This is a genomic window from Acinetobacter halotolerans (assembly GCF_004208515.1).
In the GTDB taxonomy this organism is placed as follows: domain Bacteria; phylum Pseudomonadota; class Gammaproteobacteria; order Pseudomonadales; family Moraxellaceae; genus Acinetobacter; species Acinetobacter halotolerans.
Genome location: NZ_SGIM01000003.1, coordinates 173,014 through 230,684 on the forward strand (window position 1 = coordinate 173,014; position 57,671 = coordinate 230,684).

At 39.6% G+C, this 57,671-nt stretch carries 56 protein-coding genes, 1 pseudogene and 1 riboswitch (2 of these 58 only partly in view); of the genes and pseudogenes, 33 read left to right on the forward strand and 24 right to left on the reverse strand.

The features are described from left to right. Positions 1-593 carry the 5' portion of a LysE family translocator gene (locus EXE30_RS04970; protein WP_130161457.1) on the reverse strand. Its footprint begins 46 nt before the window's first position, so 593 of the gene's 639 nt are visible here — the first part of the coding sequence; the start codon lies at positions 591-593; its stop codon lies beyond the left edge, outside the window. Between the two features lie 130 nt (positions 594-723). Between EXE30_RS04970 and EXE30_RS04975 the strand changes: the two genes are divergently transcribed. The 7 genes from EXE30_RS04975 to EXE30_RS05000 all read left to right on the forward strand — a co-directional run bounded on the left by EXE30_RS04975 (position 724) and on the right by EXE30_RS05000 (position 8,669). Further along, a complete protein-coding gene (locus EXE30_RS04975; protein WP_005080650.1) occupies positions 724-1,203 on the forward strand; it encodes an Lrp/AsnC family transcriptional regulator in 480 nt (159 codons plus the stop codon). 132 nt (positions 1,204-1,335) lie between these two features. Beyond that, positions 1,336-1,444: riboswitch (guanidine-I (ykkC/yxkD leader) on the forward strand. A 24-nt stretch (positions 1,445-1,468) separates the two neighbouring features. Further along, positions 1,469-2,212 carry an urea amidolyase associated protein UAAP1 gene (locus EXE30_RS04980; RefSeq protein ID WP_228256107.1) on the forward strand — a complete coding sequence of 248 codons (744 nt, stop codon included), beginning with the start codon at positions 1,469-1,471 and terminating at the stop codon, positions 2,210-2,212. 17 nt (positions 2,213-2,229) lie between these two features. Continuing rightward, on the forward strand, positions 2,230-2,883 hold the full coding sequence (locus EXE30_RS04985) for an urea amidolyase associated protein UAAP2 (RefSeq protein ID WP_005090496.1): 654 nt from the start codon (positions 2,230-2,232) through the stop codon (positions 2,881-2,883). A gap of 3 nt (positions 2,884-2,886) precedes the next feature. Further along, entirely contained in the window at positions 2,887-6,492 is a 3,606-nt protein-coding gene (gene uca, locus EXE30_RS04990) for an urea carboxylase (protein ID WP_130161459.1), read from the forward strand. A 525-nt stretch (positions 6,493-7,017) separates the two neighbouring features. After that, positions 7,018-7,143, forward strand: coding sequence for a hypothetical protein (locus tag EXE30_RS16115; protein WP_257787226.1), 126 nt, complete (start codon positions 7,018-7,020; stop codon positions 7,141-7,143). Between the two features lie 4 nt (positions 7,144-7,147). Beyond that, entirely contained in the window at positions 7,148-7,582 is a 435-nt protein-coding gene (locus tag EXE30_RS04995; protein WP_004639187.1) for a CopG family ribbon-helix-helix protein, read from the forward strand. A gap of 64 nt (positions 7,583-7,646) precedes the next feature. Beyond that, positions 7,647-8,669, forward strand: coding sequence for an ABC transporter substrate-binding protein (locus tag EXE30_RS05000; protein ID WP_130161460.1), 1,023 nt, complete (start codon positions 7,647-7,649; stop codon positions 8,667-8,669). Between the two features lie 174 nt (positions 8,670-8,843). Here the strand turns inward: EXE30_RS05000 and EXE30_RS05005 are convergent, their stop codons facing one another. Both EXE30_RS05005 and EXE30_RS05010 read right to left on the reverse strand, forming a co-directional pair. Next, positions 8,844-9,722 carry an ABC transporter ATP-binding protein gene (locus EXE30_RS05005; RefSeq protein WP_130161461.1) on the reverse strand — a complete coding sequence of 293 codons (879 nt, stop codon included), beginning with the start codon at positions 9,720-9,722 and terminating at the stop codon, positions 8,844-8,846. Further along, positions 9,722-10,666, reverse strand: coding sequence for an ABC transporter permease (locus EXE30_RS05010; protein ID WP_130161462.1), 945 nt, complete (start codon positions 10,664-10,666; stop codon positions 9,722-9,724). Before EXE30_RS05010 ends, EXE30_RS05005 begins: the two co-directional genes overlap by 1 nt. Positions 10,667-10,854: 188 nt before the next feature. Here EXE30_RS05010 and EXE30_RS05015 point away from each other — a divergent pair, with 188 nt between their 5' ends. The 11 genes from EXE30_RS05015 (at position 10,855) to EXE30_RS05065 (ending at position 22,883) form a co-directional block, all read left to right on the forward strand. Next, positions 10,855-11,376: a sigma-70 family RNA polymerase sigma factor gene (locus EXE30_RS05015; RefSeq protein WP_161412328.1), complete on the forward strand. Its 522-nt coding sequence runs from the start codon at positions 10,855-10,857 to the stop codon at positions 11,374-11,376. After that, positions 11,377-12,381, forward strand: a complete 1,005-nt coding sequence (locus tag EXE30_RS05020) for a FecR family protein (protein ID WP_130161463.1) — start codon at positions 11,377-11,379, stop codon at positions 12,379-12,381. A gap of 128 nt (positions 12,382-12,509) precedes the next feature. Then, positions 12,510-15,683: a TonB-dependent receptor gene (locus tag EXE30_RS05025; protein ID WP_130161464.1), complete on the forward strand. Its 3,174-nt coding sequence runs from the start codon at positions 12,510-12,512 to the stop codon at positions 15,681-15,683. Between the two features lie 188 nt (positions 15,684-15,871). Next, positions 15,872-16,663 carry a Slam-dependent surface lipoprotein gene (locus EXE30_RS05030; protein WP_130161465.1) on the forward strand — a complete coding sequence of 264 codons (792 nt, stop codon included), beginning with the start codon at positions 15,872-15,874 and terminating at the stop codon, positions 16,661-16,663. 81 nt (positions 16,664-16,744) lie between these two features. Then, positions 16,745-18,232, forward strand: coding sequence for a surface lipoprotein assembly modifier (locus tag EXE30_RS05035; RefSeq protein WP_130161466.1), 1,488 nt, complete (start codon positions 16,745-16,747; stop codon positions 18,230-18,232). Between the two features lie 9 nt (positions 18,233-18,241). Further along, complete coding sequence (locus EXE30_RS05040) at positions 18,242-19,156, forward strand: energy transducer TonB (protein WP_130161467.1); 915 nt, start codon at positions 18,242-18,244, stop codon at positions 19,154-19,156. Between the two features lie 33 nt (positions 19,157-19,189). Next, the gene (locus EXE30_RS05045; RefSeq protein WP_130161468.1) at positions 19,190-19,786 is read left to right on the forward strand and encodes a biliverdin-producing heme oxygenase; all 597 of its coding nucleotides are present in this window, start codon (positions 19,190-19,192) and stop codon (positions 19,784-19,786) included. 111 nt (positions 19,787-19,897) lie between these two features. Then, the gene (locus EXE30_RS05050) at positions 19,898-20,323 is read left to right on the forward strand and encodes a YbaN family protein (protein ID WP_130161469.1); all 426 of its coding nucleotides are present in this window, start codon (positions 19,898-19,900) and stop codon (positions 20,321-20,323) included. Positions 20,324-20,504: 181 nt separating this feature from the next. Continuing rightward, positions 20,505-20,852, forward strand: coding sequence for an iron transporter (locus EXE30_RS05055; protein WP_121929383.1), 348 nt, complete (start codon positions 20,505-20,507; stop codon positions 20,850-20,852). A 4-nt stretch (positions 20,853-20,856) separates the two neighbouring features. Continuing rightward, positions 20,857-22,551 (forward strand): PepSY-associated TM helix domain-containing protein, encoded by a 1,695-nt coding sequence (locus tag EXE30_RS05060; protein ID WP_130161470.1) that lies wholly within the window; start codon positions 20,857-20,859, stop codon positions 22,549-22,551. After that, positions 22,548-22,883, forward strand: coding sequence for a DUF3325 domain-containing protein (locus EXE30_RS05065; protein WP_130161471.1), 336 nt, complete (start codon positions 22,548-22,550; stop codon positions 22,881-22,883). Before EXE30_RS05060 ends, EXE30_RS05065 begins: the two co-directional genes overlap by 4 nt. Positions 22,884-22,985: 102 nt before the next feature. Here EXE30_RS05065 and EXE30_RS05070 read toward each other — a convergent pair whose 3' ends face one another. Beyond that, positions 22,986-26,456 carry an indolepyruvate ferredoxin oxidoreductase family protein gene (locus EXE30_RS05070; RefSeq protein WP_130161472.1) on the reverse strand — a complete coding sequence of 1,157 codons (3,471 nt, stop codon included), beginning with the start codon at positions 26,454-26,456 and terminating at the stop codon, positions 22,986-22,988. Positions 26,457-26,660: 204 nt separating this feature from the next. On the opposite strand from EXE30_RS05070, the gene EXE30_RS05075 reads away from it, so the two are divergent. Next, complete coding sequence (locus EXE30_RS05075) at positions 26,661-27,617, forward strand: LysR family transcriptional regulator (protein ID WP_130161473.1); 957 nt, start codon at positions 26,661-26,663, stop codon at positions 27,615-27,617. 126 nt (positions 27,618-27,743) lie between these two features. On the opposite strand, the gene EXE30_RS05080 is transcribed toward EXE30_RS05075, so the two are convergent. The 5 genes from EXE30_RS05080 to EXE30_RS05100 are packed head-to-tail and all read right to left on the reverse strand — an operon-like array spanning position 27,744 to position 34,258. Further along, positions 27,744-28,646, reverse strand: a complete 903-nt coding sequence (locus EXE30_RS05080) for a hydroxymethylglutaryl-CoA lyase (RefSeq protein ID WP_130161474.1) — start codon at positions 28,644-28,646, stop codon at positions 27,744-27,746. Beyond that, entirely contained in the window at positions 28,643-30,634 is a 1,992-nt protein-coding gene (locus EXE30_RS05085; protein WP_130161475.1) for an acetyl/propionyl/methylcrotonyl-CoA carboxylase subunit alpha, read from the reverse strand. Before EXE30_RS05085 ends, EXE30_RS05080 begins: the two co-directional genes overlap by 4 nt. An 11-nt stretch (positions 30,635-30,645) precedes the next feature. Continuing rightward, complete coding sequence (locus tag EXE30_RS05090; RefSeq protein WP_130161476.1) at positions 30,646-31,449, reverse strand: enoyl-CoA hydratase/isomerase family protein; 804 nt, start codon at positions 31,447-31,449, stop codon at positions 30,646-30,648. A 10-nt stretch (positions 31,450-31,459) separates the two neighbouring features. After that, positions 31,460-33,061 (reverse strand): carboxyl transferase domain-containing protein, encoded by a 1,602-nt coding sequence (locus EXE30_RS05095; protein WP_130161477.1) that lies wholly within the window; start codon positions 33,059-33,061, stop codon positions 31,460-31,462. 24 nt (positions 33,062-33,085) lie between these two features. Continuing rightward, positions 33,086-34,258 (reverse strand): isovaleryl-CoA dehydrogenase, encoded by a 1,173-nt coding sequence (locus EXE30_RS05100; RefSeq protein WP_004671138.1) that lies wholly within the window; start codon positions 34,256-34,258, stop codon positions 33,086-33,088. A gap of 145 nt (positions 34,259-34,403) precedes the next feature. On the opposite strand from EXE30_RS05100, the gene EXE30_RS05105 reads away from it, so the two are divergent. The 5 genes from EXE30_RS05105 to EXE30_RS05125 all read left to right on the forward strand — a co-directional run bounded on the left by EXE30_RS05105 (position 34,404) and on the right by EXE30_RS05125 (position 40,620). Next, complete coding sequence (locus tag EXE30_RS05105; protein WP_004671136.1) at positions 34,404-35,021, forward strand: TetR/AcrR family transcriptional regulator; 618 nt, start codon at positions 34,404-34,406, stop codon at positions 35,019-35,021. 104 nt (positions 35,022-35,125) lie between these two features. Further along, positions 35,126-36,820 (forward strand): AMP-binding protein, encoded by a 1,695-nt coding sequence (locus tag EXE30_RS05110; RefSeq protein ID WP_130161478.1) that lies wholly within the window; start codon positions 35,126-35,128, stop codon positions 36,818-36,820. A 67-nt stretch (positions 36,821-36,887) separates the two neighbouring features. Then, positions 36,888-37,592, forward strand: coding sequence for a class I SAM-dependent methyltransferase (locus tag EXE30_RS05115; protein WP_130161479.1), 705 nt, complete (start codon positions 36,888-36,890; stop codon positions 37,590-37,592). 291 nt (positions 37,593-37,883) lie between these two features. After that, positions 37,884-39,161 (forward strand): DcaP family trimeric outer membrane transporter, encoded by a 1,278-nt coding sequence (locus EXE30_RS05120; RefSeq protein WP_130161480.1) that lies wholly within the window; start codon positions 37,884-37,886, stop codon positions 39,159-39,161. Positions 39,162-39,255: 94 nt separating this feature from the next. Further along, on the forward strand, positions 39,256-40,620 hold the full coding sequence (locus EXE30_RS05125) for an MFS transporter (RefSeq protein WP_130161481.1): 1,365 nt from the start codon (positions 39,256-39,258) through the stop codon (positions 40,618-40,620). A gap of 181 nt (positions 40,621-40,801) precedes the next feature. On the opposite strand, the gene EXE30_RS05130 is transcribed toward EXE30_RS05125, so the two are convergent. The 5 genes from EXE30_RS05130 to EXE30_RS05150 all read right to left on the reverse strand — a co-directional run bounded on the left by EXE30_RS05130 (position 40,802) and on the right by EXE30_RS05150 (position 45,128). Beyond that, entirely contained in the window at positions 40,802-41,974 is a 1,173-nt protein-coding gene (locus EXE30_RS05130) for a thiolase family protein (RefSeq protein ID WP_130161482.1), read from the reverse strand. A gap of 74 nt (positions 41,975-42,048) precedes the next feature. Further along, a complete protein-coding gene (locus tag EXE30_RS05135; RefSeq protein WP_130161483.1) occupies positions 42,049-42,696 on the reverse strand; it encodes a 3-oxoacid CoA-transferase subunit B in 648 nt (215 codons plus the stop codon). 1 nt (position 42,697) lies between these two features. After that, entirely contained in the window at positions 42,698-43,402 is a 705-nt protein-coding gene (locus EXE30_RS05140; RefSeq protein WP_121929368.1) for a CoA transferase subunit A, read from the reverse strand. Positions 43,403-43,633: 231 nt separating this feature from the next. After that, positions 43,634-44,515 (reverse strand): LysR family transcriptional regulator, encoded by an 882-nt coding sequence (locus tag EXE30_RS05145; protein ID WP_130161484.1) that lies wholly within the window; start codon positions 44,513-44,515, stop codon positions 43,634-43,636. 181 nt (positions 44,516-44,696) lie between these two features. Next, the gene (locus EXE30_RS05150; protein ID WP_130161485.1) at positions 44,697-45,128 is read right to left on the reverse strand and encodes an SRPBCC family protein; all 432 of its coding nucleotides are present in this window, start codon (positions 45,126-45,128) and stop codon (positions 44,697-44,699) included. Positions 45,129-45,358: 230 nt separating this feature from the next. Here EXE30_RS05150 and EXE30_RS05155 point away from each other — a divergent pair, with 230 nt between their 5' ends. Beyond that, a complete protein-coding gene (locus EXE30_RS05155) occupies positions 45,359-47,557 on the forward strand; it encodes a TonB-dependent siderophore receptor (RefSeq protein ID WP_130161486.1) in 2,199 nt (732 codons plus the stop codon). A 50-nt stretch (positions 47,558-47,607) separates the two neighbouring features. On the opposite strand, the gene EXE30_RS05160 is transcribed toward EXE30_RS05155, so the two are convergent. The 6 genes and pseudogenes from EXE30_RS05160 to EXE30_RS05190 form a co-directional block, all read right to left on the reverse strand. Next, a complete protein-coding gene (locus tag EXE30_RS05160; RefSeq protein WP_130161487.1) occupies positions 47,608-48,306 on the reverse strand; it encodes a DUF1826 domain-containing protein in 699 nt (232 codons plus the stop codon). Between the two features lie 295 nt (positions 48,307-48,601). Next, positions 48,602-49,600 carry an NADP-dependent oxidoreductase gene (locus tag EXE30_RS05165; RefSeq protein WP_130161488.1) on the reverse strand — a complete coding sequence of 333 codons (999 nt, stop codon included), beginning with the start codon at positions 49,598-49,600 and terminating at the stop codon, positions 48,602-48,604. Between the two features lie 55 nt (positions 49,601-49,655). Continuing rightward, positions 49,656-50,459, reverse strand: a complete 804-nt coding sequence (locus EXE30_RS05170; protein ID WP_130161489.1) for an oxidoreductase — start codon at positions 50,457-50,459, stop codon at positions 49,656-49,658. 392 nt (positions 50,460-50,851) lie between these two features. Then, positions 50,852-51,292 (reverse strand): winged helix-turn-helix transcriptional regulator, encoded by a 441-nt coding sequence (locus EXE30_RS05180; RefSeq protein WP_130161490.1) that lies wholly within the window; start codon positions 51,290-51,292, stop codon positions 50,852-50,854. Between the two features lie 91 nt (positions 51,293-51,383). Then, positions 51,384-51,635 carry a VF530 family protein gene (locus EXE30_RS05185; protein WP_130161491.1) on the reverse strand — a complete coding sequence of 84 codons (252 nt, stop codon included), beginning with the start codon at positions 51,633-51,635 and terminating at the stop codon, positions 51,384-51,386. Positions 51,636-51,739: 104 nt separating this feature from the next. Continuing rightward, positions 51,740-51,937 (reverse strand): annotated as a pseudogene (locus EXE30_RS05190) (transposase); the annotation flags it as partial. Between the two features lie 137 nt (positions 51,938-52,074). On the opposite strand from EXE30_RS05190, the gene EXE30_RS05195 reads away from it, so the two are divergent. The 3 genes from EXE30_RS05195 (at position 52,075) to EXE30_RS05205 (ending at position 53,940) form a co-directional block, all read left to right on the forward strand. Continuing rightward, positions 52,075-52,617: a hypothetical protein gene (locus EXE30_RS05195; RefSeq protein WP_130161492.1), complete on the forward strand. Its 543-nt coding sequence runs from the start codon at positions 52,075-52,077 to the stop codon at positions 52,615-52,617. 339 nt (positions 52,618-52,956) lie between these two features. Then, on the forward strand, positions 52,957-53,346 hold the full coding sequence (locus EXE30_RS05200; RefSeq protein WP_130161493.1) for a hypothetical protein: 390 nt from the start codon (positions 52,957-52,959) through the stop codon (positions 53,344-53,346). An 81-nt stretch (positions 53,347-53,427) separates the two neighbouring features. Then, the gene (locus EXE30_RS05205; protein WP_130161494.1) at positions 53,428-53,940 is read left to right on the forward strand and encodes a hypothetical protein; all 513 of its coding nucleotides are present in this window, start codon (positions 53,428-53,430) and stop codon (positions 53,938-53,940) included. A 20-nt stretch (positions 53,941-53,960) separates the two neighbouring features. On the opposite strand, the gene EXE30_RS05210 is transcribed toward EXE30_RS05205, so the two are convergent. Continuing rightward, complete coding sequence (locus EXE30_RS05210; RefSeq protein ID WP_130161495.1) at positions 53,961-54,155, reverse strand: hypothetical protein; 195 nt, start codon at positions 54,153-54,155, stop codon at positions 53,961-53,963. 124 nt (positions 54,156-54,279) lie between these two features. Between EXE30_RS05210 and EXE30_RS05215 the strand changes: the two genes are divergently transcribed. Genes EXE30_RS05215 through EXE30_RS05225 form a run of 3 tightly spaced genes read left to right on the forward strand, consistent with a single transcriptional unit; the run spans position 54,280 to position 55,201 of the window. After that, complete coding sequence (locus EXE30_RS05215; protein WP_130161496.1) at positions 54,280-54,531, forward strand: hypothetical protein; 252 nt, start codon at positions 54,280-54,282, stop codon at positions 54,529-54,531. 4 nt (positions 54,532-54,535) lie between these two features. Then, positions 54,536-54,952, forward strand: coding sequence for a hypothetical protein (locus EXE30_RS05220; RefSeq protein WP_130161497.1), 417 nt, complete (start codon positions 54,536-54,538; stop codon positions 54,950-54,952). Between the two features lie 30 nt (positions 54,953-54,982). Then, a complete protein-coding gene (locus EXE30_RS05225) occupies positions 54,983-55,201 on the forward strand; it encodes a hypothetical protein (protein ID WP_130161498.1) in 219 nt (72 codons plus the stop codon). Between the two features lie 245 nt (positions 55,202-55,446). Here the strand turns inward: EXE30_RS05225 and EXE30_RS05230 are convergent, their stop codons facing one another. Genes EXE30_RS05230 through EXE30_RS05240 form a run of 3 tightly spaced genes read right to left on the reverse strand, consistent with a single transcriptional unit; the run spans position 55,447 to position 57,139 of the window. Next, the gene (locus EXE30_RS05230) at positions 55,447-55,764 is read right to left on the reverse strand and encodes a hypothetical protein (RefSeq protein WP_130161499.1); all 318 of its coding nucleotides are present in this window, start codon (positions 55,762-55,764) and stop codon (positions 55,447-55,449) included. Further along, positions 55,764-56,921 carry a replication initiation factor domain-containing protein gene (locus tag EXE30_RS05235; protein ID WP_130161500.1) on the reverse strand — a complete coding sequence of 386 codons (1,158 nt, stop codon included), beginning with the start codon at positions 56,919-56,921 and terminating at the stop codon, positions 55,764-55,766. The genes EXE30_RS05230 and EXE30_RS05235 overlap by 1 nt, the downstream gene beginning before the upstream one ends. Next, positions 56,921-57,139, reverse strand: a complete 219-nt coding sequence (locus tag EXE30_RS05240; protein WP_034595631.1) for a hypothetical protein — start codon at positions 57,137-57,139, stop codon at positions 56,921-56,923. Before EXE30_RS05240 ends, EXE30_RS05235 begins: the two co-directional genes overlap by 1 nt. A 114-nt stretch (positions 57,140-57,253) precedes the next feature. Here EXE30_RS05240 and EXE30_RS05245 point away from each other — a divergent pair, with 114 nt between their 5' ends. Both EXE30_RS05245 and EXE30_RS05250 read left to right on the forward strand, forming a co-directional pair. Further along, the gene (locus EXE30_RS05245; protein ID WP_130161501.1) at positions 57,254-57,448 is read left to right on the forward strand and encodes a hypothetical protein; all 195 of its coding nucleotides are present in this window, start codon (positions 57,254-57,256) and stop codon (positions 57,446-57,448) included. 34 nt (positions 57,449-57,482) lie between these two features. Continuing rightward, on the forward strand, positions 57,483-57,671 hold the 5' portion of the coding sequence (locus EXE30_RS05250; RefSeq protein ID WP_228256108.1) for a hypothetical protein. Its footprint extends 117 nt past the window's final position; the window shows 189 of its 306 coding nt (coding positions 1-189); it begins with the start codon at positions 57,483-57,485; its stop codon lies off the right edge, out of view.

A 57,671-nucleotide genomic window follows, 5' to 3' on the forward strand; every position in this document is an offset into this window, starting at 1 on the left:
GCCAATATACCCATCATGAGAGACAGTGTTCTTAATAAAATGGTTTGTACTTTTATATCACTGAGTACTTTCTTTAGATTCCATGAAAAAAAGACATAAAGGCCGCCAATGATGGCAAGCGTGAAGATGGTAATAGATACTAAAAACCAGCTTTGCTTTTGCAATGACTGCGCACCGAAGATAGCAGGTACAATTGCGAGATAAAATGAAATGGTTTTAGGATTACTCAAAGTAATTAACAGCCCATCTTTATAGGAAAAAAGCGTGTTTTTGAGATTTTCAGATGCTTCATTTTCCAAAAGATTACTGTTAAAAAACCAAAACTTATAAGCTAAGTAAAGCAGGTATGAACTTGATAGTAGTATCAAATAAAAAACCAAATGTGGACTGAAATGGTGAAGAGAAGAAAAAAGAAAAATTGAAATCAATAAAAAAGTGATATCTCCCGTGATGAGACCACACAGCATCATCAGTCCATTTTTATATCCCTGTACTAAAGTCTTAAACATAAGACCAGTCATGCCCGGTCCGGGGAGGATCGCGGCTAATCCTAAAGTTAAAACATAGGTCATTGTTTGTGTAAGATGTTCCATGTCAATTAAAACCAAATGAAATCGGATCTCTATTTTTTAATAAATACACAGGTAAATTTGATCTATATGTTCTATAAAATATAAAAAATAGGGTATAAATAACCCTATATTTAAATTTAATAGAAATTTTATGCCTAATTTAAAAATTGATAAAACTGATGCAAGAATTTTAGAGTTGTTGCAAAAAGACTCAAGAACCACAAATGCTGACTTATCAGAACAGTTAGGTCTTTCAACCTCGCCCTGTTGGCGAAGAGTCAAACATTTAGAAGACACCAAAGTCATCAAAGGATACGGCGTTTTACTTGATCGCAAAAAACTTGGCTTAGGTGTGATGGTGTTTGTCCGTGTATCGATTGATAGTCATAGCGAAAGAGAGGCAAAGAAATTTGAAGAAGAGGTCACTGCCTTAGATTATGTCGTTGCATGTTATAGCATTGGAGGCGATGCAGACTTTTTGTTGCAAGTTGTATCACCAGATCTCGATACATATGCTGAATTTTCAATGACGACCATTCGAAGATTGCCGGGAATCAAAGAAATGCAAAGTATGTTTGTGCTGAAGGAAATAAAACCCTTTTTATGTTTTCCAGTAAAGCCTCAGAAATAAACACTAGCGCACTGATTTTGACTGATCGCAGTGCATATAAAATAAAAATGCCTTGTTTTAAGTCAAAAAAGTATGACGAAATAGAAAAATCGTATTACTAAACTGGCACGCCATTTGCTTCATTAATTCCATCATAAAGTGATCTAGGGTTCCGATAGACAACTCCTCAAAGTTGGCTATGACTGAGACCGAGAGTTCACGGTTCGCAAGAACTACACGGAGGGATAAAAGCCCGGGAGGTTGGACTTAAACCTTAAAAGAGGTCATGCGAATGAGCGAATATCATAACAACCAGATCCTTTGGACTGAAAAACTACCGGGTGGTCATCATTGGTCTGGACGAGTTCAGAAAGGGGCAGTTTTACAATTCAAAGCGTTAGCTTCAAACGCCAATGTTTCACTGTTTTGTGTGAATGCTGAAGATAAACTCGAACGTTACAACATGCCAGACACCTTAAAAGGGCAACACACTGCATTTTTAACGACGGGCAATGTTTTGTATTCAGATTTAGGGCGTGTCATGGCATCGATCGTTAAAGATGACCATGGTTGGAATGATACGTTCTGTGGGGCGAGTCGTCCTGAGCAAATCAGCAAACAGTTTGGTCAACGTCGTTTTCAAGATGCACGAAATGAAATGTACCAAAACGGTGTAGATGGCTTATTAGTAGAGATGGCGAAATTTTCACTGTCACAGACTGATTTAAGCGCAACCGTAAACCTTTTCTCAAAAGTGAGTCCCAATGATCAAGGTGCTCTAAGCTATACCCAATCAGACAATACCAGCCAAATCATTGAATTACGTTTTGAAATGGATTGTTTGGTTTTCCTTTCTGCTGCCCCACATGGTTTAGATAACAGTTCGCTCTATCAACCAAGCGATATTCAATTGTCTTTATATAAAGCCAATCCTTTAGCCGACCACGATATTTGTCGTGATGCCTGTCCACAAAATCAGCGTGCTTTTCAAAACAACGCACGTTACTACGCATTGAGTTCAGCATATTAAGCTATAGGAGAAGCATCATGACAAGTTTACATACTTTTGAAAAAGCAACATTAAGTGAAGTTTGTCCTGCGGGTGAAGCGTGGATGTGCGAAGTCAAAAAAGGGCAATACTTTCGGATTATCGATTTAGAGGGCAATCAAGCTGTTGATACATTATTTATCTCAGCAGAAAATCCTGAAGAGCGTTATAGCGCTACAGATACGCTTGCCATGAATCAATATCTCTATTTAGAAAAAGGTACATCTTTATACAGTAACTTTGGACGGCTAATTGCAGTCATTCATGATGATAACTGCGGTCGTCACGATACGTTGGGTGGCGCATGTTCTTGCGAAAGTAATACTGTGCGCTATGCACATGAAACTTATCCTATGCATAGTTGCCGCAACAATTTCATGTATGCCTTAGCCAAACATCCCATCGCGAAAAAGCACAATTTGAATGTGCGCCACATTGGTCCAAATATCAATTTCTTTATGAATGTTCCTGTTACATCTGATGGACATTTGAAATTTGATGATGGTATTTCTGCACCGGGTAAATTTGTCGAGATCAAAGCAGAAATGGATTTAATCGTGCTGATCTCTAATTGCCCGCAACTGAATAATCCTTGTAATGCCTATAACCCGACACCGATCCAATTAGTGATTCGTGATGGTGAGGAGGCTTAGTCTATGTTTGATAAAGTTTTAATCGCCAATCGTGGAGCGATTGCATGTCGTGTTATTCGAACACTAAAAAAATTAGGTATTCAATCCGTTGCTGTCTACTCTGAGGCAGACCGAGATTCATTGCATGTGACCTTAGCAGATGAAGCGATTTATATCGGTGATGCACCCGTGAGTCAGAGTTACCTCAACGTTGATAAAATTTTAGAAGTCGCCAAACAAACAGGTGCGAATGCCATTCACCCTGGTTACGGTTTTCTATCTGAAAATGCTGATTTTTGTGATTTGTGTGAATCACAAGGAATTGCATTTATCGGCCCAAACTCAGCTCAAATGCGTGCATTTGGCTTGAAACATACCGCTAGAGAGCTTGCAATCGAAGCAAATGTGCCACTATTGCCGGGTAGCCAACTTTTGGCTGATGAAGCAGAGGCATTGGTTGAAGCAGAGCGCATTGGTTATCCTGTGATGCTAAAAAGTACCGCAGGCGGTGGTGGTATCGGCATGCGCTTGGTATGGAATGCAGAAGAGCTTAAAGATGCTTTCACAACAGTTTCTTATCTTGCACAGGCAAACTTTAAAGATGCAGGACTGTATTTAGAGAAATTTGTACAGAATGCTCGCCACATCGAGGTGCAAATATTTGGTGATGGTCAAGGACAAGTTTTAGCGTTAGGTGAACGAGATTGTTCTGTTCAACGTCGCAATCAAAAAGTCATTGAGGAAACGCCAGCACCACATTTAAATGATCAACAACGTTCATATATTCAGACTGTTGCAATTCAACTCATGCAATCCGTGAATTATCGTTCAGCGGGTACTGTTGAGTTTGTGATGGATACGGACACGCAAGACTTTTACTTTTTGGAAGTAAATACCCGTCTACAAGTTGAACATGGTGTCACAGAACAAGTATATGGCGTGGATTTGGTTGAATGGATGGTCACACTTGCGAGTGGCGACTGGACAGCACCAACGCAATCTTTGAAATCAGTAGGACATTCGATACAAGTTCGTTTATATGCTGAAGACCCGATCAAAAACTTCCAACCGAGTGCAGGTTTACTGACCTTTGTTGAATTTGATGATCAAGCACGTAATGAAACATGGGTAGAAACTGGCTCGACTGTTTCCTCATTTTACGATCCGATGATTGCTAAAATTATCGTCACGGCAAATGATCGAGATGCGGCTATTCAAGCAATGAATCATAGCTTAGCCAAAACTCAGGTGGCAGGTATCGAAACCAATCTTGAATATTTACAGAATATTATGGATTGTGAAGTGTTTAAAGCGGGTACACAAACCACTCGTTTCCTCAATACTTTTGAGTGGAAAACTCAAAAAATCGAGATATTGCAAGCTGGTATTCAAACTTCCATACAAGATGTCACTGGGCGTTTAGGTTACTGGGATGTGGGTGTACCACCGTCTGGAGCGATTGACCCTTTATCTTTAAACGTGGCAAACCAACTACTTGGCAATGCATCTAATAGTGCAGGTTTAGAATGTACATTGCATGGACCTACACTAAAGTTTCACTGTGATAGCCAAATCGTGCTTGCAGGTGGTGACATGCCGTCAACCTTAGACGGTGAGCACATTCCAATGTGGCAAACGATGAATGTCAAGAAAGGGCAAATTCTTAAATGCGGTAAAATCATCACAGGATGTAGAACGTATATTGGCATCAAAGGTGGTTTGAATGTTCCCAAATACTTGGGTTCACAAGCGACATTTACTTTGGGTCAATTTGGTGGTCATGCAGGACGTAATTTGTTAATTGGTGATATGTTGCCAATCACTTCTTTTAGTTCAGATCAACAAACTGGTTTGAATGCTGAACAAGTCCCGACATTCTCAAACAGTTGGGAAATTGCAGTGATGTATGGTCCGCATGGTGCGCCTGATTTTTTCACCAAACAAGATATTGATGCTTTCTTTGAGCATTCCTTCGAAGTACATTTCAATTCAAGCCGTACAGGAATTCGCTTGATCGGTCCAAAGCCAGAATGGGCGCGTGAAGATGGCGGCGAAGCAGGTTTACATCCTTCCAATATTCATGACAATGCCTATGCTATTGGAGCAATCGACTTTACTGGAGACATGCCAATCATTTTAGGTCCTGATGGTCCGAGTCTTGGTGGTTTTGTTTGCCCAGCAGTCGTTGTTCATTCTGAACTTTGGAAATTAGGTCAATTAAAAGCAGGAGACAAAGTTAAATTTGTTCCTATTCGATATGAACAAGCAACCCAATTAAATCAAACCTATCATCATATACTCAGTACTGAGCATCTTAATGATGTGCAATTCGGTCAAAGCTTTTATGTTGAGTTTGATAGCTTAAATGATGCCGTATTAGATCGTTTAGATGGTCAAGATCATACGCCAAATGTTGTTTATCGCCCCGCTGGTAATAACTACATGTTGGTTGAGTATGGCGAATTGGTTTTAGACCTGAATTTGAGATTCCGCATACATGCATTAATGCAGTGGGTTAAAGATCAAAACATCATAGGTATCATTGATCTAACACCGGGAATACGCTCACTTCAAATTCATTATGACTCACTCAAACTGGATCAACAGAATTTATTGAACCTACTCAAACAAGCCGAAACAGAATTGCCTGATGTGACTGAAATGCAAGTTCCTTCACGTACTGTGTATTTACCTTTGGCTTGGGAAGATTCACAAACGCAATTGGCAACTGATCGTTATATGCAAACGGTACGTCCTGATGCACCGTGGTGTCCGGACAATATAGAATTTATCCGTCGCATTAATGGTCTAAAAGATAAACAAGCCGTAAAAGACGTGGTGTATAACGCAAATTATTTGGTGATGGGCTTAGGTGATGTATATCTCGGTGCACCAGTTGCAACACCGCTTGATCCACGTCAACGACTCGTAACGACTAAATATAATCCTGCACGAACGTGGACACCTGAAAATGCTGTTGGAATCGGCGGTGCTTATATGTGTGTCTATGGAATGGAAGGACCGGGTGGCTATCAGTTTGTGGGTAGAACGACTCAAATGTGGTCTCGCTATCGTAGAAATGCAGACTTTGAGCAAGGTAAACCGTGGTTATTACGCTTCTTTGATCAGATTAAATTCTATGAAGTTTCTGAAACAGAACTCATGCAAATGCGTGAGGATTTTAAGGCAGGACGACTCAAACTCAGAATTGAGGAAGGTGTTTTAAACCTCAAAGAATATAATCAATTCTTATCAGACAATGCTGAAACCATTTCAAGTTTTAAAGCAACTCAACAAGCTAACTTTGATGCTGAACGTCGCCGTTGGCATGAGGCTGGTCTTGCAGAATATGTCTCAGAGAGTTTGGATGCTGTTGATGAAGGTGAAACAGTCATCATTCCTGATGGTGGGTGTGCAGTTGAATCACATATGCCAGGTTCGATTTGGAAAATTGAATGTCAATCTGGTGATATAGTTGAGGAAGGAGCAACGCTAGCGGTCATCGAGGCTATGAAAATCGAAATTCCGATTATTGCGCCCGAACGCATGAAAGTTGAAAGCATTACGATCGAAAAAGGACAAACTGTTAAAACAGGGCAAGTGTTATTTACGCTAGCGCCAGTGGTTTGATGAAAGTAGTGATTTTAAGAGATCTATTATTAATAGGTCTCTTAAAAAGTTTTATATGCACAGCTACACATTGATGCATTTAGCGTACCTAAATGGTGCGATTTGGTACATTTTTTAGGCATTTTAAAATGGGAAAATTATCCTCATTCGTGCTTCCTTTAGCTAAGTGTCTTATTTATCTTTTATTCTGACCGAATCCATACTATCTGATATTTTGGCATGCTTTATGCTTTTATTTATATACAACATAAATAGAGGAGAACAATAAACTTGATCACTAAATCACACACATCGGTTCATTCCAACATGTATAAAAAGAATAAACAGTACATGAGCAGTAACAATGGAATAAACTGATGCCATACAGTACTTTAAACAAGCCCCATCTCAACGTAGTGGGGCTTGTTTATTATTTAATTTAAGTTTATTCAACAAATCTCAATCACTATAAATTGGCACATATTCTGCATTCTAAATAAGTAATACAAAAACTAATTTTAGTAATACCTTTGTAGGAGCTGCGATATGAATGAAGCCAAAACCAACACTGTAGAAAAACACCCTATTAAAAAATTTTTAGTCGATTTATTCAGTGCAAGAGCAGGTCTGTATTTCAAACAAAATCACCAAGTAAGCAAGGTAAAGGGATAAGACGGTGGCCAAGCAAAAGTTAGCTCGAATCAGTATTACCGTACCTGAAACTACATTGAGTGCACTTGATCAAAAAATCGTTGATCAACACTACGAAAGTCGTTCACAAGCGATCTTGGACATGATTAATCGGCATTTAATCGATGATCTAGCTAAAAACGATGAAGTGATGGTTGGCACATTAACATTGTTATATGACGTGAGCTTAAAACCACTGCGAACGCAACTTGTTGATTTGCAGCAACAATACTTAGCTCAGGTGATCAGTTCATTACATATTCAATTGGATGATGACAAAGTTCTACAAGTCATGTTGATGCAAGGTGTGAGTAGTGATTTGAAAGCCATCAGTCAGCAGTTCATTGCATTAAAAGGGGTGATTAAAGGGCATTTGGAATTGATGGATGCCGTCATGCCACCAATCGCACAAAACACTTAGGCACATAAACATTTGTAAAGACGAAAATTTCTCAATATCAGAGCAGAATAGGAGCAAGCATAAGATGATCAAAAAAACACTGATTTCAGCATCTGTGCTGACAGCGATTTTTTTAGGGGGCTGTGACAACACAGCAAAAATTCCAGAGTCTAAAGCAAAAACTGAAGGTAGTACCAACACTAAGCCAATCACGATTGGATACAGTGATTGGCCAGGTTGGGTCGCGTGGCAAGTTGCTATTGAAAAGGGATGGTTTAAAGAAGCGGGGGTAAATGTCGAATTCAAATGGTTCGATTATTCTGCATCAATCAATGCATTTTCTGCCAATCAACTCGATGCTGTTTCTGTATCCAATGGTGATAACTTGGTGATCGCTTCAGGAGGCACCAAAGGCATCATGATTTTGGCAACCGATTATTCCGCAGGAAATGATGTCATTATTGCCAAAAATGGAATTAATAATATTGCTGATTTGAAAGGTAAAAAAATTGCGGTTGAGAAAGGATTGGTTGATCATCACTTACTCAATACGGCTTTAGATGATGCCAAAGTAGCTAACTCTGAAGTGACATTAGTGAATGCAGTCACCAATGAATTACCTCAAGTGTTTGCAAGTCCTGATGTGTCGGCAATTGCAGTTTGGCAACCTGTAGCTAATCAAGCTTTGAAAGCGGTTGCAGGTTCTAAAATCATCTATTCATCCAAAGATAAGCCCGGACTGATTTATGATACTTTGACCGTCAATATGACGCATCTTGCTGCAAATAAGGAAGATTGGAAAAAAATCATTCAGGTATGGGATAAAACTGTTAAATATATCAATGATCCAGCAACACGTGACGATGCTGTGGCAATCATGGCAAAACGAGTTGGTTTAGATGCTGCTCAATATGCTCAATTTATTGACGGAACCCATTTACTTGATCTGCAAGAAAATAAGAAGGTATTTACCAAATCCGACAGCTTTGATTCTATCTATGGCTCAAGTTATCACGTCAATGAGTTTAATTTTAAAAATGGCGTTTACACCACTAAAGTAGATGTTGATGGCGTGATATTCCCAACGCTCGTTGAAGAAATTAAATAATTTCTAAAGTGATCACGGCAATCCTTTGTACATTTGATCAATCATTAAACCTTAAAAATCTCCTTGAAAATAGGGAGATTTTTATACATTCATATATGTGAAAAATAATACTTCGATATAAAAAAGCCCACTTTTAAATGTGGGCTTTGAAAGGTTTTATTCTATTTAACTAAGCTAATCATCGCTTACTTTGGTCATACGAGGAATCAATGGTAAATCTTCGAGTGCTGGATCGAGTTGATCTTCATCGGCATGAACCAGTTGATCCACACGTTGACGCAATGCTTTAAATTCAGGGCAAAGCATTTGATCTGGATGACGTGGACGAGGTAAATCTACTTCGATAATTTCTTTTATTTCACCAGGATTGGCTTTCAGTGCGACGATACGGTCAGCGAGTAAGATCGCTTCATCCATATCATGAGTGACAAAAATAATTGTGATATCAATATTTTGCCATAAATCCATCAAGTGTCGTTGCATCTTCTGACGAGTATGAGGATCAAGTGCGCCAAATGGTTCATCCATCAATAAAATTTTAGGTTCATTCACCAATGCTCTAGCAATCGCAACACGCTGTTTCATCCCACCAGAAAGTTGATGAGGATACTGATTTTCATACTTTTCTAAGCCGATAATATTAATCCATTCTCGTGCTTGAGCCTCGGCCGTACTATCACTTTGTCCCTTCATTTTTGGGCCGAACATCACGTTTTCTTTGACGGTTTTCCACGGAAACAGTGTATATCCTTGAAATACCATACCTCGCTCAGGACTAGGACCCATGATCGATTGTCCATCAATCAGAATTTCTCCACCTGAATAAGAATCAAGTCCAGCAACAATCCGACTGAATGTTGACTTACCACAGCCAGAAGGACCGATCACACAAATAAATTCACGTTTATGAATCTTTAAATCAATTTGATTTAAAACAGTTCGTTCAGTTTTCCCATGTTTGAAGCTTTGCGTGAGTTGTTTCGCTTCTAAGATGACAGCACGTTCATAAATATGATCAAAATACTCACGAGCATTGAAATGGGTATTTGTCATTAGTGTGCTCCTGATTTCCATTTAAAAAGCTGCTGTCCAAGTTTCATTAAAATGACATCACAGATCAGACCAATCACACCAATGATGAGAATGGCTGCATAAACATTGTCAAAATTTTGGTAACGCGCTTGTTGGGTGATAAACCATGTAATACCTGATGTGCTCCCAATCAACTCAGCAACGATCAAATAAGTCCACGCCCAACCCAACAAAACTCTCAAATCTCGATAAATCTCAGGCAAGGCAGCAGGAATCACCACATGAATTAAGCTTTTGGTTTTGTTCGTTCCAAGTGTAAAACCTGCTTCAATTAAACTGCGATCAACTAATCGAGTTGTATTGGCAATAATTAAAATCTGTTGAAATAACGTACCTATGATAATAATGGCTATTTTTGGTGCATCGTTGATACCTAATATAGCAACAGCTAAAGCACCAAAGGCAGGGGCAGGCAAATAACGGAAAAACTCAACAAACGGCTCTGTAAGTTGTGAAATTGTCTTTGAAAAACCGCATAAAATCCCCAAAGGTATACCGATGAGCGATGAGATAAAAAATGCAGTGAAGACCAGTTTAATACTGTGCCAAAGACTTTCATGAAACCACGGCGCATTGGCTTGAACAGGTGGCGTCGTAAACGCTGTAACAAGCGCTTTGGCAACTTCGTGAGGAGCAGGCAAATAAATGGGATTGACTAAGATTCCTTGAGGTGGTTTTAAACCATGATCTACAGCACTTTGTGCTTCAGAATAAAAGACCTCTTTAGCAATACGACTATCAATCTGTAGGTATGCCACGCTGCCTGTATCCGTAATTTTGACTTGTGGGTGCCATAGAAATGGCAAATAACTCACAGCACACCACAACAAAATTGGTATTAAAAATGACCCGAGACCAAATAACACTTTGTTGGTTTGGCTGAGTTCGCGTGCAACGTAACTCATATTGTTTGCCTCTTAATATTACATTTTTTATAAAACGTAATACTAATTAAGCAAAATAAGTGCCAATCAGATTAAAACTAATTTGCGGCGAAAATAGGCAAGCAGAGAAACTTTATTCTTATTCTTTCTTGATTTTACAAATGATAATAATTATCATTTGTAAATACTTTGTTTTTGAGTCAATGATTGTGAACAAAAACCCGATACTCGTTGATGAATTATACAGAAACCATAGCGGGTGGCTTCATCATTGGCTGCGAAAGAAAATTGGAAGTTCTGAGCAAGCTGCTGATTTAGTTCAAGATACATTTATTAAAATCCTTCAGACACGCGATGAGTTGTTGGGCGTCAAAGAACCAAAAGCTTATTTGACTTCAATTGCGAAAAATTTATTGATCGATCAAGTACGACGGAAAAGAATTGAACAAGCGTATCTTGATGGTTTGAGTGAAATGGAATACATGCTTGATGCAGTTATTTCTCCCGAAGAACAGGTGCAAATCATTCAAGCAATTCATCAGTTATGCAAAGCATTAGAAGCGGTCTCTGAAAAAGCCCAACAGGCTTTTATCTTGCATTATTTAGAGGGTTATACGCATAAAGAAACGGCTGAAAAACTCGGTGTTTCGACCAAGATGATCCAAAAGTATTTGGCCAGTTGTTTGGTACAGTGCTATCAAACCCGAATGGATATGGATGTGTTGGTTTAAATGACAAAGAATCATAACCAGCAATTGGTTGAAGAGGCAGCACAATGGATTGTTCAATTAAGCGCGGATGATGAGGTGACTCGTCGTAATGCAGAAGTACAATTCAGACAATGGAAAAAAAATAGTCAGCAACATCAAAAGATTGCCAACGATATTGAACGCTGTCTCGGTTCGATTCAAAAGTTATCACATAATCATCATAAAAAAATTACCAAATCGGCACTCAAAGCTGGGCTGGGATCAGGAAAGGTTTATAAAAACATCCGAACAGGTACAGCATTTGCGATCGTCCTATGCACTTTGGGTGTTGGTACATTATATTTATCAGATACATCGCTAGGTTATATTGCTGCGGATATTCGCAGTAATTCTAGTCAGTGGACCACTCAAACATTACAAGATGGCTCACAAATCATTCTTCGCGGTAAAAGTGCCGTCAATATTGATTTTAAGACGAACCAAAGAGTGGTTGAGCTGGTGCAAGGAGAAATTTTTGTTGATGTTGCTAAAGATCTGCATCGACCTTTTATTGTCAAAACATCTCATGGACAAATACAGGCACTCGGAACAGCTTTTAGTGTTGCTTATCAACCAGAGATAACAGCATTAAAAATGCTGCATTCAAAAGTTCAAGTGCGAGCCAAACCATCCAAGACAACACCTGCAAATAAAGTCAATCAAGCAATAGTGGAAGCAGGGCAAGCAATTGGAATAGATCAAAATGGTTTAACGCCAATTTCAGTACTAAATCGCTATAATGAGCAGCAAAAGTGGAATAAACATCAACTGATGGTTGAAGATCTACCACTTAATCAGGTGCTGAAAGCCTTGGATCAGAACTACAAAGGAAAAATTATTTTTAATGATTCAGCATTGAGCAAGATACACGTTAATGCTGTATTACCACTAGACCAAACACAAGACGCACTTAAACTGATCGGGGCAGTTTTTCCTCAATTAAAAATATATCAAATTACACCTTATGTGATTTTTGTGACGACTTAGCAAATTTTTTTAATTTTTTGGTTCCACTTTTTTGTTACTTGTTCGTCATAGTAAATAGAAGCAATAAATTTGGATCATTTTAATTATTTGTATTGAATGATTCTTATTTCTATTTACTGGGGTGTGTAATGGAAAACTTGGGAAATGGCCAGCAACAGAGAAAAAGTCTGTTTCGACTATCAAAGCTTGCACTTGCTATCTATACCGTGGGAATCGGGAGTTTAGCCTTACCGTTACATTCTGCATATGCAGCAACGACAAATGCCAAATCTTATGATATTTCAGCAGGTACATTGGCAAATGTGTTAAATCAATTTGCAGAGCAATCAGGCACTTCGATTGCAATCGATGCACAACAGTTAAAAGGAAAAAATAGTACTGGCTTAAAAGGAAGTTACTCTACAGAGCAAGGCTTTCAACATATTCTCATGAACACAGAATTTTATGCTGTGAAAGTTGGGCAAGGCTATACACTCACAAAAAAAGCACCACCATTAACAGCCAATCAAGTTGCTTCAGTTTCTCCTATGAGTGATCAGCGCGATTCAATGAATGAAGCCTCAGCTCGTTTAGCTCCCATCGTTGTCTACGGTCAAGAAGATCGTGATACACAAGGTTATAACAAGGTTTATGACGCAAATCATTCTTCAGTGTATGCAGGTAAAGAATATGTAGAGCGTTTTAAAGGTACAAATCCTGCTGATGTATTACAAGGTATGGTCGGGGTGTATAGTGGTGATGCTAGGAATAGCGGCGCACTTGATCCAAGTGTTCGCGGTGTGCAAGGTGTTGGTAGAGTACCATTAACGATTGATGGAACAGAGCAATCGGTCGCTGTTTGGCGAGGGTATAACGGTGTTAACAATCGGAACTATATTGATCCGAACTTGATTGCTGGTATCGAGGTCATCAAAGGACCTTCACTAGAACGTAATGCCACAACATCTGTTGGTGGTGGGGTGTTGGTTAAAACACTTGAAGCTGATGATATTGTCCGCGCAGGAAGAACCTTTGGTGCTGAATTAAAAGTAGAAGGCTCAACGAACTCAATAGATCCATCGCTACCCGACATGAGTAAAGTAGGTCGTGATTATAGTGAGACAACACCATGGATTGAAATAGATCGCGCCCGATATGATCCTGATATTTACAAGAAAAATAGAACCCGAAAAGATAACTCTAATTTCTCTGGCGATGATTTGGCCGGTCGACTGGCACTGGCAATGAAACAAGATCAATTCGATTTATTGGCAGTTTATGCTGTTCGTGAACGTGGCAATTATTTTTCAGGAACACACGGTGCGGGTTATTACAAACGTGCTGAACCCAATAATGACAATTTCGATTTTATTCCATATTTTGCACATGCTTACAAACCGGGTGATGAAGTTCCAAATACATCTAGCCAGATGGAATCTTGGCTTTTCAAAGGAACCTATCGACCTACAGATTTCCAAACCTTAAAACTCACTTATCGAGATACTAAAAATAAATTTGGCGAAATCATGCCATCCCGTATTCAATGGGGAATAACACCTGATTTGGGTGTACCTCAATGGCCCCTCAGTGATATCCGTTCAAAAGCGTACAGTTTGGAATACAAATTTAAACCTGAAAGCAATCAGTGGGTCGATTTTTATGCCAATGTTTGGCAAACCGATACTGAAAGTCAGACTTATACTCGTGGTGGCTGGCCAACCACGATAGACTTTCGTGATAACAAAATTATTAATACCGCAGTCAGTCATTCAGATAATACCCGTAAGGGCATTACAGTGAGCAATAAAGCACATTTAACTGATCAACTCGATTTGACGCTGGGTGGAAGTTTCTTAAAAGAAAAGCTGACATCTGATGATGTCTATGGTGATCATGGTTCAAGCTATTCCTTATACCAAGCTTTACCGCGTGCTGGACGACGTGAAGAGAAAACTTTTGATTTTAATTTTAATTATCGTCCCTTGTCTTGGTTAAGCTTCGATGCGGGTATGCGTTACCGTTCTTATTGGGCTTTTGATGACTTCTTAAATAAATCGATCCGCGATGGGGTTGATCCTACGCTCAATCCATTATTTACCAAGAAAAATAGACTCAAAGAATATAGTTTTGAATATCGAACCATGCCTGAAAGCTATAATGCTCAGCAGCAGCGCATGCTCAACCTACTATCACAACGCTATGCAACGAGCAATCCTGATTGGGATGGTCGCTTAGAGACAGTACCTGCATCCGAGACAAATTTATATAGCCGAATTTGGTCACAAATCAATACGTTGACATGGAAAGCAGATCCAAATGGTCATTTGGCTTTGGCTGACAACATTTTGGATCAACTGAACGCTTTAGATCAGAAATATGTAGTGATCGGAAATGGCTTTAAGCCCGCTGTAATTGAACAAGTTCCAATTGAATCTGTAAACAAAGTTAAAGATAGCGGTTGGGCGCCTCAGTTAAGTGCAGCGATTCAACTGACCCAAAATAACCGACTCTATGCACGATATGCTGAAGAATATCGTTTGCCGAGTTTATTTGAAAGCACTGTCGGTTTTTCAGCAATGATGCCTTATCAAGCTGTTAAACCTGAACATGCTTTTAACTATGAAGTGGGTTATGTCTATGATATGCGTGACTGGTTCAGTTCAGCACGCAATGCTGACTTTAAACTGGCGTATTACTACAACAAAACCAAGAACGTGATCGAACGAAATCAAAATCTGATTTTTACCAACATGGATGAGCAAAAACTTTCAGGTCTAGAACTGCAAAGCCGTTTTGACAATGGTGCTTTCTTCACAGATTTAAGTTTGGCTTATAACCTCAAAAATGAAGTCTGTGATAGCAATAGTGCGATTGACAGGATGATCAATAGTGGCACTGTACAAACAGATCATGGCATTCAATTCCGTGATGCTTACCAACGCTGCGTCGATGACGGTTTTCCCAATGGATATCTGGTGACAATGTCTACACCAGAATTCAGTGCACATGCATTATTCGGCGCACGTTTCTTTGATGAAGCGCTTGAACTTGGGGCACGTGCAACTTTCTATAAAGCTTATGAAAGCCCACTGCGTAAAAACAATGATGATAGCGTCAATAAAGGCTATTACCTCAATGTACCTTTGGCATGGGACGATACATGGATTTTTGATGCTTATGCACGTTATCAAGTAGATACCTACAACACCGTTGAGTTTGTAGGAAATAATCTTTCAAACCGATTTTATATCGATCCGCTTACTCGGAGTGCGATGGCCGCACCTGGTCGCACCCTTAAAATCAGTTGGACCACGAAGTTTTAACTCAGAATTTAATTCCTACTTTTGGTGAGTTGGGATTAGATAGGCGTAAATAATAGATTTGAATGATTATTATTTACATAACTAAAAAGCAGTTTTATAGATTCAACTGCTCATACAACGACATGATAACGATAGCGTTATCCTTATTGAAACAATAACTTATCTTCAAATAAATGGAGTAACAATAAATGAAAATCTCTCAACTGTTCATCGGTCTAGTTGCATGTTCTGCTGTATTTTCTCATGCAGCTATTGATGGTGCTTCTAGCAATGAAGCAAACATCAGAATCGGCACGGCTGCAAATGCTAGCCATCCAGACGGTGTAGCAGCAATATCTATAGAAGCGGCAGGCGCACCATACAATGCATTTACAGGTTTTAGTTCATTAAAAGGCTTGGCACAAGCATTTGCGGCACAAGGTACCAGTAATACCAATGTCACAGTGGGTAGCAAGAGCTTCAATATTTCACACATTCCTGTATCGGCTATGCCACCTTCACATAGTGCTTTGGGTAACTTCAATTTTGGTCAGGTGGGTACGCAGGAAGTATATTTTGGTGAGTGGTGGAAGGCTGGCGATACAGCAGCGAGTGCGAGCCATACCGTCTATTATGCGGGTGACAATAGCAATACCACCGTACCAACAGCAGGTACTGCAACTTATACCGTTGCAGGGATTAATGGATCTGCGACGAATCTGTTAACTGGTAATTTCACTGCGAATTTTGGTACGGGGACGCTTGAAGGTTCTTTAACGGGAACAGGTACAGCGGTTTCAAACTTAACATTGAATGGTGTGACATTTAATCCGGGTACTGCTGAGTTTGCTGGTGCAGCAAGCGCCAATGGTACAGCTGGGTTAAATAATACAGGTATTGTCCAAGGACATTTCTTTGGTGCAAATGCTGCGGCTTTGGCAGGTATCGCCGAGTTTAATAACGCATCTTATAACACTGCATTTGGCGGTGCGAAAAACTAATCGTGGCGAGAGGAATCTACATTTGTAGGTTCCTTCTGTTTTTTATGCTTTGATGATTTTACATTTTGGTTTGCGGTTGATATGAAACGAACATTGCTGTGTTGCTTGGCTTTATGGGGAAATACATCACTCTATGCGGATGATGAGACTCAACTTCGCCTAAATCAGAGCCTAGATCAGCAGTTATTACAACAACAGCGTTCATTTCAAGCACAAGGTACGATTCGGAGCACTGAAAAGTTACCTGAACTCCAAATCAATGGAAAAGTCTATGCCGTAGAGAAAAACCAAGATGATCTAGCTAAAGCGCTATATCTCGCTGTTATGCAAAAACAATGGGTAAATGTTCAAATTTATTTAGTGCATTATCAAAACTATCCTGAGTATGATCAGGCTTTAACTGATTTTGCAGAAGGAGCATTGGCTCGTGCTCAAGGACAACTAAAACTGGCTGAACAAAAATTCCAAAGCAGTTTGAATAAACAACCGAACAATCTAATTTGTGAACTCGAGTTAGCGCGTGTGCTGTTTGAACAACAGAAGAATAAAGAGGCAGCACACCTTTTTCTTTCGATTCAAAATAAATTAAAACATAGTGACTACAGTGTCATTCCACCAGAAGTGCAAAAAACGGTTCAGCTTTTCGTCAAAGCGCTTGCTCAACGAGATGCATGGCAAGGTTCTATTGCTGTCGGTCCAACTTATGCGAGCAATCTAAACAGTTCATCAGAACAAAGTAAAACTTGGACGCTGTATGGCATGGATAAAGATGGCAACATTATCCCAGCTCAAATTACACGAGGAAGTCCAAAAGCAGTTTCAGCAGAAGGCTTGGATTATGATGCAAGTTTGATCAAACGTTTTTCCATTAAAGAAAATCATGGCGTTGCACTACGTGCTCTAGCTTATGGACAGTCTTACGATAACCAAAGCAATTATAATGAATCCACCCTCAACGTTAATGCAGGTTATAGCTATTACGATTTAAAAAACCAAATTAATTTCAGTCCACTATTTGAACACAGACGTTATGGCAACGAGAGTTTGTACGATGCTTGGGGCGGGCGGATTGAATTGATGCGATTTATTTCAGGTGATAAAGCACTCAAACTTGAAGCAGAAATTAAAGATTTTGATTACCACACTTATAAAACCCTCAATGGGCAAGAGCGTTCGGTACTGGCGACTTTTTGGAAAATTTTGCCAGAACAATGGACATTCTTTGGCGGACTTGATGTCCTTGATCGTTCAACACAAGAACAATATATCGCGGCTTACCAGCAACAAGGAATTCGTTTAGGTATAAGTAAACCATGGAATATTGGAATTAATACAACATTATTAAGTTCTTATCGTTGGCGACAATTTGATAAATACGCAAAGGTTTATGAAGCAAGACGACATGATTTTGAACAAAATTATACTTTTGTTGTGCAAATGCCACGCTTCAAATTTTATGGCGTAACACCGAATTTAACGTATCGTTATAACCACAATGATAGCAATGTGGATTGGTTGTACACCTATGACAAGCACAATGTCAGCCTGAAACTCGAACACCGTTTCTAGGAGAGGCTGATGAAACTAAAAAATCTATCTCCAAGTTACAAACAACAATTTCCTCGCTTCTCTGAATTGCCTCCTCATCATTTCGGGAAATGGGGCGTTGCAGGTACGGTCATACTTTTGCATATCGCGGTATTGTGGTTGCTCAGCCATTCGATAGAACCTTATACATTGGATAGCTCACCTAAAGTGAATGCATTAAAAGTACACTTCGTTTCATTGTCCAGTGCCGAACAATCATCACCACGTTCGTCTGGACAAAGTGCTGTTGCAATCAAGTCAGAGAAGCAAAAACGAAGCGTATCAGAGAGTTCAAAAGCAACTGTATCATCCAAACCCGCTGAAAATACTCGCACACTCAGCAGCACACATGCTGATCGTGTGATAACAGATAGCCAGCCAAAACATAATCATAAAAATGAGCAAGCTACCCCAACTCAAGTGGCTGTAGATTCAGAGCCATCTCTGAATAAAGATCAGACGTTAAAAACAAAACAGATCGAACAACAGCTCACATCGAAGCAAAGTCCAAGTGTATCTAAACAACAAGGAGAGAGCCATTCAAAAGCTGGTGGTGTAACAGCACCTGTGACAGAACAGGAACTTGCACGTGCTCCAGATAGCCAAGTTGCTCCAAATGAACCATTACAAGTGAGTCGTGTAGATGTATTGAGTTTTGCAAAACTAAGCTATGACGATCGTGAACTAAAACAACAAGATCGTACTGTTGAACTTCGTATACGCATTAATGAAAACGGTCAGGCGACAGATATTCAACTACAACAAAGCTCAGGCATCAGCAGCTTGGATCAACGTGTCATACAAGCTGCACTTAAATCAAAATTTAAACCTTATCAAGTGAACCGCCGAGCAGTGGCCGTGGTCGTGGACTTCCCAGTCCAACTTAAACTCAGTCGGAATCGTTGAACCATCCGTGATATCTATTTTAGGAGAAAGAAAATGAATGCAGCGACAGAACAGATGATTGCTAATCAATTGTCCCAACGTTTAAAACATGAAACCGCAACTGAACATGAGCGTATGCACAAATTGATGGCTGAAGCAGCGGTATTTTCGAGTAAAGAGCGATATACACAATTCACCTTGTCACAGTACTACTTTCAAAAAGAGATTGAACATCTTTTCGAAAAACAAGGGGTGGCGGAACTCATCCCAGATTTAGGGATTCGTGGACGCTCTCAACAAGCACTTGCAGATTTGCAAGACTTGGGACTACAACCCAAAGGTGAACCTTTACAAAGTAAAAATATCGAAATGCCTGAAGCATTAGGCTGGATCTACGTTTCGGAGGGTTCAACTTTAGGCGCAGCCTTTTTATTTAAAGAAGCACAAAAGCGTTTAGGTTTTTCTGAAACTTTTGCTGCTCGAAACCTTGCTGCCTATCCAGAAGGTCGTGCCAAGGTATGGAAACGTTTTGTACAAGCCTTGGATGAGGCAGGCTTTGATCAGTCTCAACAAGACCGTGTGATCCAAGGTGCATTAGATGCTTTTGGATATTTTGGTCATGCACTCAACCGATTGGATGAAATGCACTAAATCTTTGAGAAGCAATTTTTATTTATCCAGATTGGGGAAATACAAAGCAAAGATTAGAAAATTCTCAAAGCACTTAACTCATCAAACTATGCCTAACTGAGTATGAAACATATGGATCACACAGAGAATAAGTTAAATATGGAACTGACTTCCTCACCACCATCAGAAAGTAAAGTCGCACGTTCGATTTGGTGGCGCATGTTATTTATATGTCTCGCTTGGTTATGCATTGCACTGGGAGTAATCGGGATTTTTATTCCAGGTTTACCAACTGTCGATTTTATTTTATTGGCGGTCTTCTTTGCGGCGAGGGGATCAGAAAAACTTCATCAATGGTTGTTAAACCATCGTTTTATCGGTCCCATCATAAAAGAATGGAGGGAAAATCGTCGCATACCTAAAAAAGCAAAATATATGTCAACAATTAGTATGAGCATAGCAGCAGGAGTGATGATCTGGACGATTCCACACCCTTGGTTTGTCTATCCAGCTATCGCATGTATGTTCATGGTATTGATCTGGATGTGGAGAAAATAGTTATTTTATTCATTCAAATAGATGCAATTTCATTTATTTAGAGGAAAATTAAATCAATTGCAAATGATAATGGTTGTCATTATTGTTATTTTTAATTGTTTTGTGTATTCTTCAAGCACTTTTTAATAATAGATTAAGGTGGGGATGATTTAGGATCATCGCCACTCCTGTTGGTATTGCTATGACTATTGAAGCGTCTGTTCCTTTCGTTACCACGAAAAGTGTCTCCAAAAATCGAATTCAACAATCATCATTGCTTAAATATCGCTTGATGATTTTTTCACGTTTTGTACTGGCAATTTTTGGTGCTTATTACCTTGTAGCCATTGCGGTGATGCTGATTGTTTTTTTATTTCCCTCAGAGCCTTTAAAAGCCAATGCTGTTTTAAGCGTCACTATGCTGGCTTTTATCATTCATTGTGCCTTGTTTGTATGGATATTCATGGTCAAATCGACGCTTAAAGTCTGGCTAGCTGTGGTGTTGCCGAGTGTCTTGATGACATTCATCTATTTATTGTTACAAGGGTGACATCATGCGTGTCGATAGTAAAAATGAAGGTCCACGTCAGTCGATGTCATGGTTGCATACTTGGGCAAGTCTACTTTTAGGCTGGTTGTTATATGCAGTATTTTTAACAGGTACACTCAGCTTTTTCCAAAATGAAATTACCGTTTGGATGAAGCCAGAACTACATCAATCAGTGAATACTGCTTCACAGCAACAACAGCTCAGCCATGCCTTAACATATTTGAATCAAAAAGGGCAAAATGCAGAGAGTTGGAATATTCGTTTTGCCAATGAAAGACAACCCGCCATTATGCTGAATATCCGTCAAGCTGGTGAGGAGCGACGACGTGGTGGAGAGATTTACTTAGATACTCAAACAGGTCAAGAAATCAAGGCTAGAGAAAGCAGAGGTGGAGCATTTCTCTATCGTTTCCATTTTGAGCTATATGGCATGCCGCGTATATGGGGACGCTGGATCGTAGGTGTGGCAACATTATTTATGTTTGTTGCCATTATCAGCGGGATTATCACGCATAAAAAGATTTTCAAAGATTTCTTCACTTTCCGACCCGCCAAAGGTCAACGTTCATGGCTTGATGGACACAATGCGACGGCTGTTTTTGCTTTGCCTTTTCACATCATGATTACTTTTAGTGGTTTATTGCTGCTGATGCATTTGTTTATGCCTTGGGCGATGAATACACATTATGGCGATGTGCGCAGTTTCTATCAGATTCTCAATCAACCTGTTGCTCAAACACCTGAACAAGCCCGTTTACTGGAAGAACAAAAACAAAAAGGAATGCTGACAGGACGAGGAAGTCGTGGTGGTGGTCGTGTTGAATCTGGACAAGAAAATAAGCCTGTCGAGGCGGCAGAAATGGTTAATTTAACTGCGTTGACGAAGACTGTTCAACACGGCTGGTTAAACAATCCCATATCTTCGATCAGGGTCAATAAACCCAATACTGTAGAAGCCGAAATACAATATAACGCTACACGTACCACAACGTTAATGGATCGAGAAAGTATCCCGTCATTAAAATTCAATGCGATAACTGGTCGAGAAATAGACGAGGCGAAACCTGTCAATTCGACTCCAAAAGCGATTTATACCTTAGTGACATGGTTACATATGGCACATGGGGTAGATTCAGTTTTACGTTGGTTGTTATTTTTATCAGGCGTGTTAGGTACGATGATGATCGCTTCTGGACTTATTCTATGGGTGGTTAAACGCGCACCAGATGTCCAAAAAATGGGATATAAACCTGTCGGGCATCGTGTAGTTGAAGTTTTAAATATTGCAGCGATTACAGGTTTACCGATTGCTTGTGCGGCATATTTCTTTGCCAATCGACTGATTCCAGCTCAAATTATTGAACGTTCACCCATTGAAATTAAGGTATTTTTTATCACTTGGTTGTTGTGTTTAGTCCATGCTGCAATTCGTCAACATCGTCCTGCATGGTTGGATCAACTCGCTTTGGCTGCGGTCATGTTTTTATTGATTCCAATACTCAATGTCTTAACTGGAGGTATGCCACTCTGGAAAAGTATCTATCTTGGTCAATGGATGATTGCAAGCTTTGATCTGGTATCGATCACTTTAGGACTGATCTTTATTTACGCTTACTACAAGCTAAAACGGTATCAAGGCTTACCGATCAAGAAAAAAGCGCAGCCTAAAAACAAGAATGCACAGGAGTCTATAGAATGACTGCTTTGCTACTATGGTGTGTTTGTGTGGTTGGATTGTCGAGTCTGGCTTGTACGATGGCGAAGCACCAACGTGAGATTTTCTCAAGCCCAGTCAATCAACGAAATTGTCGTTTATTTCAAATTGTAGGTTGGGGCTTGCTGATTGTATCTGCGGGACTCGCTGCATATTTTAAAGGCATTTCAATTGGTTTGTCAGAATGGCTAGGTTGTGTCAGTTTTGCAGCTTTAGCGGTCGGATTGTTATTGACCTATTCGCCTAAAAAGATATTGAAAGTGAATGCTGTAGTCGCAGTGCTATTTCTGATTTTATTGATTATACACTTGCTATAGCATTGATATATGTACGTCATAAACAAAGCGTTAAAAGCTAAGCTTTTAACGCTTTGAATTTTTCTTTTATAAAGTCATTATTTCAACTTTATTTCTATTTCCTTATTTTTTGAGTGCTAATGACAACTCATCCCAACGTTGCATCGCTGTTTGCATGGCTTGGGTTTTAATATGACCAAAGCCACGTACTTCTACAGGTAACTGAGCAATTTCCTCAGCGACAGTTAAGTTATAGTTTTCAGGTGAAGCAATCAGTGCTTCAACAAATGCGATATAACGATCACGCCAAGCCTGTTCACGTCTGCGTTCTTCATGACGTGCAAATGGATCGAGGAAGGTTTCCCGAAGCAACTGCAAACGAGCCAGCAACATCATTGGGAAACGAATCCAGTATCCGAAAGCACGCTTACGAATATTTTGATCAGCACCTAAAGTCGGTGGAGCAAGATGGTAAGTTAAGCGTAAGCCTTTACCAAAATGGGTTTCAATCGACTCTTTGAATTTTTTACCTGTCAAAAGACGAGCGACTTCATATTCATCTTTATAGGCCATGACGCGATACAGTTGTGTGGCAATGGTCGCGGTCAATTCTTCTGGCAATGTTTTTGATGCTTGTTCGACCAAGCTACGATACTTCATTGCATAGGCTTCATTCCAATAGTCAACCAAACGCGCTGAACGATCCTCGATTAATTCAGCCAATGTTTCAGGCTTTTTAGTTTTTTGCATGGCTGCAAGCAAGCGTGGCGCTAAACTTGGATCACTCGCAAGATGGCATCCAATGCGGAAAGCTTCTAGATTCTTCTCCACGGCAGTGCCATTGAGTTGAATTGCTTTTTCAATGCTTTGACGTAATAACGGTATACGACCTGATTGCCATGCCATACCCAGTAATAATTGATTTGTAAAAATGGCATCACCGAGCACTAAAGTTGCGATGCGTGTCGCAGATAGTGATACTAGTGTGCCTTTGTGGGTACGACCACGTAGTCGATCAACTAAGTCACTGATTGGTGCATACCAGTCACGTGACTCGATAAAGTCAGAAGTTGGGGAAGAATCTTCATTCACGATCACCACAGCATCTTCTTTTAAACGAGAAAGTGCTGCGCCACCACCAGCCACCACGGCATCTGCGCCGATTAAAAGATCACATTGACCGGCTGGGATTTTGGTTGAAGAAATTTGATCATCAGAATTTGCTACTTGGATATAGGAATAAACCGTACCACCTTTTTGAGCCAGTCCAGCCATATCCATCACGCGTGTAGCTTTGCCTTCTAGATGCGCGGCCATACCAAGTAGGGCACCGATCGTCACTACACCTGTACCGCCAACACCACCCACCATAATGCGACTTGGCACATCATCAAGCACGGGAATTACTGGTGTTTCTGGCCAGCCTGCAGCGATGCCTTCAAATTTCTCAGGACGTTTCATGTCGCGAGTATGCACAGTGACAAAGCTTGGGCAGAAACCCTCAACACAAGAAAAGTCTTTGTTACAGGTACTTTGGTTGATCTGGCGTTTTGTTCCCAGTGCTGTTTCTACAGTTTCAATGGATAAACAGTTCGACTTTTTAGAACAATCACCACAGCTTTCACATATATCCGTATTGATATAGATACGTTCTGCTGGATCAGGATAGGCATCACGTTTACGACGACGGCGTTTTTCACTGGCACAGGTTTGTACATAAATTAGCGCAGTAACACCTGAAATATCACGTAATTGACGTTGAACCGCATCTAGTTCATTTCGGTGGTAGATTTCCACATTTGGCGCAATTTCTTCTTCTGCATGAATCAATTCGGGTTCATCTGTGACAATCACCTGTTTTTTTATGCCTTCAGCAGCTAACTGTCTGGTCAGTTGCGCAACACTTAAATGTCCATCGACATGTTGCCCACCAGTCATGGCAACTGCATCGTTGTAGAGAATTTTGTAGGTAATATTAATTTTTGCGGCAATCGCTTGGCGAATCGCCAGATAGCCTGAATGGAAATAGGTACCATCACCGAGATTTGCAAAAATATGTTTTTCATTGGTGAAATGCGATGCACCCGCCCAACTAACACCTTCGCCACCCATTTGAGAATATGTTTCTGTACCACGATCAAGTGAGACCGCAATATAGTGGCAACCAATACCACCTAGCGCACGACTACCTTCAGGCAGTGTGGTTGAGGTGTTATGCGGACAGCCACTACAGAAATAAGGTTTGCGCTCAGCAAGATCAATTACACGGCGAGATTCTTGTTCTGCTTTATGTAATAAGTCCGCTTTATTCTGAATTTGCGTTCTTAACGCTTCTGGTAAATCGAGTCCTAAGAATCGAGCAGCTAGCATCTTAGCAATTGGTTCAGGCTGGAATTCATAATGACCAATGAGTGGTGCATCTTCGATCGATGTACTCCATTCACCTTTGCCATCACAGGCTTTACCAATCACGCGAGGGCGTTTGTCATCTGGCAGAGAATAGAGCTCATCTTTGATTTGGGATTCTAGAATTGGGCGTTTTTCTTCGACCACGATCAGCTCTTGTAAACCTTCAGCAAACTCGCGAATGCCTTGAGGTTCTAAAGGCCAAATCAATTCAACCTGATAAACACGTAATCCAAGTTGTTCAGCCGCTTCACCTTCAATCCCTAAAATACGTAATGCCTCAATCGTATCTAAATAGGCTTTGCCACTGGCAGCGATTCCGATACGCGCATTTTTGCATGGCAAAGTCACACGGTTCAATTTATTGGCGCGTGCATAAGCCAATACCGCAGGTAGGCGATATTTATAGAGTCGTTCTTCTTGTTGTATGCCATGATCTGGCCAACGGATATTGACACCACCCTCAGGAAATTCGACATCTTCTGGGATAATGGGTGTTACGCGGTCTAGTCCGACCTTGACTGAAGCAGAGGTTTCTACAATTTCACTCACCAGTTTCATCGATGTCCAAACGCCTGAAAAACGAGACATCGCAACAGCATGCACACCCAGATCAAGAATATGTTGCACTGATGTTGGATAGAAAATAGGAATACCACAGCCAATCATGACATGTTCGGATTGATGCGGAACAGTAGAAGACTTACAGGAATGGTCATCGCCAAATAGAGCAACAACACCACCATGTTCAGACGTACCGGCTAGATTGGCATGGCGAAGTACATCACCAGAACGATCAACACCAGGACCTTTACCGTACCACCATGAGGTGACGCCATCATATTTACCTTGGCCCGCGAGGTTGGCTTGTTGAGTGCCCCAAATTGCAGTCGCAGCTAAATCTTCATTTACACCTGGTTGAAAGACCACATCATGATCTTTAAGTAAACCGCCTATTTGCCAAAGGAAACTATCGTAATTACCCACAGGGGAACCGCGATAACCAGATATAAAACCTGCAGTTTGATAACCGTTTAAAGTATCCCGACGTGTCTGAGCAAGGGGCAAACGAACCAATGCCTGAATACCAGTCATATAAGCAGTACCGTCATCGCTTATATATTTATCCTCAAGGGACACATCCTTTGTAGCAATCATTCTTGGAGTAAATTTTGTAGCTATATTCATTTATGTCTCCTTAGTATTTTTAGTCGTTCGTGCGACTTTCTTTTCTCAACATCCGAGTTGAAGCTTGGAGCAATTGACATACGAAAAATTAAAATGGGCTGAGCGTCTTTGAAAAAGGGCTGGCTCAATGTATGTACATATTTACCATTGTGGATGATCTAAACTGGTGCAACAATGCGTAATTTAGGAAAAGATATTTACGTTATGCGCAAAAATCACGAGGGCGGACTGTTGCATGCAATGCATGCTTTCCTGAAAGTGATCGACAGTGGGAGTTTTACCGCAGCAGCTGAGCAGATGGATCTGACCACAGCACAGGTCTCACGTTTGATCAGTGAGTTGGAAACACGCTTAGGAATTAAATTACTGCAACGCTCTACCAGACAGCATGCGTTGACCGATATTGGTGCAACTTACGCAGAACGCTGTCGACAAGTAATTGCAATGATTGATGAGGCAGAGGCGGAGGCAACGGGGACAGCAACAAAGCCAAAAGGTCGATTACGTATCTTGAGTATGGCAAGTTTTGGTCATTACTACGTTGCACCAGTCATGGCAGAGTTCTGTAGAACTTACCCTGAGCTGACTATTGAATATCGTACGTCTCAAAATGCCCCTGATCTTTTAGCGAAAGGGATTGATGTCAGTCTTTATCTCACTGAATCTTTGACAGATTCAAGATTTGTTTCACGTCGTATAGGTACTATATTTTCAGTGCTCTGTGCATCACCGAGGTATTTGAAAAAACATGGCATTCCTCAGTCACCAGATGATTTGCATGAGCATGCCTGTTTACGTTTAGTGAATCCATCCATCACAGCACAATGGCATCTGGTCAGTAAAAGTAGTTGCTCTTATCAAATTGATATTACGGGACAATTAATTGCAGATACGCCAGAGTTATTGTTAGATATGGTTCAACAAGATATGGGGATCGCGCTTTTACCCATGTTTACGGTAATCGAGGCTGTTCGTGCGGGGCGACTTTGTCACATTTTGCCAGATTGGCGTTCTCCAGATATTGGCGTTTATACCTTATTACCATCCCGACATTTTATTGATGCCAAAACACGGGCATGGTTAGACTGGGTAGAACAGCATATTGCCCCAAAAATAGAGGCGGATACCTCTTATTTTTATCAATTAACCCATATCGACTAAGTCTTTATCAGGAAATAAAAACGGCCAATAAAATGCTTCATAATTAAAAAGTGAGAAAATAATAAGATTCAAATGCTCCTTCAACATTTAATTGTGGAGCATTGATTCAACCGTGATTAACGTTATTTATGCGCAATGTTGCTGCAAATAGGTATTGGCATAGCTTGATAAATTTTTTCGATTCAGGGCCTTATTGATATTTTGGCTTGCTCTCATCAATTTCTCTAAATTAATTCCAGTTTCATATCCAATATGAGACAACAGATAATATAGATCTTCGGTGGCGACATTGCCTGATGCGCCTTTGGCATAGGGACAACCACCAAGCCCAGCAAGAGACGAATCAAAAATACGGATACCTTGTTGCAAAGACTGATAGATATTAGCGATTGCCATGCCGTAGGTATTATGAAAATGCCCAGCCAAGACGTTGCTATCCAGTTCAGCTAAGCAGGCTTGCCAAACTTTTTGAACACGGTCTGGTGTCGCTGTACCAATGGTTTCACCCAAAGAAATCTCATAACAGCCCATGTCATAGAGCCGTTTAACCACGCTAAGCACTTGTTTAGGATCTATTGCACCTTCATAAGGGCAATCTACCATACAAGAGACATAACCACGGACACGAACATTATGTGTCTTGGCAGCTTGGAAAATTTCAGAAAACCGTTCTAAACTTTCATCAATCGAACAGTTAATATTTTTTTGGGTAAAACGATCAGAAGCCGCGGTAAATACCGCAACTTCTTTACAGCCAACTGCAAGCGCTGCTTCAAAGCCTTTGAGATTCGGCGTCAGCAAACTCAAGTTTAAGTCAGCGCGTTGCGGCAGCAGTTTATATAACTCATCACTTTGCGCCATCTGCGGAACCCATTTAGCCGAAACGCAAGAACCCACTTCAATTGATTTCAAGCCAGCATCAATCAGGTCGCTAATGAAATTGAAGCGTTGTTCTATGGTCAAGGGCTGCTTTTCGTTTTGTAGTCCATCACGCGGTCCAACTTCCACGATTTTGACAAATTCACTCATGCAACTTCCTCCTCAGCAGCTTGGAACTCCACAAGTTCATCACCGACTTTAACTTGATCGCCGACTTGGAAATAAGCATCCACAATCACACCATCTTTCGGTGCACGGATGGTATATTCCATTTTCATCGCTTCCAATGTCATGAGAATATCGTCTTTTTTCACCGTATGATTCGCACCCACAAGTAGCTGGGTCACTACACCCGGCATAGGCGCTTTCAAGTGTCCTTGTTCAGCTTGACTGTCCGCCTGATTAAAGTCTTTACGAATATAATCAAACTTATAGCTTTGCCCTGTATGGAACAAAGTAATGCCTTGTGAACTTCGATTAAATGCGAGTCTTTGCTGAGTTGCATTGATTTGGATTGAAGCGCTATGTTGATCAATGAGTTCACCAGAGATATGGAAAGTTTGATCATTAAATTCTGCGTTAAAACCTTGTTGAGCCGCGACGAACTTTATCTGAATATTTTGATTTAAATAATTCAGTTTAATACTGTGTTGATAAGCAACATTTAGACGCCACAACGGTTGTGCTTGCCAAAGTTGTTTTTGACTAGAGTGATTGTTGTCGAGTTTACTTAAAAACTCGATAAATGCGGTTGCCACTACCAGTTCAGGTTTGATGTGCGCAGGACTAAACAAGAACTGTTCTTCTCGATGAATCAGATTGGTATCCAGCTTGGCTTGTTTAAAGGAATCACAGCGTACAATCTTTTCTAGAAAGGCTATGTTATTGCCTAAGCCATCGACATGAAATTGACTCAGTGCATGTTGCATTTGAATCAAAGCTGCTTCACGGTTTTTACCCCATACAATCAACTTGGCAATCATTGGATCATAGAAGGTGGTAATTTCATCACCTTCAACAATCCCACTGTCTACGCGCACGTATTGGTTTTGAGTTGGGTAACGAAGATAGTCAATTTTACCGATTGCAGGTAAAAATCCCTTTTCAGGTTCTTCAGCGTAGATACGTGCTTCCAAAGCATGTCCATGAATTTGTAATTCATGCTGTAGTTTTGGCAAAGGTTCACCATCAGCAACACGAAGTTGCCATTCTACTAAATCTTCACCTGTAATCATTTCAGTGACAGGGTGTTCGACTTGGAGACGAGTATTCATTTCCATGAAATAGGCTGTACCGTCTTGCTCGACAATAAACTCCACCGTACCTGCACCGACATAATCCACCGCACGTGCAGCATCAATTGCAGCTTGACGCATGGCATCCAGTTTATCGCTTGGCATTTGTGGAGCAGGTGCTTCCTCTAGCACTTTTTGATGACGACGTTGTACCGAACAATCACGTTCAAACAAATGTACATAGTTGCCGTGCATGTCACCAAATACTTGCACTTCAATATGCCGTGGTTGAATCACATAACGCTCAATGAGGACATCATCATTACCAAAGCTTGATTTAGCCTCTCGTTTACACGAGGCAAGGGCATGTAGGAAATCTTCGCTGCGTTCCACCAAACTCATCCCTTTACCACCACCACCAGCACTGGCTTTGATCAACACTGGATAGCCAATCTCATCAGCTTGCTGTTTTAAAAACTCAGCATCTTGATTGGTACCGTGATAACCCGGTGTTAAAGGTACACCTGCTTTTTCCATCAAAGCTTTAGAGGTTGCTTTTAAGCCCATGGCTAAGATGGCATCGACGGGAGGGCCAATAAAGCAAATATTGTGTTGTTGGCAAGCAAGGGCAAACTGGTCATTTTCAGAAAGAAAACCATAGCCAGGGTGAATGGCTTGGCTGCCAGTATCAATCGCCGCTTGAATAATACGGTCAGCTTGTAAATAACTTTGCGTTGCAGGAGATTGACCGATATAAATCGCTTCATCGGCAAGTTTGACATGCTGTGCATTCGCATCAGCATCTGAATACACCGCAACCGTTGCAATACCCAATTTTTTCGCTGTACGAATCACGCGACAAGCAATCTCACCACGGTTCGCAATTAAAATCTTTTCAAACATTTTGGTCGTCCTTAATTGTTGTTATTGGAATTTGAAATCCATGCAGGAGATTGTTTATTTAGAAAGGCATTTAAACCTGCTTTTGCCTCACTACCTTGACGGACTTGTGCAATATGCTGTGCAGTCTGCTGAAGCAAGAGATCATTCATACTTTGATTGCTGACCATTTGAATCAATTGTTTCGATGCGGCCTGAGCGTGTGGACCACCAAGTAATAATGCATCAATAATCTCTTGAACCTTTTTATCTAAATCTTCCGCATCCGCAATTTCATGTGCCAAGCCAATTTGTTTGGCTACACGTGCTGAGATACGTTCAGCGGTTAAGAAATAGCGTGAAGCTTGTCTTGCTCCAATCGCACGAATCACATAAGGGCTAATCGTAGAAGGTGCAAGTCCCAAACGGACTTCAGAAGTTGCAAATTTCGCATCGGTACTGGCAATACAAATATCACAAGCCGAGGCAAGCCCCATACCACCGCCAAAGGCGATGCCATGAATCCGAGCAATCGTTGGTTGTTTTAGTGTTGCAAGCGCATCAAGCATCTGCGCGAGTTTCATCGCATCAGCTTCATTTTCTGCTGAAGAGGCTTGACCAGCCTGTTTCATCCAGTTGAGATCTGCACCTGCAGAAAAGCTTTTGCCACGTCCAGCCAAAACCACCACTCGAATATCATCACGACTATTTAAGGTCTTAAAGCAAGCATGTAATTCTTCAATCACCGTTGTATTGAAAGCATTGTGTAGCTCTGGTCGATTTAGCCACACAAATGCCACCTGATCGTGTTGTTCCAGTTGTAAAAATTGATAGCTCATAAAACACCTCTTACATGCGGAACACGCCGAATTTGGTTGGTTGAATCGGTGCATTCATGGCTGCTGCAAGGCTCAATCCAAGCACTTGACGTGTTTGAGCAGGATCAATCACACCATCATCCCATAGGCGGGCAGAGGCATAGTAAGGATGACCTTGACGTTCGTACTGATCACGAATCGGTTGCTTAAATTCATCTTCTTGTTGTGCTGACCATTCTGCGCCTTTTTGCTCAATCTGATCACGCTTCAAGGTTGAAAGTACGCTGGCTGCTTGTTCACCGCCCATCACAGAAATACGGGAGTTCGGCCATGTCCATAAAAAGCGTGGTGAATAAGCACGGCCACACATACCATAGTTACCTGCTCCAAATGAACCACCAATAATTAAAGTCAGTTTAGGGACATTTGCCGTTGCAACTGCCATCACCAGTTTGGCACCATGTTTCGCAATGCCTTCATTTTCATATTGGCGACCCACCATAAAGCCTGTGATATTTTGAATAAATAGCAAAGGAATGTTGCGTTGGGTACATAACTCAATAAAGTGCGCACCTTTTTGTGCAGACTCAGAAAATAAGATCCCATTATTGGCAATAATCCCCACTGGCATGCCGTATAGAGACGCAAAGCCAGTGATTAGGGTTGAACCAAAACGCGCTTTAAATTCATCAAAACGTGAGCCATCAACAATACGAGCAATCACTTCACGTACATCAAATGGTTTACGTGCGTCACTTGGTACGACACCGTATAGCTCTTTGGCATCAAATAGTGGCTCATCAATCTGCTTGTTTAAGTCATTTGGCTTTTTATTTAGATTTGCAACGATATTCCGTGCAATCGCAATTGCATGTTCATCGTTTTCTGCCAAATGATCCGCAACACCTGAAAGACGGGTATGCACATCACCACCACCCAAATCGTCACTACTCACAACTTCACCAGTAGCAGCTTTTACAAGTGGTGGACCACCCAAGAAAATCGTGCCTTGATTACGTACAATGATGGTTTCATCTGACATTGCAGGAACATAAGCACCACCTGCGGTACAGCTCCCCATTACCACAGCAATCTGGGCGATACCTTGGCTCGACATACGTGCTTGATTGTAAAAAATACGACCAAAATGATCACGATCTGGGAACACCTGATCTTGCATAGGTAAATATGCACCACCAGAATCGACCAGATAGATACAAGGTAAATGGTTCTGCTCAGCAATTTCTTGCGCACGTAAATGCTTTTTGACAGTGAGGGGATAATAAGTCCCACCTTTGACTGTGGCATCATTGGCAACGATCATGCACGTCACACCATTGACCTGTCCAATACCAGCAATGACTCCAGCAGCAGGGATGTCATCCTCATAAACCTTGTACGCAGCAAGTTGTCCGATTTCTAAAAAGGCAGTACCCACATCGATCAGTTGATCAATACGTTCACGAGGAAGTAATTTTCCACGCGCCAAATGCTTTTGACGGGCATTTTCTCCACCACCTAAAGCGATAGACTGGGCAACTTGGGTTAAATCATTGACCAAGCTTTGCATAGCCTGCTGATTGGTTTTGAAGTCTTCACTTCTGACATTAATTTTGCTTTGTAATTGATTCATACGATGCATCCTAATTTATCGTTATTATTTGGTCTCATTAAACAATTCACGGCCGATCAACATACGACGAATTTCAGATGTGCCCGCACCAATTTCATAAAGTTTCGCATCACGCCATAGACGACCTGCAGGGAACTCATTGATATAACCATTTCCACCTAAGCTTTGAATCGTTTCACCCGCCATCCATGTGGCTTTTTCGGCTGCATAGAGAATGGCACTTGCGGCATCTTTGCGTAAGCTACGGTCATGATCGGCTTTGTCACAAGCGGCACCTACTGCATAGACCAACGCTTTACATGCCAACCAAGTCGAGTACATGTCTGCTAGCTTGCCTTGCATTAACTGAAACTCACCTAATGCTTGTCCAAATTGTTCACGTTGATGCAAATATGGAATCACCACGTCCATACACGCATCCATAATCCCGAGTGGACCCGCACTTAATACTGCACGTTCATAATCCAAACCGCTCATCAGGACTTTTGTTCCATTACCAACACCACCGAGTACGTTTTCAACGGGCACTTCAACATTGTCAAAAAACAGCGGATAAGTGTTAGAACCACGCATTCCAAGTTTGTCTAAATGATGACCATGACTAAAACCTTTCATATCTTTTTCAATTAAAAAGGCTGTCATACCTTTCGCACCCGCATGAGGATCTGTTTTCGCATAGACCACGAGTACATCTGCATCACCACCATTGGTGATCCACATTTTTGAACCATTTAAAACAAAATGATCACCTTTTTGCTCAGCGCGTAATTTCATGCTGACCACATCCGAACCCGCATTTGGCTCAGACATTGCTAAAGCACCAACGAAATCACCAGAAATTAGCTTAGGTAAATACTTCTGTTTTTGTTGTTCGCTTCCGTTACGGTTAATTTGATTGATACATAAGTTAGAATGAGCACCGTAAGAAAGCCCGATGGCTGCTGAAGCGCGAGAAATTTCTTGCATGACAATGATATGAGCAAGATAGCCAAGATTGGTGCCACCATATTCTTCGGAAACCGTTAAGCCGAATAAACCCATATCGCCAAACTTTTTCCAAAGATGAGCAGGGAATATATTGTCTTGATCAACTTGTTGAGCAATTGGTGCGATTTCTTTTGCACAAAATGCGGCAACTGAATCTTGTAGTGCAATGAGTGTTTCATCGAGGCCAAAATTCAAGCTACGTAGGTTCATTGTGTTCATCCCATTGGTTATATTTGTTGTTCCATAAGCATTCTTGTAGGTGCTTAGGAAGTACCATACAATGATTTTTTAAAAAAGTGAATAGAGATTCATAAAATGATTTACAATTCACTTTATTTGTTAGAGAATAAAATTTATGAGCTATAAACGATCATCTTTAATGCAAGAGCGAATGGAGCAAAATCGTAAGGCGATTTTGAGTTCGGCGAGAAAATTAATTTCAGAAGGAGGCTTTAAAGACGCGCAGATACAAACAATTGCTGAGCAAGCAGGCGTTTCAAGTGGTCTGGTTTATCGCTACTTTGACAATAAAAGTCAGGTGCTGATTGAAGTTTTGTCAGAAGCCATCAATACCGAACTTTTGGTGATTGATGCAATCACAGAAAGTGATCTGACTGCAGAACATAAATTGCACAAGGCCGTTGCGACTTTCGTCAAACGAGCATTGAACAGTCCGCAGCTTGCGTATTCACTTATGTTTGAACCCGTTGACTCTTCGGTTGAACATGAGCGTTTTCGGGTTAAGCAGTTGATTAAACAGAGTGTGATTAAAATCCTTGCGGATGGAAATGCAAGTGGTGAGTTTGTGTTGGAAGACCTAAATACCACGGCACTGTGTGTGGTTGGTGCCATGACTTTTGTGGTGGTCGAGCCTTTAGACCCAGCTCAACATACAAAGTTTGATCAGCAACACAAGGACTATTTTTCAAAACAGATTGCTGACTTTTGTGTGGATGCCGTACGGAAAAAGTAGAGCATGCACAACCTGTAAAATTACAAAATAGGCAGATTGAAGAGTAGTTGCAGTAACAACAATTAGAGCGAAGAGAATTACAAAGAATCAAGGAGAATGATTCAATGCAACACGTACAGTTAAGCTATGCCTCTGGGCCAAGTTCGCAACCCCTGTTGGGGATGACGATCGGAGAGAAATTTGACCAAGCTTGTCAGCAATATGCTGAGCAAGAGGCGATTGTGAGTTCGCATCAGAACAGACGGTTAACCTATAAACAACTACATGATGAAGTGAATGCATTTGCATGCCGTTTGCTTCAACTTGGTTTGAAAAAAGGTGACCGATTAGCGATTTGGTCTCCAAACTGTGTGGAATGGACAGTCACTCAGTTTGCTGCTTTTAAAGCAGGGATTATTTTAGTCAATCTAAATCCAGCCTATAAAAGTCATGAACTCGAATATGTGTTGAATAAAGTCTCATGTAAGGGACTGATCATCGCATCACAGTTCAAAACCACAGATTACCAAGAACTGCTCACGAGAATCGCACCGGAGATCAGCTTCTGTACGGATAAAATCATTCATTCCGAACGACTGCCATTCTTAAAATTTGTGATCAAAATTGATGAGCAGCAACACGTAGGAATTCACCGTTTTTGTGATCTTGTCGTCGCACCGACACAAGAACAGCTCGAACAATTACAGTTAGTCGCGCAACAACTGCAATTTGATGAAACCATTAATATCCAGTTTACATCAGGCACAACAGGCAATCCGAAAGGCACGATGCTCACCCACCATAACATTTTAAATAATGGTTATTTTGTCGGTGAGGGCATTGGTTTAACCCCACAGGATAAAGTCTGCATCTCTGTACCACTATTTCATTGTTTTGGCATGGTGATGGGAAATTTAGCCTGTATCACACATGGATCGACGATGGTGTATCCGTCTGCAGTGTTTAATCCATTAGAAACACTCAAAACCATTCACAAAGAACGTTGCACAGCTGCCTACGGCGTACCGACCATGTTCATTGCCACACTGGAGCATGAACAGTTTGATGAATTTGATCTATCAAGTCTGCGTACTGGCATTATGGCAGGCAGCCCATGCCCACGTGAAATCATGCAACGTGTGATTGATCGGATGCATATGTCAGAAATCACCATTTGCTATGGCATGACAGAAACTTCTCCCGTCAGTGTACAAAGTTCGGTGAGTGACACCATCGATAAACGCGTTAGCACTGTTGGTCATGTCCACCCACATGTTGAAATCAAAATCGTCGATCCAGAAGGACAAATCGTTCCTCAGGGAACTTTAGGCGAATTATGTGTCCGTGGTTATTCAGTGATGGCAGGTTATTGGGGCGAAGAAGAAAAAACCCGTGAAGTAATCGATGCTGCCGGCTGGATGCATACGGGTGATATCGCGGAAATGGATGCTGATGGCTTTGTCAAAATCAAAGGACGTATAAAAGATGTGGTGATACGTGGCGGTGAAAATCTATTTCCAAAAGAAATAGAAGACTTTTTGTATACCCATCCTGATATCAGCGATGTTCAAGTCATTGGTTTACCAGACACTCGCTATGGTGAGGAGCTGTGTGCCTGCATCATTCTACACGAGCATCATCAGAGCGATGAAGATGGTATCCGTAGCTTCTGTAAAGCACATATTTCTCATAATAAAGTGCCACGTTATGTCAAATTCTTTAATGAATTTCCAATGACGGCGTCAGGCAAAGCGCAGAAGTTTAAATTACAAGAAATTATGCGTGCTGAGCTTAATTTAACAGGAACGGTATTCGACTAAATGATGTTTTACATGAGCGAGAAAAAACACCATTTTAAAAGTCGTAACAGTAAAGGATAAAACAAAAATGGCAAAAGATTTTAATAGCCCGAAAGTTGTTGAAGAATATGATCAGCATATCCGTAAATTAATTCCGGGTTATGAAATCATCCATCAACAGGTGGATGCCATTTTACAATCAACATTACCACCACACGCACATATCTTAATTGTTGGCTGTGGCACAGGCTATGAACTGGAATATCTACTCAAAAGGCATCCGAGTTGGGAATTTACAGCAGTCGATCCCTCATTAAGCATGCTTGAAAAAGCCCAGAAACTGGTTGCTGATTTAGGTCGATCTGCCCAAGTAAGATTTGTACATGGTGAAACATCTGTTTTACCTGATCATGCCTATTTTGATGCTGCACTTTCTATTTTGGTTGCTCATTTTATTGCTGATGAAAATAAGCCCACTTTTTTTAGCGAGATCTATGATCACTTAAAAGAAGATGGGATCTTGCTGACCTACGATTTAATGACTTGTACAGACCCTCAGCAGCTTCAAGCATTACGTTATGTATGCTTGGCACAAGGCTTGACGGAAGTGCAATGTCAAAAAATGTTAGAACGAATGGCGCAAGAGTTTTTTACGCTTTCCTTCGCTGACTATCAGCAATTGCTCCACGGCACAGGCTTTACGGATGTGCATTCCTATAGCCAAATTTTAATGTATCAAGGATTGATCGCGCAGAAAAAGAGGCGTCAAACGTTTTCTGCACAAGCATCCTAAACAAGGGCTTGCGTCTATGATGGAATAAATATTAAAGGACTCATTTAAACTTATTTTTTACCAAATGGTGAACAGCGACTTTTATAGCCGCTGCTAGATCTTTTTGTCCTAAAAAAAGAACAAGTTTATCAATATCAGTATTTTAAAGGAGGTGAAAACCAAATAAATCAATGTATTAATGCTTTAAAACAAAAAATGCGATGCAGTCATGGTTTCTGCAAAGGATACAACGCAAACAAATAGCGATCTTAAAACGGTATTTAAGATCAAAAAAGAAGGAAACTTATTTTAATGAAAAAGTTCATACTAACGGTGCAAAAAAGCGTGCTGACGCTGTCCATTGTGGCAGTCATGTCATCTGCTCATGCAGCTTCGGAGAGTGCCGAAATTGCACAGCTTCGCCAAGAAGTACAAGAGTTAAGAGCAATGTTGCAACATTATGTACAGCAACCTGCATCGGCACAGCCAGCAAACAATCTAAACACAGCAGCCACTCCAGTAACCCAGCAAACGCTGACACCTAAACTAAAATCTGGTGCAGAAGTTAGTCTATATGGTTATATCCGTGCCGATGCGTCTTATCAAGCGAAAGGCGCGTCCACGATGTACAACAATATCAGTGGTGTACCACTCAAAGGTACAGCGGAAGCAGCACAACAAAAAGATCGTTTACATTCAACTGCCAATGTCTCACGCATAGGACTCAATTTCACCACACCAACAGCGGCAGGCGATGTGGGCGGAAAATTAGAAATGGATTTCTTTGGTGGCGCTTCACGCGATCAGTTCCGTATTCGTCATGCCTATCTTACTTTGGATAAATGGTTGATTGGTCAGACTTGGTCTACCTTTATCGCACCTGAATACTATCCTGAAACGATTGATGCTGCGACCTATGTGGGCGGTGCATTACAACGCTCTCCGTTAGTACGCTATAGCGATTCATTATCTGCAAATACCAGCTTTGCCTTATCGGTTGAAGATCCAAAATACACAGCCACATCTGATCCTGAAAATAAAATGCGTTTGCCCGCATTTGTTGGGCGCGTAAATCATAAGTTTGAAAATGGTTCAATGCTATCTGGGCGTAGCTTTGTGGCTGAGAAGAAAACCAGCAATGATGATGAATGGGCGTGGGGCATTGGCATCGGGGGCAAATATCAGCTCAGTCCAAAAACCTTTTTAAAGGCGGATTATAACCACATCAAAGGAGATGGACGTTTCTTGATGTGGACGAATAGTAGTTATGCCATTGATGATCAAAACAACATCCAAACGAATGAATTTGATTCCATTTCGACAGGGATTACCCACCAATTCACTTCGCAGTTCCGTTCGACTTTGGGTTATGGCTATATGAAGGCCAAAGACGATAACGCATTTGCGCGTATCCATAAAAATAACCCAGCTCAAAATAAAGAACTATGGCAAGGCTGGATTAACGGCATGTACAACCCATACAAGCCGATTACTTTGGGGATGGAATATGTCTATGGCGAGCGAGAAACATTTGATGGTCGTTCAGGGGCAGATAGCCGTATTAATATGATGGCGAGTTATGATTTTTAATTTAAATAAAACCTTGAATAATATTGTTTTTCTTTAAGGTGCATTATGCCGTTTTAAATATGATGGAAAAATTATCTCATTGAGGAGATGCAGAATGACAACATCTACAGTTAATGTAAATGCAGTAATTGACCAAGCAAAATTTACCCCTTTTCACTGGAGCATTTTGCTTTGGTGTTTATTGATTATTATTTTTGATGGTTATGACCTTGTGATTTATGGCGTGGTATTGCCACTATTGATGCAAGAGTGGTCACTGACCTCAGTCCAAGCAGGAATGCTAGCCAGTACCGCATTATGCGGCATGATGTTTGGGGCAATGTTGTTTGGTGCTTTGGCAGACAAAATTGGTCGAAAAAATGTAATTTTAATTTGTGTCACTTTATTCAGCGGTTTTACCTTTTTAGGAGCTTTTGCTTCCAATCCATTTGAGTTTGGTATTTTACGCTTTTTGGCGGGGTTAGGGATTGGCGGAGTGATGCCAAATCTAGTTGCGCTCACGTCTGAATATGCACCAAAACGCATCCGCAGTACCTTAGTCGGCACTATGTTTAGTGGTTATGCGATCGGGGGGATTCTCTCAGCATTGATTGGGAGTTATCTGGTCGAAAGTCAAGGATGGCAAATCATGTTTTTGATTGCAGGTATTCCTTTGCTTTTATTACCTGTGATGTGGAAGTTTTTGCCTGAATCTTTAACTTTTTTGGTTAAAACAGGGAAAACTGAACAGGCGCAGAACATTATTCAAAAAATCTCACCTGAACAAGCGATTACCCGTAATACGAAACTAATGCTAAATGAAGAAAATATTCCAACAGGTAGCTCAGTCAAAGGATTATTTCAACAAGGTCGTGCCTTTAATACACTGATGTTTTGGGTATTATTCTTTATGTGCCTACTAATGGTATATGCCTTAAGCAGTTGGTTACCTAAACTGATGCTTGCAGCAGGGTATTCACTCGGAAAGAGTATTTTATTCCTACTCGCTCTAAATGTCGGCGCAATGATTGGTTCGATTGGCGGTGGTATTCTTTCAGATAAATTCCATTTGAAACCAGTAATTCTAAGTATGCTCATGGCAGGCGTTGCGGCACTCATTGGTTTAGGATTTAACTCACCAGCCTATGTTTTATATGGTTTAGTGACCGTTGCAGGTGCTGCGACCATTGGTACCTCAATTCTTCTTTATAGCTATGTTGCCCAATATTATCCATTAAGCGTGCGTTCTACAGGAATCGGTTGTGCTTCTGGTGTTGGTCGAATAGGTGCAATCGTGGGACCTATTTTGACAGGTATGTTATTGACATTAAACTTACCGCACACTATGAATTTTGTGATGATTTCTATTCCAGCGATGATTGCAATCTGTGCGATTTTAAGCCTAAAACGTCATAAATTTGATGAAGAACAACAGGTAGAAGAAGTAAAAGCTAATTTAACTGAATCGGGTAATGCTTAACTTGGTTTTTTGATGATTATTCAAATACTAAAGGCACATCGGAAAATTTGATGTGCCTTTTTATTTAAGGCACGATCCAAAATCTTATAGGTTTTAAAGATAAATATTTTAAAAGATTTCAATTTTATACAGATAAAAAAATGCACCTCTTGTCTGAGATGCATTTTTGATTTTTTGAAACTTAAATTTCGATAGCCACAGCAGTTGCTTCACCACCACCGATACACAGTGCAGCAACACCTTTCTTTTTACCTAAACGCTTTAAAGCGTAGATCAATGAAAGAATAATACGTGAACCTGTAGCACCAATTGGATGACCTAAAGCGCAAGCACCACCATGAATGTTGACTTTGGTTTCATCAATACCCAACTCATGAATAGGTGCCATTGCTACCATCGCAAATGCTTCATTGATTTCCCATGCATCGACATCCTCAACTGACCAGCCAGCACGATCAAGTACTTTTTGAATCGCGCCAATAGGGGCTACAGTAAATTCACTTGGATGCTGTGAGTGGCTTGAAGTCGCCACAATTTTAGCCAAAACATTTAAACCATTTGCTTGTGCATAGTCTTCAGTCGAGAGCACCAAAGCTGCAGCACCGTCAGAAATAGAACTAGCATTTGCTGCGGTAATCGTACCGTCTTTACTAAAAGCAGGGCGTAACGTTGGGATCTTTTCAAGATTTGCTTTATGTGGTTGCTCATCTTGATCAACAAGCTCGACACCCTTACGAGTCTTGACTTCAACAGCAACGATTTCTTCTTTGAAATATCCTTCGGTGATCGCTGTCTGTGCTTTTTTCAGTGAAGAAATTGCAAAGTTATCCATCTGCTCACGGCTATAGCCTTTGGTATTTGCCATATCTTGTGCAAAAGAACCCATCAAACGACCCGTTTCAGCATCTTCTAAACCATCCAAGAACATATGATCTTTGACCTCGCCATGACCCATACGGTAGCCACCACGAGCTTTAGGCAGGATATACGGCGCATTGCTCATCGATTCCATGCCACCAGCAACCACGATATTTGCGCTGCCTGCTTTAAGTGTATCCGAAGCGATTAATACCGCTTTCATCGCAGAACCACATAGTTTATTGATCGTGACTGCACCAACATGATCAGGAACATCAGCTTTACGCATCGCTTGGCGAGCAGGACCTTGACCAATACCAGCACTCAATACACAACCAAAAATCACTTCATCAACTTGTTCAGGTCGAATACCTGCACGTTGAATAGATTCACGAATCACAGCAGCACCCAACTCAGGTGCTGTTAAAGCGGATAGACTACCCTGAAAACCGCCCATCGCGGTACGACTACCTGAAACGATAACAATAGAACTCATTTTTAATATCTCTTGAAAATTTATGTTGTGATAAAACTGCTCTAGTTGGACCCAGAGCAGAACATTCGATCAAATCAAGCAACTAAGGATTTATTAAAAATTAAAGGTACACCTGTAACAGCGCGTATTTGCTCAAGTGTCACATCTTTCGCCAGTTCAATCAGCTCAACACCTTGTGGTGTAATATCCATTACACCCAAGTCGGTGATGATGCGATGTACCACGCCTTGACCTGTTAAAGGAAGACTACAATTCGGCACGATTTTTGGCGTACCATCTTTTGCACAGTGTTCCATCAGAACCACAACTTTCTGTACACCGACAACCAAATCCATTGCACCGCCCATACCTTTGACTTTCTTGCCAGGGATCATCCAGTTGGCCAAGTCACCTTGTTCAGAAACTTCCATTGCCCCTAAGATTGCAATATTGACATGACCGCCACGGATCATGGCGAAAGATTCAGAACTAGAGAAAAAAGCTGCGCCAGCACGTGCTGTAATGGTTTGCTTTCCAGCATTGATCAGATCAGCATCGACCGTATCTTCAGTTGGGAAAGCGTCAATACCGAGCAAACCATTTTCAGACTGCAACCAAACATTCATATTTTCCGGAATATAATTGGCAACAAGGGTAGGTAAGCCGATTCCCAAATTTACATAAAAGCCATCTTCAAGTTCTTTTGCAGCACGTTGTGCCATTTCATTACGTGACCAAGCCATTTTAAACTGCCTCCGTGCTTAAGGTTTTTTGTTCGATACGTTTTTCAGGTGATGCATTGAGTACAATACGATTTACATAGATGCCTGCCAAATGGATCTCATCTGGATCTAATTCACCAATTTCGACAACATGTTCAACTTCGGCGATGGTGATTTTCCCAGCCATTGCACACTCAGGATTAAAGTTCTGCGCGGTTTTACGGAACACCAAATTACCTGCTTTGTCTGCTTTGTAGGCTTTCACAAGAGAAACATCGGCAGTCAGTGATTCTTCTAAAATATAATTTTTGCCTTTGAAATTTCGCTGTTCTTTACCTTCAGCGATCAATGTGCCTACACCTGTTTGGGTATAGAAAGCAGGAATCCCTGCACCACCAGCACGTAATTTCTCAGCCAAAGTACCTTGTGGGGTAAGTTCGACTTCAAGTTCACCATTGAGATATTGACGTTCAAATTCTTTATTTTCTCCTACATAAGAGGAGATCATTTTTTTGATTTGTTTTGTTTGCAGTAAAATCCCTAAACCAAAGTCATCCACACCTGCATTATTAGAAATACAAGTCAGACCGGTTGCACCGCTTTGTTTAACCGCCACAATTAATTTTTCAGGAATTCCGCATAAACCAAAACCACCTACAGCAAGTGTTTGGTTATTGGCAATCACATCTTTAAGCGCTGCCTCCGCGCTGCTATAAACCTTATTCATTCTCTTGTTTTCCTACTATCCCTTAGTGATTTAGTTTTAGCACTTGGTTTAGAGGTATAGAAGTTGATTTTTCTTAAGGATTAATGAGGAAAATTAATAAATAATAATTTAAATGGCATATTTTGACTTGTTATAATCTAATTAAATACAACCATCCAATTGATTTACATTGTAATTAATAAAAATAAGCGACAATTTGATTAGAAGTTGAATGACTCAGTAATTAATTTTCTAAAATTTATGGTTGATTAAAGTTTCAATAAATTGTTCTGAAATATGGGATATTTCAAAATTCTTTTTATAGACAATACCCACTGTTTTATGGATAGTTTCAGCTTGTAACTCAAGCAAAACATTTTGTTCTAAATCGATATGTTTGGCGAAGTGACGTGGAATCGCACTCACGCCAATACCAAGAGCAACAAAACTAGAAAGAGAGGAGATTTGATGACATTCAATTTTTAGATCCAATGTCATATTGTTGCGCAAGCAATTCTGTTCAATCAAATGACGGACGATTGAGGGCTTTTGTAAGGTAATAAAAGGATTGGAAAAAAGTTGTTGCCAAGTGATCGTAGAGGAGGTTGCTAAAGGATGATTTTTAGGCAATAAAGCGAGGAAATCCTCTTCAAATAGAGGTTGAAATTCTAAACCTTCAGTCATATCAGGTTCAAAACATATTCCTAACTCAAAGATCCCATCTTGAACTTTTTCGATAATGGTTTCATTCGGAATATCATGAATGGAAAAATTAAGGTTTGGGTGAAGTGATAAAAACGCATGAATCACGTCAGGCAAGATTGCATGAGTGACAAATGGCATAGAGGCGATACTGAGCGTACCGCGATTCAGTTTAAAACGCTGTTTGACATCATTTTCCATTTCATCCCAATTTGCGAGTAATTTTTTTGCATAGGGGATCAGTGATTTTCCCTCCTGAGAGAGTTCAACACGGCGCGTATTTCGATTAAACAACTTACCGCCCAATTCCTCTTCAAGACTTTTAATAGAAAGACTTAGGGCAGATTGACTCAGGTGTAACTCAAGAGAAGCATTGGCATAATTTAAGGTACGAGCAAGTGCCAAAAAGGCTTTTAATTGCTTAAGTGTCATCTCTTTCCCTGAGCTAAATCGTTCTATAGAGCTAATTTATCGTAAAAATGAACTGAATGTTATTTTAGAAATCATTTTTCAAAGAAAAGTTGATAAATACACCAAATAAAAACTCCCACAATTTGAAAAAAAAAGGGGAGTTTACTTCAAAGATTAGAGAAGATTTGACTTTCTCTAAAAATTATACTTTCAGCTTTTTAAGCCCACGGCTCACACCATTCTGTAGTGCAATTTTTATGATAGGACCAATAAATGGAACTCGACCTTTAAACATAATCGTATAGTCCAAACGACTACGATTATGACCAAGATCAGTAAACTTCATCACACCGCGATGATCTTTGATCGGTGCAATACCACTGGTAATGGCGTATTCAATCAGTTCATTTTCTTTATAGACTAAATTTGTTTCAACAAATGATGGTGTTAATGGAAGAGATAGCTTACGTGCCGAACCGACACCATTACGCGCATCCTTGCCATCACTGAGACGCGTCACTTTTGCTGGGGCGAAAAGTTTATTTAGGTTTTCATGCTCGCTGAGGATCTCAAAAACCTTTTCGACAGGGGCATTGAATTCTTGCGTTATGTTGATCTGTTGCATTTTTAGCATCACAATTCCTTCTTTTAATTTGACATGATGTATTGTCATTTTTGGATATTAGCACGCTTTGAATGGCTCAGGAATTTTCCTTTGTCGGAAATTTAAATAATGCCTGATTAAGATCATTCAACAAATCTAAGATATACAGTAGAAAAGCTTGTTCAATCGCACAAAATTGTGAATACTCCTCCTCGTAAAACTTAGGCTGTAAGATTATCTTTTGGGGTTAGGCAACGACTGTGAAAACATATCCATTTTCTCGTTTACAAAAAGCATTATTGGCAGTTGGCTCATTTTCCTGCTTAGGGCTTAGCTCAACAGTCGTACATGCAGAAAATGAAAATACGACACCACGACTTCCGACCATTACCGTCGCAGCACAAGTAGAACAACCAATTTATCATCAGCCTAAAGTGAATTTATCGGGTTTTACTCAACAAAATCTTATAGAGATTCCTGCATCCATCAATACAGTCACAGCAGAACGCATTGCAGATCAGCATGCAAAAACACTCACCGATGTAGTAAAAAATGATGCCGCAGTAGGCGATGGCTATGCACCAATTGGTTATTATCCAAACTTTGTCATGCGTGGCTTTGCTTTAAACCTCGGTTCGAGTTATTTACTGAATGGTAACCTCCTACGAGGTGAACAAAATGTAGCGCTTGAAAATAAAGAACAAGTCGAAATCCTAAAAGGCATAAGCGCAATTCAAAGTGGTATGTCAACACCCGGTGGTGTAGTCAACTATGTGACTAAACGTCCAAAAGAGATTCGTTCCATTACAGTTGAAGCAGACAGTCATGGCGGTCATCGTGTCGCGAATGACTGGGGTGGTTTCATCAGTGAAGACCAGCAATTTGGCTATCGAATCAATCTCGCTCACGAAGACATTCATCCATATGTAGAACATACCAATGGTAAACGTTTATTTGGCGCTTTGGCTTTAGATTGGAACATTTCAGATGCTTCAAAACTAGAATTTGATATCGAATCACAGCGTCAACGCCAACGTTCTGTCGCGGGTTATCAATTACTTGATGGAAAAACTGTACCTAAAAATGTGGAATGGGATCGCTTACTTGGCTATCAGAGCTGGAGTAAACCCGTAACCAATGAAAGCCTCAATGCCAGCTTAAAGTATAGTCAACAAATCAATGATCATTGGACTGCAAACCTGTCTGCATCACAAAGTCGTGTCGTGGTCGATGATTATTCGGCATTTCCATGGGGTTGCTACAGTGATATATGTCAGACTACAGGCTTAGGCAATAGTTTTGACCAAAATGGCAACTATGATATTTATGATTTCCGCAGCCCTGATGACAGCTACCTAACCAATCAATTTAAAACAGGATTAAACGGTAAATTTAATACGGGATCTTGGCAACATAAGCTTAATGTTGAATTGTCTCAGACCTACAAACGCCGTGCGCAACATGATGCTATCAATGAGTTAGTGGGCACAGGAAATATTTATAAAGATAGTGAGACATACAATCCTTCTAACATTCCTTTAGGCAATCGTTATAAATCTTTAGATAGTCAGCAAACCGCATTAAATTTGCTTGACCAAATCCATTTCAATGACTCATGGTCTGTTCTCATGGGTGGAAAACTGCTGCATTTAAATGAAAAAGCTTACGATGTTGAAGGTCATAATATCCGTGATACGGATTTAAATCGATTCTTACCTCAGTTCGCGCTGATGTATCAGCCTTGGGAAAATACCCATCTCTATGCGTCTTATGCCAAAGGCTTGAGTGATGGTGGACAAGCACCGTGGTTTGCATTCGGTAATGAAGAAAAAGGAATTGTAGGCAATGCATTTGCAACACTTGAACCTATCAAATCCACCCATTATGAATTAGGAGTGAAGCATCAATTACAATCTATGCTGTTTACTGCTGCCATATTTAAATTAGAGCAAGATCATCAATATACAAATTCTGATAACTACTACTTAACTGAAGGTCAACAACACAACCTTGGCTTAGAGTTGGGTGTACAAGGGCGCTTAGGGCAGAGCCTAGACATGATATCGACATTAGCTCTTACTCGTTCGCGATTAAAAGATATAAATGTCTTAGATTATCAAGGGCATCAAACTCAAAATGTGCCGAAAGTACGTTTCGCCAGTTATTTATCTTATCAAGTGCCACAAGTAGATGGATTACGCTTGTTAACAGGCATGCAATACAGCAGTAGTAAATACGCTAATAAATCAGGTACAGTGAAAGTATCTGGTTATACAGTATTTAATGTCGGCACTGCCTATAACTTCCGTGCTTATGGGTATGACAATACTTTGAGATTTAATGTTGACAATGTATTCAATAAAAAATACTGGCGAGATGCAGGTAGCTTCTTTGGGGATGATTATTTATTCCTTGGTGCGCCACGTACCGCGCAGTTGTCTTGGAATGTGAGTTTTTGATTGATTGGTTATCTTAAAGGTAAATATACACTCGTTGATTTGTTCATGATTTAACAAATCAACAGCAGTCTATATTCATTTTCTTTTTCGATAGGTGCACGATGTACACAAGGTAAAACTTGTTGTGCTGGATGATCTACCGCTAGCCGCCAAAGATGTCCTAAACCTAAATTCACAGGTTTTGTATCAGGTTTAGGCTGATAATGCAGATCAAAGAAATACTCTTCTAGAAAATTTTCAAATTCAGCTTCTGGGCCGTCATGTAATTTTTTAAGTTTTTCCCTGATTTCAGGAATTAGAATTTTTTGTTCAACTTGATTATGGGGCAGGATATCACTTGCAGAACCATGATAGGTGCACAAAAAAGTATCTGTTGGGATGGGTGATCGGTCAACATGAAACGAATATACATCTGTTGAAATAAAATCTAGCTCATCATCTCTTTCGTAACTTTTAAGCAAATTCAGAGACGGTGATGCTCCAAAATCAGTTAAGTGTTGTATATCACTTATGATAATTTCTCTTGCTAAATTGCCATTTTCCGAAAGTTGTAATGCTAAAAGGTCTTCAACTGAAATTTCCGTAATATTTTCTTTTAATTCAAGTTTGGATACAATCTCTTGAAAATTACCAACCAAAGTTCGATACCAGCAAATGGCATTACTTTCTCCTTGAAAATTGGAATTTACCAATTCAGAAAAAGTAGAAACCACGTTAATTTGATTGTTGTCAGAGAATGTATTCTTCATAAGAGAATTAGATAATAAACAGGGGCTAATAATAACACTTAGCTTTATAAAAACATTGCATTTCAATTAAAGTAGGTTGGTAACCCCGTTATTAAGAAACATGATTGTAATGAAGCCATGGTTACAAAGATCGCGGTAAATAGCTGATAGATGATATTTAGAATACACAGCAACGTGAAATTAAGATCGCAGATATTCACGTTGCTGTGCTAAAGTTACTAACTCCTAAAATAATTTCTGAAATATACAAACCAGTTTTGAATAGAGAAATAATAATGAATATGTATGTTCAGTCTCATTCAGAAATTTTCAAGACCACTTTGCCTTTGGTACGTCCAGTATTAACGTAGTGAAGTGCTTCTTTTATTTTAGAAAAATCATATTCTGTATCTACCACAGGTTTTATTTTTCCAGTCTCAACAAGGTGTGAGATTTGAGATAGCTGTTGACCATTAGGTTGCATAAATAGAAATGAATAAGTAACGCCACGTTTTTTTGCTTTACGTCTGATTGACCAGCTTAGAAGCGGGATAACACATTTTAGAAAACGGTTTAGATTAAATGCGTCTGTAGTAGCTTGATCGGGTGGACCTACAAGACTGATAAGCCGCCCACCACGTTTAAGGACATTGAGTGATTTATCTAAGGTTTTTCCACCTTGCGTATCTAAAACCACATCATATTCTTTAAGTTCTTGCTCAAAATCTGTCGTTTTATAATCAATAATAATATCGGCGCCTAGCTCTCTAACCCAACGAGTATTTTTACCACTGGTCGTTGTTGCGATAGTTGCACCTAGATGTTTAGCAAGTTGGATTGCGATTGAACCAACACCGCCTGAACCCGCGTGTATCAGTACTTTTTGTCCTGCTTGAACTTTTGCCATTTCAACCAGCGCTTGCCATGCTGTTAATGCAACCAAAGGTAAAGAGGCCGCCAGTTCCATCGAAATATTTTGAGGTTTAAGTGCAAGTGAAGACTGTTCAACCACAGTATATTCAGCAAAAGCGCCGTTTAAATCTGTCTTGGCATAGACTTCATCTCCAGCTTTAAACTGAGTAACGTTCGATCCAACTTCTACGACTGTACCTGCAAAATCATTGCCTAAGATGAAAGGAAATTTCACTGGCAGAATTGCTTTAAGTTCACCCTCTAAAACTTTTAAGTCGAGAGGGTTAATACTTGCAGCATGAACTTTAACAAGTACAGCGTCCGCTGTCAGTGGTGGTTGAGATCGTTCATCTAACTGTACGCCATCAATGTTGCCATAACGGCTAATATACGCTGCTTTCATTTGAAACCTCTATTTATCGAAATTCGTTTTAAAATTTTATAGGCTTGGGTTTGTTCTAAACTTTCAAGCTGCGGTGAATTAATTTGTCAAAGATTTTTGCAGGTGCAAATTGTCTTAACGCTTTTAAGTTTTTAGCAGTTTTTCCTGCTGTGTAGCGTGGCACGACCTGTTGGCTTTGAATAACAGCTAAAATTGTATTGGCAACCACACTTGGGTCATCTGACTTATTAATTGAGTTAATCATTTGTGTATGTAGCTTTTCACGAGTTTGATCGTAAAAAGAAATTTTATTGTCTGCTTCGAGTAAGTTTACTCCCAAAGACGTATTGGTATAAGCAGGTTCAATAAGTGACACGCGAATGCCTTGAGATCTTAATTCGTGATCTAAAGATTCAGAGTAACCTTCAAGTGCATGTTTTGATGCAGAGTAAAGTGCGCCAAAAGGCAGAGGTAAAAGTCCAAGAATTGAACTGATATTTAAGATTAACCCTGTTTCTTTTTGGCGCATATGGGGAATCACTGCACGAGTCATTCGAACAGCACCAAAAAAATTGGTATCAAAAATAGCCTGTGCTTGTTGCATTGAGCTTTCTTCGGCACCAGCAGGTGCTATTGCAAACCCAGCATTATTAATTAAGACATCAATTTTTCCTTCGGTTGCTATTACTTTTTCAACGGCTTGGGCAACTGAATTGTCTTGATTTACGTCTAACTCAATAAGATGGAATTTGTATTTTGATGAATCTTTTGCTCGTCTGCTTGTGCCATAAACAACAAATCCTGCCTCATGTAAAAGGTTTGCTGTTGCTAAGCCAATACCAGAAGATGCGCCTGTAATTAGAACTACTTTATTAGTCATACCATTTTCCCAATTTGAAGGTGTTCGCTATTCAGTTTCACCTTGATATTTCCATCATAATCTAAAAACAAAATAGTTACTACTAAAATGATAGTGCCTTTTATCGAATTTATTTGTCGTTTTTATTGGCTCATACGATTTTCAACACAATTTCAAAATTAATGCAGAAAGAGATTGCAGACAATTGATGAGTGGGATCCTAGAGTCATTGATGGAATTGCTAGAGAGCAGTGGGGCATCATCTTTAACAATCGGGGTCTTGGTGGTTCACAAGGAGAAACCCCAACTACTGTTCAATGGCTGATGATGCGATTGTATTCAATGAAACCCTTGGTGTTTAACTATTACCCAATAATAAAAAAGCACTCTCATTGAGTGCTTTTTTATTTATATTATTCGCTTTTTAGGCGAATAGGGCGAGTGCCAATTTCAGCTCCCGTCATTTGGTCTAACACAATAGGTTTGATTTCAGTACCTTGTTCTGCATCAAGGAAAGTCATCATTTTTTCAGGCTGTTCATAAGGTTTGTATTTTCGCCCCCATGCGCCAATCACAAATAAAACAGGTAAGAAGTCTTTACCTGCTTGAGTTAATACATACTCTTCACGCGGCGGGTGTTCAGAATATTGTCTTTTTTCAAGTAAGTTTTCATCTACCAACACAGATAACCGTTTTGTTAGCATTGTAGGTGCAATACCTAGACTTTTACGGAACTGATCAAAACGAGTAGATCCTACATGCGCATCTCGTAAAATCAACATGCTCCACGCATCACCTAGTACAGAAAGGCTTCTAGCGATTGGACAGGTTTCAAGACTAGTATTTTTACTCATAGAATTAATAAGTTGATATCTGACTACTTAAATAATAGTAACATGGTTCTATATTCTTAACTATGACAATTAGCTATTTAAAATGCTGAGGCTAGGGTTTTGATAGCTGCGATTTCTGTTTAGCTTTTTGGCGTAAGACATACAAATATAAGTTTTCTACTTTTTCACGTGCCCATGGTGTGGTACGTAAGAATCGCAATGATGATTTAACACTTGGATCTATACAAAAACATCTAATTTCAATTTTACGATTTAAGCCTTCGAAGCCACCGTAGTAATCCAATAACTCATCCAAAATGTCAGCAAGTTTTTTGCCGTGTAAAGGGTCATTGGAGGTGTTCATAATAGATCAACCATATTTTTGGAGGCCATTATTATAACCTGAGCTAGTTAGAAAATGAGAGAATTGGAACTTAAACGTAATTAACATATAAAATTACTGCTTAATAAGACTTTGATCATTAAACAACACTGGATGGTGGCTGCGTCAGAATAAGTTTGATTTTGACCTTGTTTACCATTTGCTTGCGCATACCACTGTGTCTTGGAATCAAACCAAATGGTGAGATTTCCACGATTAATGAAAGCTCGGTTGTAAGAAGACCAATTCGTTGTACGATATATTTTGGAAGCAGGCTTATTCATCTAGGAATTCTATTGCTGAATAAGTCCTGAGAGATAGGTTTGTGCAACAAAGTCTGTTGCAATTAAAAAATCTAATATTTATAAATATTGGTTAAATATGTTAAAAATAGATTTTTAATCACTAGAAGATATGAATAATGATTGAAATTATGACTTTAGTTATTGCTTTATTGTCTTTAATAGTCACCTATATTGTTTATTATAATAATACAGTTGGTGACGTGGTTGTTTACGCTCAAGTTGATTTAGGCAGACCATCTTTAATTAATCTTGTTATTCATAATATTGGTAAAGGAATAGCCAAAAACATTAGTTTCATCTGTCCAGATGGCGTTCCTTCACATGCATATGGCATATCAGGTTTGACAGAACCTAAAAAAAATTATGAATCAGGTGCATTTGTTAATGGTTTACCAATTTTATTTCCTGATGAAAAATTAATTTTCTCTTGGGGGCAGTTTGGGGGGCTTAAAGAAGCATTAAATGGCAAGCCACTTGAATTAACAGTTGTTTTTGAAAGCCGTACAGCCTTACAAATTTTTAAACGAAAAATTAAAAACAAGTTATCGATAGATCCTACAGCATTTGAAGGAGTAGATATTAGTACTCCAGTTTTTGAGAATGAAGTTAAAAAATCGCTGAAAGAAATCTCTGCTTCATTAAAAAAGATGGCATCATAAAATGTGTTCATTTAGCTTTTTTATTATAAAATGAATTATCTATTAAACTTCTGAAAGACTTAGTACTTGAGAAAATATGAGCAAAAAAATTTTAGATCGTTTTGAGCAATTACTTATTGAGGCGGAAAGTATACTTAAATCATCTTAAGAGTTTGATAGGGTTGCATTTCATTCGAAACTTATATTATGTTACTTAGGAGGATACTCAGCAACGTGAATATCTACGATAATAATTCACGTTGCTGAGCTGTAGCTACAAACAGTGTTGTGTAGGCTACAGTCTTAGACATTCTATTTAACATAAAATGAAGTTATGCGACTTCAGGATGATCCCTATAAATGACAGAAAATAAAGGTACTTTATCTAATAAAAGTGGTCCTATTTTAAAAAAATTGATTGATATGGATCCCGAGGATATAAATCTAAAATATATTTTTGATCACATTAGAAATTACGGTATTGCTTCCACAATGATGATTGCAGGTTTGTATTTATGGAAGCATCCTGAATCTGCATTTGGTATTATTCTAATTTTTAGTGAATTTTGGTCTTTATCATTGATTTTGTTGGGTTTGTTTTTAAATATTTTAAATCTTACTCAAATTATTTGGGTGCTGGGAAAGGTAAAAATGCCATTAGGCATCTATATTTTTCTAATGTTTTTAATTTTCTATATAGTACTAAGTTTTTTAGCCTCTTATGCTAAATACTTTATGAGTATTTCTTAAAACACATCAAAACTTTTGTAGTTTTTATAGCTGGATTTATTATTTAGAGTTGTTTATAAAATAATTTTAAGGACTATTTATATGAATAATTTATCCTTTAATGCACAAGCATTTTCAAAATTCATTGAGTGTCAAAACAACCAACTTGAGAATACTCCATTTGTAAAATCATCCTATTCTAATCCAGAAGAGTGGGGGGATAGTCTGCGTCCTTTTTATATTAGAGAACTTGATGTTGTGGACTATGATGGACGAGATTCATCTTTTCAGTATTATTTAATTTCTAATAAAAACTTTAAATTGAAATCATCGCAATATTCTGAATTAATTAAAGATTTAGATGAATCTGAACTCTTGAGGTTTATGGATAATAAAGAAGGGCATTCAAACTTTAATCGATACATAGTCTATGATAAGTTATTCACTTTAAAGGAATCTTATCGTCTTTCGTTTTATATAATCGCACTCGAATATCGTGCTTTAATTGAAGCAATTAAAATAAATAAAATCTCTAAAGAACTAGAAAAAACGGCAATTTTATACTGCCATCGTTGTTTGGCCAGTTCTTTCAATAAAAATTATCATAAAATTTAAAGTTAAAAGATGACTATAAATTAGTCATCTTTCCCTAAAACTTCTTCTCGATATTTCATGACATCTGCTGTTTTAAGTTCAGGTAGATACTTACGTATTAACGTATGGATTACATCTGACTCTTTAATTCTCGTCTTCTTCTCGATCATCATTTCAAGAGCAGTATTTTTTACCATCTCTTCTTCATCATCACGTAATCGAATAGTAATTGCCATTTCCTCTTCACCCTAAGCCTTTCGGCTCACACCTGTAATTTGTGATTTATATTTTATGATATATTGTATTATCACAAATCAGATGTTATAAATACCAGTTATTGTGATTTGTGATATTTGATTTATGAAAAATGAATACCAATTCTTCGATCGTCAGAGTTTTGTTCAAGCCTCATTTAATGAAGTAGCACGAATCGTTGCTGAACATGGTCATCCATGCTTAGACGTTTGTTGTCCAGCTGAATCTACAGAAAGATGCCTTGAGCATTTGGCAGTAGTTGCAAGTGACTGGTCGTATGACTATTCACTGATTGATGCCCATTTAGAAACCTATAAAAAAGCCAATGCTGAAATTCGTGAATATTTAGGAGAGTAGGGCCATGGATAAGGCGTGTGATCTAATTAATAAAATCCAAGACTTCGATAAAAACATTCATCAACTTAACGAAATCTATGAGCAATCTAACTCCATCATGGATGAAATTGTCTTAGCTGCTACATATTCGGAAATTGATCTTCGTGTTTGCCAAAACCTTAAAGATTATTTGAATGGTGTAGTTCAGAACAAATTGAACCATTGCCAGCAGCTCATCACTAAAAAACAGAAGCAACCCAAAGAAAATTCAGTCGTTCAAACCTTTGAACATAAAATAGCCAATGTACTGATAAACACGGTACATCCAATTAAGCAAGGTTCTCAAACCCCAATTTATAATATGCGGGAAACGATTGATAATTTTTGCACAAAACCTCTAGATATCATTGAAATTTTCATAATAAACCTTATTAATTTCTAATCACTTACAATTTACAAAGGATAATGAACAGTGAGTCAAATAGATTTATCAAATATTAAAGAAGTTATTGAAGAAGATAATATTAGTTCAGTAAATTTTCGATTAGACAAAGGGTGGCAACTTTTAGCTGTTTCTCCAGGAACCTACGATGATGGAGATTCGAAAAAAGCATATTTTTTATATACATTAGGGCATACAGAAAAACAGCCTTTACCAAAAACAGTGTTTAACTTTGGATCAGAGTCATAGCCACGCAGACTTGCGTAGGCTGAACTAATACGCAAGTCGAGTAGCGATCTGATTTCTGCATAACTTATATTATGTTACTTAGGATACTCAGCAACGTGAATTATGATCGTAGATATTCACGTTGCTGAGCTGTAGCTACAAACAGTGTTGTGTAGGCTACAGTCTTTAGATATTCTATTTAACATAATATACATTATACGCAGTATCGTATAGTTAAGCCTTTGTTTCATAAAGGCTTTTTAGTTTTACATTAATGATTTTGGTGGCGTTGGTAACTTCACGTCAACAACAACGTACTTCATAGCTTTACCAGTTGTGACCATGTCAAACGTGATATCAGCTTCGATTGGAAAGTCTTTTTGTTTAAATTGTCGCAACTGAGCCATGTTGCTAGAGTCTTGCCAATTGAAAGTCTCACAACCGTTGCCTATTGCCGTACCTTGGGATAAATCCATTGGAATCTCACAATACAAAGCAACATGATCATAGTGACGACCTGATTTATCATCAGGTTTAAAATCAACAGCTTTAGCACCCAAGATTTTTACTTTTGATGTATGCATTACATTCTCCGAGCAGTTAGAAGCACATGATCGAGTCGCTTGGGAAATGCAAGCGGATCAGCACAACAGATTAAATTGATGAGTTCTTCAGGTTCGAATACGTCTTTAAAGACGTTGATGTATTTACCGTACTGATGCTTGATATTCTCAATAGCGGTTTTGAAATTGATTTGCGCTGTCTTTGTAATGGTTTCGATACGTTCAGGCTGTAGGTGTTCAGCTAGATCGCGGAAACATGGATATGCAGCTATAAAGAATTCTGATGGTGCAAGTAGCATGTCAAAAGGAAGAATTCGATCTATAGATTTAAATTCAACCTCTGCACGTTGCCAATTGTCATTGGGATCACCCTCTGCACGACCTTTTTCGTACAGTCTCAGATACTTACCTGAGTCACGGCTACCAATACATAATGTACGTCCTTTGCCGTTCGGTCTGCGCCAATTGCCTTTATGCTCAATGTTTGGAGCACGATTGCCGAGTTGGAAGCCACCTAGCCCATCTTGCATATTGCCCCAATCGACACTGACGTTTTTACCTTCAAAGTCATCATGTGCAATATCAACACGTGTTAATTTCGCTCGTTTAGCTTGAGTAACTAAGAAGTTATAAAGTCTTAATTCCCAACCACTTTTAGCGAAATTACAACCACGTCCATTGATCATAATTAAGATTGTATTGCGTTGACCACCGATGCAGACAAAGCCGAAATCCTCACCAAGTACATAGCTTTGGTTGTAGAAATTAAGACCATTGTTACGACATGAAGTCGTTGAAAATCCAAAGATATGTTCTAAAAGTGGATCAAGTACAGCTACAGCAGCAGTACAACGATGTGATTCAAGAATAAATTCATCTTCTTGCCAAAGATAATCACCCAGTGACTCTAAACCGATTGTAAAGTTGACCCAGTCAATGACAGCAATTTCATTATCAGCAGGCATTCTATATTCAATGTGCTTCACGCCATCGTTTGTCATAATCATGTGACTTGATGGAATTGTGTATAGCGGATTGTGTTGGTACGGGATATCGGCGTCTTGTGGACGAGTATCGAATTTCTTTACCCCCATCTTATTAATGGGGGTTTCAACTGCCGATTTTTTCATTCCCCCCGATAACACAGTGGGTATTGGTTGTTTTTTGTACTTATCCATCAGCAAATCCCCATCGATCTAAAATTATCGTTTTCAGCTTTGATTGCGTCACAGTAGGCAGCAACTTTAGGATTTTTATAGCCCCACTGGTTCATCGTTGATTCAATGTAAAAAAGTACGAATTCAGTCTCGAACGCAGGATTACCCCCCACGATCAACTCAACTCCCCGATCATGAATAATCTTTGCTACAGTCTCGAAAGCTAGTTCTTTTTCCATTTTATGATTTATCACAAATGATATTTGTCGAATTTATAACATCTAATTTGTGATTTAGCAACATATCATAAAATATAAATCAGATATGATGTTTGACTTTTAGGAGATAAGACAATGGCAGTCACAGTTAGACTTCGAGATGACGAAGAAGAAATGGTAAAAGAAGCAACATTAGAGATGATGTTCGAAACAAAAATCAGAATCAAAGAGTCTGATTTAATACATGCATTAATCAGGAAATACTTAAAAGATATGAAAACAGAAGATGTAATGAAATATAGAGCTGAAATACTAAAAAAAGACGACTGATAATTATCGTTGATCCTGACTACTAGGTGAATAAATGATCAAAATTCTTATTGTCATAATTGGAATAGCCATCGGCTATTTCATTTATACAAAAATGAAAAAAGATGAAAGCTTAGAAATGATAGTAAAAAAATCATTCCCTAAATACTTAATAATAAATAAGTTTGGCACAGTAATGATATGTGAAATCAATCATAGAAATGAGCCTGATGAATTAATATTT

What these genes read in the sequence shown, in the direction of transcription:
- EXE30_RS05065 (WP_130161471.1), top strand. Translation starts at nt 22,548, where the DNA reads ATGACTGCTTTGCTACTATGGTGTGTTTGTGTGGTTGGATTGTCGAGT.
- EXE30_RS05150 (WP_130161485.1), bottom strand. Translation starts at nt 45,128, where the DNA reads ATGCTAAAAATGCAACAGATCAACATAACGCAAGAATTCAATGCCCCT.
- EXE30_RS05020 (WP_130161463.1), top strand. Translation starts at nt 11,377, where the DNA reads ATGACAAAGAATCATAACCAGCAATTGGTTGAAGAGGCAGCACAATGG.
- EXE30_RS05100 (WP_004671138.1), bottom strand. Translation starts at nt 34,258, where the DNA reads ATGAACCTACGTAGCTTGAATTTTGGCCTCGATGAAACACTCATTGCA.
- EXE30_RS05230 (WP_130161499.1), bottom strand. Translation starts at nt 55,764, where the DNA reads ATGCATACATCAAAAGTAAAAATCTTGGGTGCTAAAGCTGTTGATTTT.
- EXE30_RS05005 (WP_130161461.1), bottom strand. Translation starts at nt 9,722, where the DNA reads ATGACAAATACCCATTTCAATGCTCGTGAGTATTTTGATCATATTTAT.
- EXE30_RS05070 (WP_130161472.1), bottom strand. Translation starts at nt 26,456, where the DNA reads ATGAATATAGCTACAAAATTTACTCCAAGAATGATTGCTACAAAGGAT.
- EXE30_RS05115 (WP_130161479.1), top strand. Translation starts at nt 36,888, where the DNA reads ATGGCAAAAGATTTTAATAGCCCGAAAGTTGTTGAAGAATATGATCAG.
- EXE30_RS05120 (WP_130161480.1), top strand. Translation starts at nt 37,884, where the DNA reads ATGAAAAAGTTCATACTAACGGTGCAAAAAAGCGTGCTGACGCTGTCC.
- EXE30_RS05050 (WP_130161469.1), top strand. Translation starts at nt 19,898, where the DNA reads ATGGATCACACAGAGAATAAGTTAAATATGGAACTGACTTCCTCACCA.
- EXE30_RS05135 (WP_130161483.1), bottom strand. Translation starts at nt 42,696, where the DNA reads ATGGCTTGGTCACGTAATGAAATGGCACAACGTGCTGCAAAAGAACTT.
- EXE30_RS04985 (WP_005090496.1), top strand. Translation starts at nt 2,230, where the DNA reads ATGACAAGTTTACATACTTTTGAAAAAGCAACATTAAGTGAAGTTTGT.
- EXE30_RS05215 (WP_130161496.1), top strand. Translation starts at nt 54,280, where the DNA reads ATGAAAAATGAATACCAATTCTTCGATCGTCAGAGTTTTGTTCAAGCC.
- EXE30_RS05170 (WP_130161489.1), bottom strand. Translation starts at nt 50,459, where the DNA reads ATGACTAATAAAGTAGTTCTAATTACAGGCGCATCTTCTGGTATTGGC.
- EXE30_RS05110 (WP_130161478.1), top strand. Translation starts at nt 35,126, where the DNA reads ATGCAACACGTACAGTTAAGCTATGCCTCTGGGCCAAGTTCGCAACCC.
- EXE30_RS05245 (WP_130161501.1), top strand. Translation starts at nt 57,254, where the DNA reads ATGGCAGTCACAGTTAGACTTCGAGATGACGAAGAAGAAATGGTAAAA.
- EXE30_RS05220 (WP_130161497.1), top strand. Translation starts at nt 54,536, where the DNA reads ATGGATAAGGCGTGTGATCTAATTAATAAAATCCAAGACTTCGATAAA.
- EXE30_RS05210 (WP_130161495.1), bottom strand. Translation starts at nt 54,155, where the DNA reads ATGGCAATTACTATTCGATTACGTGATGATGAAGAAGAGATGGTAAAA.
- EXE30_RS05185 (WP_130161491.1), bottom strand. Translation starts at nt 51,635, where the DNA reads ATGAACACCTCCAATGACCCTTTACACGGCAAAAAACTTGCTGACATT.
- EXE30_RS05035 (WP_130161466.1), top strand. Translation starts at nt 16,745, where the DNA reads ATGAAACGAACATTGCTGTGTTGCTTGGCTTTATGGGGAAATACATCA.
- EXE30_RS05180 (WP_130161490.1), bottom strand. Translation starts at nt 51,292, where the DNA reads ATGAGTAAAAATACTAGTCTTGAAACCTGTCCAATCGCTAGAAGCCTT.
- EXE30_RS05085 (WP_130161475.1), bottom strand. Translation starts at nt 30,634, where the DNA reads ATGTTTGAAAAGATTTTAATTGCGAACCGTGGTGAGATTGCTTGTCGC.
- EXE30_RS05195 (WP_130161492.1), top strand. Translation starts at nt 52,075, where the DNA reads ATGATTGAAATTATGACTTTAGTTATTGCTTTATTGTCTTTAATAGTC.
- EXE30_RS05010 (WP_130161462.1), bottom strand. Translation starts at nt 10,666, where the DNA reads ATGAGTTACGTTGCACGCGAACTCAGCCAAACCAACAAAGTGTTATTT.
- EXE30_RS05000 (WP_130161460.1), top strand. Translation starts at nt 7,647, where the DNA reads ATGATCAAAAAAACACTGATTTCAGCATCTGTGCTGACAGCGATTTTT.
- uca (WP_130161459.1), top strand. Translation starts at nt 2,887, where the DNA reads ATGTTTGATAAAGTTTTAATCGCCAATCGTGGAGCGATTGCATGTCGT.
- EXE30_RS16115 (WP_257787226.1), top strand. Translation starts at nt 7,018, where the DNA reads ATGAATGAAGCCAAAACCAACACTGTAGAAAAACACCCTATTAAAAAA.
- EXE30_RS05145 (WP_130161484.1), bottom strand. Translation starts at nt 44,515, where the DNA reads ATGACACTTAAGCAATTAAAAGCCTTTTTGGCACTTGCTCGTACCTTA.
- EXE30_RS05160 (WP_130161487.1), bottom strand. Translation starts at nt 48,306, where the DNA reads ATGAAGAATACATTCTCTGACAACAATCAAATTAACGTGGTTTCTACT.
- EXE30_RS05200 (WP_130161493.1), top strand. Translation starts at nt 52,957, where the DNA reads ATGACAGAAAATAAAGGTACTTTATCTAATAAAAGTGGTCCTATTTTA.
- EXE30_RS05205 (WP_130161494.1), top strand. Translation starts at nt 53,428, where the DNA reads ATGAATAATTTATCCTTTAATGCACAAGCATTTTCAAAATTCATTGAG.
- EXE30_RS05075 (WP_130161473.1), top strand. Translation starts at nt 26,661, where the DNA reads ATGCGCAAAAATCACGAGGGCGGACTGTTGCATGCAATGCATGCTTTC.
- EXE30_RS05060 (WP_130161470.1), top strand. Translation starts at nt 20,857, where the DNA reads ATGCGTGTCGATAGTAAAAATGAAGGTCCACGTCAGTCGATGTCATGG.
- EXE30_RS05240 (WP_034595631.1), bottom strand. Translation starts at nt 57,139, where the DNA reads ATGGAAAAAGAACTAGCTTTCGAGACTGTAGCAAAGATTATTCATGAT.
- EXE30_RS04980 (WP_228256107.1), top strand. Translation starts at nt 1,469, where the DNA reads ATGCGAATGAGCGAATATCATAACAACCAGATCCTTTGGACTGAAAAA.
- EXE30_RS05105 (WP_004671136.1), top strand. Translation starts at nt 34,404, where the DNA reads ATGAGCTATAAACGATCATCTTTAATGCAAGAGCGAATGGAGCAAAAT.
- EXE30_RS05055 (WP_121929383.1), top strand. Translation starts at nt 20,505, where the DNA reads ATGACTATTGAAGCGTCTGTTCCTTTCGTTACCACGAAAAGTGTCTCC.
- EXE30_RS05140 (WP_121929368.1), bottom strand. Translation starts at nt 43,402, where the DNA reads ATGAATAAGGTTTATAGCAGCGCGGAGGCAGCGCTTAAAGATGTGATT.
- EXE30_RS05025 (WP_130161464.1), top strand. Translation starts at nt 12,510, where the DNA reads ATGGAAAACTTGGGAAATGGCCAGCAACAGAGAAAAAGTCTGTTTCGA.
- EXE30_RS05235 (WP_130161500.1), bottom strand. Translation starts at nt 56,921, where the DNA reads ATGGATAAGTACAAAAAACAACCAATACCCACTGTGTTATCGGGGGGA.
- EXE30_RS05130 (WP_130161482.1), bottom strand. Translation starts at nt 41,974, where the DNA reads ATGAGTTCTATTGTTATCGTTTCAGGTAGTCGTACCGCGATGGGCGGT.
- EXE30_RS05090 (WP_130161476.1), bottom strand. Translation starts at nt 31,449, where the DNA reads ATGAGCTATCAATTTTTACAACTGGAACAACACGATCAGGTGGCATTT.
- EXE30_RS05030 (WP_130161465.1), top strand. Translation starts at nt 15,872, where the DNA reads ATGAAAATCTCTCAACTGTTCATCGGTCTAGTTGCATGTTCTGCTGTA.
- EXE30_RS05080 (WP_130161474.1), bottom strand. Translation starts at nt 28,646, where the DNA reads ATGAGTGAATTTGTCAAAATCGTGGAAGTTGGACCGCGTGATGGACTA.
- EXE30_RS05165 (WP_130161488.1), bottom strand. Translation starts at nt 49,600, where the DNA reads ATGAAAGCAGCGTATATTAGCCGTTATGGCAACATTGATGGCGTACAG.
- EXE30_RS05040 (WP_130161467.1), top strand. Translation starts at nt 18,242, where the DNA reads ATGAAACTAAAAAATCTATCTCCAAGTTACAAACAACAATTTCCTCGC.
- EXE30_RS05095 (WP_130161477.1), bottom strand. Translation starts at nt 33,061, where the DNA reads ATGAATCAATTACAAAGCAAAATTAATGTCAGAAGTGAAGACTTCAAA.
- EXE30_RS04975 (WP_005080650.1), top strand. Translation starts at nt 724, where the DNA reads ATGCCTAATTTAAAAATTGATAAAACTGATGCAAGAATTTTAGAGTTG.
- EXE30_RS05125 (WP_130161481.1), top strand. Translation starts at nt 39,256, where the DNA reads ATGACAACATCTACAGTTAATGTAAATGCAGTAATTGACCAAGCAAAA.
- EXE30_RS05045 (WP_130161468.1), top strand. Translation starts at nt 19,190, where the DNA reads ATGAATGCAGCGACAGAACAGATGATTGCTAATCAATTGTCCCAACGT.